The organism is Ilumatobacter sp. (assembly GCF_030065885.1).
Lineage (GTDB): Bacteria > Actinomycetota > Acidimicrobiia > Acidimicrobiales > Ilumatobacteraceae > Ilumatobacter.
This window is the reverse complement of the sequence record NZ_JASJCS010000014.1, coordinates 1-55,032: the sequence shown is the minus strand read 5'-3', so window position 1 is coordinate 55,032 and position 55,032 is coordinate 1. Positions and strand designations below refer to the sequence as shown.

51 protein-coding genes and 1 pseudogene are annotated in these 55,032 nt (G+C 69.9%); 35 read left to right on the top strand and 17 right to left on the bottom strand.

Annotation, left to right across the window (positions count from 1 at the left end; all coding sequences use genetic code 11):
• Positions 1–397: 397 nt before the first annotated feature.
• Positions 398–1,054 (bottom strand): bifunctional 2-polyprenyl-6-hydroxyphenol methylase/3-demethylubiquinol 3-O-methyltransferase UbiG, encoded by a 657-nt coding sequence (locus QNJ12_RS05510; RefSeq protein ID WP_300619955.1) that lies wholly within the window; start codon positions 1,052–1,054, stop codon positions 398–400.
• A gap of 76 nt (positions 1,055–1,130) precedes the next feature.
• Here QNJ12_RS05510 and mftD point away from each other — a divergent pair, with 76 nt between their 5' ends.
• The 6 genes from mftD to QNJ12_RS05480 all read left to right on the top strand — a co-directional run bounded on the left by mftD (position 1,131) and on the right by QNJ12_RS05480 (position 5,576).
• Positions 1,131–2,303, top strand: a complete 1,173-nt coding sequence (gene mftD, locus QNJ12_RS05505) for a pre-mycofactocin synthase MftD (RefSeq protein WP_300619953.1) — start codon at positions 1,131–1,133, stop codon at positions 2,301–2,303.
• On the top strand, positions 2,303–2,689 hold the full coding sequence (locus QNJ12_RS05500; protein WP_300619951.1) for a hypothetical protein: 387 nt from the start codon (positions 2,303–2,305) through the stop codon (positions 2,687–2,689). Before mftD ends, QNJ12_RS05500 begins: the two co-directional genes overlap by 1 nt.
• A gap of 373 nt (positions 2,690–3,062) precedes the next feature.
• Positions 3,063–3,374, top strand: a complete 312-nt coding sequence (locus QNJ12_RS05495) for a hypothetical protein (RefSeq protein ID WP_300619948.1) — start codon at positions 3,063–3,065, stop codon at positions 3,372–3,374.
• Positions 3,375–3,607: 233 nt separating this feature from the next.
• Positions 3,608–3,925 carry a hypothetical protein gene (locus QNJ12_RS05490; RefSeq protein WP_300619946.1) on the top strand — a complete coding sequence of 106 codons (318 nt, stop codon included), beginning with the start codon at positions 3,608–3,610 and terminating at the stop codon, positions 3,923–3,925.
• Between the two features lie 63 nt (positions 3,926–3,988).
• A complete protein-coding gene (locus QNJ12_RS05485) occupies positions 3,989–4,522 on the top strand; it encodes a GNAT family protein (RefSeq protein ID WP_300619943.1) in 534 nt (177 codons plus the stop codon).
• A gap of 58 nt (positions 4,523–4,580) precedes the next feature.
• Positions 4,581–5,576, top strand: coding sequence for an oxidoreductase (locus QNJ12_RS05480; RefSeq protein WP_300619940.1), 996 nt, complete (start codon positions 4,581–4,583; stop codon positions 5,574–5,576).
• A gap of 454 nt (positions 5,577–6,030) precedes the next feature.
• On the opposite strand, the gene QNJ12_RS05475 is transcribed toward QNJ12_RS05480, so the two are convergent.
• Together QNJ12_RS05475 and QNJ12_RS05470 are read right to left on the bottom strand one after the other, a co-directional pair.
• Positions 6,031–6,999, bottom strand: coding sequence for a DUF6687 family protein (locus QNJ12_RS05475; protein WP_300619937.1), 969 nt, complete (start codon positions 6,997–6,999; stop codon positions 6,031–6,033).
• A gap of 47 nt (positions 7,000–7,046) precedes the next feature.
• Positions 7,047–7,241 (bottom strand): hypothetical protein, encoded by a 195-nt coding sequence (locus QNJ12_RS05470; protein WP_300619935.1) that lies wholly within the window; start codon positions 7,239–7,241, stop codon positions 7,047–7,049.
• Between the two features lie 45 nt (positions 7,242–7,286).
• Here QNJ12_RS05470 and QNJ12_RS05465 point away from each other — a divergent pair, with 45 nt between their 5' ends.
• Positions 7,287–8,006, top strand: a complete 720-nt coding sequence (locus QNJ12_RS05465) for a DUF192 domain-containing protein (protein ID WP_300619932.1) — start codon at positions 7,287–7,289, stop codon at positions 8,004–8,006.
• An 83-nt stretch (positions 8,007–8,089) separates the two neighbouring features.
• Here the strand turns inward: QNJ12_RS05465 and QNJ12_RS05460 are convergent, their stop codons facing one another.
• Both QNJ12_RS05460 and QNJ12_RS05455 read right to left on the bottom strand, forming a co-directional pair.
• The gene (locus tag QNJ12_RS05460; RefSeq protein WP_300619929.1) at positions 8,090–9,898 is read right to left on the bottom strand and encodes an ABC transporter ATP-binding protein; all 1,809 of its coding nucleotides are present in this window, start codon (positions 9,896–9,898) and stop codon (positions 8,090–8,092) included.
• Entirely contained in the window at positions 9,895–11,637 is a 1,743-nt protein-coding gene (locus QNJ12_RS05455) for an ABC transporter ATP-binding protein (RefSeq protein ID WP_300619926.1), read from the bottom strand. Before QNJ12_RS05455 ends, QNJ12_RS05460 begins: the two co-directional genes overlap by 4 nt.
• A gap of 264 nt (positions 11,638–11,901) precedes the next feature.
• Here QNJ12_RS05455 and rpsF point away from each other — a divergent pair, with 264 nt between their 5' ends.
• From rpsF to QNJ12_RS05415, 8 genes and pseudogenes are all read left to right on the top strand, one after another.
• Positions 11,902–12,234 (top strand): 30S ribosomal protein S6, encoded by a 333-nt coding sequence (gene rpsF / locus QNJ12_RS05450; protein ID WP_300619923.1) that lies wholly within the window; start codon positions 11,902–11,904, stop codon positions 12,232–12,234.
• A 30-nt stretch (positions 12,235–12,264) separates the two neighbouring features.
• Positions 12,265–12,714 carry a single-stranded DNA-binding protein gene (locus QNJ12_RS05445; protein ID WP_300619920.1) on the top strand — a complete coding sequence of 150 codons (450 nt, stop codon included), beginning with the start codon at positions 12,265–12,267 and terminating at the stop codon, positions 12,712–12,714.
• A 75-nt stretch (positions 12,715–12,789) separates the two neighbouring features.
• A pseudogene (gene rpsR / locus QNJ12_RS23700) lies at positions 12,790–13,038 on the top strand (30S ribosomal protein S18); the annotation flags it as partial.
• Positions 13,039–13,256: 218 nt separating this feature from the next.
• Complete coding sequence (gene rplI / locus QNJ12_RS05435) at positions 13,257–13,706, top strand: 50S ribosomal protein L9 (protein ID WP_300619914.1); 450 nt, start codon at positions 13,257–13,259, stop codon at positions 13,704–13,706.
• A 444-nt stretch (positions 13,707–14,150) separates the two neighbouring features.
• Positions 14,151–15,560: a replicative DNA helicase gene (gene dnaB / locus QNJ12_RS05430; protein ID WP_300619911.1), complete on the top strand. Its 1,410-nt coding sequence runs from the start codon at positions 14,151–14,153 to the stop codon at positions 15,558–15,560.
• 181 nt (positions 15,561–15,741) lie between these two features.
• Positions 15,742–16,443: a TetR/AcrR family transcriptional regulator gene (locus QNJ12_RS05425; protein WP_300619908.1), complete on the top strand. Its 702-nt coding sequence runs from the start codon at positions 15,742–15,744 to the stop codon at positions 16,441–16,443.
• A 14-nt stretch (positions 16,444–16,457) separates the two neighbouring features.
• Complete coding sequence (locus tag QNJ12_RS05420) at positions 16,458–16,907, top strand: hypothetical protein (protein ID WP_300619905.1); 450 nt, start codon at positions 16,458–16,460, stop codon at positions 16,905–16,907.
• A 38-nt stretch (positions 16,908–16,945) separates the two neighbouring features.
• A complete protein-coding gene (locus QNJ12_RS05415) occupies positions 16,946–17,377 on the top strand; it encodes a hypothetical protein (protein ID WP_300619902.1) in 432 nt (143 codons plus the stop codon).
• A 168-nt stretch (positions 17,378–17,545) separates the two neighbouring features.
• Here the strand turns inward: QNJ12_RS05415 and QNJ12_RS05410 are convergent, their stop codons facing one another.
• Positions 17,546–18,403 (bottom strand): hypothetical protein, encoded by an 858-nt coding sequence (locus QNJ12_RS05410; RefSeq protein WP_300619900.1) that lies wholly within the window; start codon positions 18,401–18,403, stop codon positions 17,546–17,548.
• A gap of 192 nt (positions 18,404–18,595) precedes the next feature.
• Positions 18,596–19,657: a phosphatase PAP2 family protein gene (locus tag QNJ12_RS05405; RefSeq protein ID WP_300619897.1), complete on the bottom strand. Its 1,062-nt coding sequence runs from the start codon at positions 19,655–19,657 to the stop codon at positions 18,596–18,598.
• 189 nt (positions 19,658–19,846) lie between these two features.
• On the opposite strand from QNJ12_RS05405, the gene QNJ12_RS05400 reads away from it, so the two are divergent.
• The 5 genes from QNJ12_RS05400 to QNJ12_RS05380 all read left to right on the top strand — a co-directional run bounded on the left by QNJ12_RS05400 (position 19,847) and on the right by QNJ12_RS05380 (position 23,613).
• Entirely contained in the window at positions 19,847–20,596 is a 750-nt protein-coding gene (locus QNJ12_RS05400; RefSeq protein ID WP_300619895.1) for a hypothetical protein, read from the top strand.
• Between the two features lie 78 nt (positions 20,597–20,674).
• Complete coding sequence (locus QNJ12_RS05395; protein ID WP_300619892.1) at positions 20,675–21,646, top strand: ATP-binding cassette domain-containing protein; 972 nt, start codon at positions 20,675–20,677, stop codon at positions 21,644–21,646.
• Positions 21,646–22,425 carry an ABC transporter permease gene (locus tag QNJ12_RS05390; protein ID WP_300619889.1) on the top strand — a complete coding sequence of 260 codons (780 nt, stop codon included), beginning with the start codon at positions 21,646–21,648 and terminating at the stop codon, positions 22,423–22,425. Before QNJ12_RS05395 ends, QNJ12_RS05390 begins: the two co-directional genes overlap by 1 nt.
• A gap of 49 nt (positions 22,426–22,474) precedes the next feature.
• Positions 22,475–23,245: a hypothetical protein gene (locus QNJ12_RS05385; RefSeq protein ID WP_300619886.1), complete on the top strand. Its 771-nt coding sequence runs from the start codon at positions 22,475–22,477 to the stop codon at positions 23,243–23,245.
• A 158-nt stretch (positions 23,246–23,403) separates the two neighbouring features.
• Positions 23,404–23,613, top strand: coding sequence for a hypothetical protein (locus QNJ12_RS05380; protein WP_300619883.1), 210 nt, complete (start codon positions 23,404–23,406; stop codon positions 23,611–23,613).
• A 7-nt stretch (positions 23,614–23,620) separates the two neighbouring features.
• On the opposite strand, the gene QNJ12_RS05375 is transcribed toward QNJ12_RS05380, so the two are convergent.
• On the bottom strand, positions 23,621–24,250 hold the full coding sequence (locus QNJ12_RS05375) for a hypothetical protein (protein WP_300619880.1): 630 nt from the start codon (positions 24,248–24,250) through the stop codon (positions 23,621–23,623).
• Between the two features lie 87 nt (positions 24,251–24,337).
• Here QNJ12_RS05375 and yihA point away from each other — a divergent pair, with 87 nt between their 5' ends.
• The gene (gene yihA, locus QNJ12_RS05370) at positions 24,338–24,931 is read left to right on the top strand and encodes a ribosome biogenesis GTP-binding protein YihA/YsxC (RefSeq protein WP_300619877.1); all 594 of its coding nucleotides are present in this window, start codon (positions 24,338–24,340) and stop codon (positions 24,929–24,931) included.
• A 56-nt stretch (positions 24,932–24,987) separates the two neighbouring features.
• Positions 24,988–26,730, top strand: a complete 1,743-nt coding sequence (locus tag QNJ12_RS05365) for a class I adenylate-forming enzyme family protein (RefSeq protein ID WP_300619874.1) — start codon at positions 24,988–24,990, stop codon at positions 26,728–26,730.
• A 21-nt stretch (positions 26,731–26,751) separates the two neighbouring features.
• Here QNJ12_RS05365 and QNJ12_RS05360 read toward each other — a convergent pair whose 3' ends face one another.
• From QNJ12_RS05360 to QNJ12_RS05350, 3 genes are read right to left on the bottom strand one after another with little or no spacing between them, the layout of a single operon-like run.
• Positions 26,752–28,923, bottom strand: a complete 2,172-nt coding sequence (locus QNJ12_RS05360; protein ID WP_300619871.1) for a transglutaminase family protein — start codon at positions 28,921–28,923, stop codon at positions 26,752–26,754.
• Positions 28,920–30,023: a DUF58 domain-containing protein gene (locus QNJ12_RS05355; protein ID WP_300619868.1), complete on the bottom strand. Its 1,104-nt coding sequence runs from the start codon at positions 30,021–30,023 to the stop codon at positions 28,920–28,922. Before QNJ12_RS05355 ends, QNJ12_RS05360 begins: the two co-directional genes overlap by 4 nt.
• Positions 30,024–30,033: 10 nt before the next feature.
• Positions 30,034–30,984: a MoxR family ATPase gene (locus tag QNJ12_RS05350; RefSeq protein ID WP_300619865.1), complete on the bottom strand. Its 951-nt coding sequence runs from the start codon at positions 30,982–30,984 to the stop codon at positions 30,034–30,036.
• A gap of 82 nt (positions 30,985–31,066) precedes the next feature.
• Here QNJ12_RS05350 and QNJ12_RS05345 point away from each other — a divergent pair, with 82 nt between their 5' ends.
• Together QNJ12_RS05345 and QNJ12_RS05340 are read left to right on the top strand one after the other, a co-directional pair.
• Positions 31,067–31,600 (top strand): VOC family protein, encoded by a 534-nt coding sequence (locus tag QNJ12_RS05345; RefSeq protein WP_300619862.1) that lies wholly within the window; start codon positions 31,067–31,069, stop codon positions 31,598–31,600.
• Positions 31,601–31,695: 95 nt separating this feature from the next.
• Complete coding sequence (locus QNJ12_RS05340; RefSeq protein WP_300619859.1) at positions 31,696–32,109, top strand: hypothetical protein; 414 nt, start codon at positions 31,696–31,698, stop codon at positions 32,107–32,109.
• 37 nt (positions 32,110–32,146) lie between these two features.
• Here the strand turns inward: QNJ12_RS05340 and purB are convergent, their stop codons facing one another.
• Together purB and QNJ12_RS05330 are read right to left on the bottom strand one after the other, a co-directional pair.
• Positions 32,147–33,448 carry an adenylosuccinate lyase gene (gene purB / locus QNJ12_RS05335; protein ID WP_300619857.1) on the bottom strand — a complete coding sequence of 434 codons (1,302 nt, stop codon included), beginning with the start codon at positions 33,446–33,448 and terminating at the stop codon, positions 32,147–32,149.
• Between the two features lie 34 nt (positions 33,449–33,482).
• On the bottom strand, positions 33,483–34,757 hold the full coding sequence (locus QNJ12_RS05330) for an adenylosuccinate synthase (RefSeq protein ID WP_300619854.1): 1,275 nt from the start codon (positions 34,755–34,757) through the stop codon (positions 33,483–33,485).
• 151 nt (positions 34,758–34,908) lie between these two features.
• Here QNJ12_RS05330 and hisD point away from each other — a divergent pair, with 151 nt between their 5' ends.
• The 3 genes from hisD (at position 34,909) to QNJ12_RS05315 (ending at position 38,320) form a co-directional block, all read left to right on the top strand.
• A complete protein-coding gene (hisD, locus tag QNJ12_RS05325) occupies positions 34,909–36,225 on the top strand; it encodes a histidinol dehydrogenase (RefSeq protein ID WP_300619958.1) in 1,317 nt (438 codons plus the stop codon).
• An 88-nt stretch (positions 36,226–36,313) separates the two neighbouring features.
• The gene (locus QNJ12_RS05320; RefSeq protein ID WP_300619851.1) at positions 36,314–36,994 is read left to right on the top strand and encodes a response regulator transcription factor; all 681 of its coding nucleotides are present in this window, start codon (positions 36,314–36,316) and stop codon (positions 36,992–36,994) included.
• Positions 36,995–37,006: 12 nt separating this feature from the next.
• A complete protein-coding gene (locus tag QNJ12_RS05315) occupies positions 37,007–38,320 on the top strand; it encodes a HAMP domain-containing sensor histidine kinase (RefSeq protein ID WP_300619849.1) in 1,314 nt (437 codons plus the stop codon).
• A gap of 184 nt (positions 38,321–38,504) precedes the next feature.
• Here the strand turns inward: QNJ12_RS05315 and QNJ12_RS05310 are convergent, their stop codons facing one another.
• Both QNJ12_RS05310 and QNJ12_RS05305 read right to left on the bottom strand, forming a co-directional pair.
• Positions 38,505–40,997, bottom strand: a complete 2,493-nt coding sequence (locus QNJ12_RS05310) for an AAA family ATPase (protein ID WP_300619847.1) — start codon at positions 40,995–40,997, stop codon at positions 38,505–38,507.
• 116 nt (positions 40,998–41,113) lie between these two features.
• A complete protein-coding gene (locus tag QNJ12_RS05305) occupies positions 41,114–42,928 on the bottom strand; it encodes an acyl-CoA dehydrogenase (protein WP_300619845.1) in 1,815 nt (604 codons plus the stop codon).
• Positions 42,929–43,263: 335 nt separating this feature from the next.
• Here QNJ12_RS05305 and QNJ12_RS05300 point away from each other — a divergent pair, with 335 nt between their 5' ends.
• From QNJ12_RS05300 to QNJ12_RS05270, 7 genes are all read left to right on the top strand, one after another.
• On the top strand, positions 43,264–45,132 hold the full coding sequence (locus tag QNJ12_RS05300) for a long-chain fatty acid--CoA ligase (RefSeq protein ID WP_300619843.1): 1,869 nt from the start codon (positions 43,264–43,266) through the stop codon (positions 45,130–45,132).
• Positions 45,132–46,130 carry a branched-chain amino acid ABC transporter permease gene (locus QNJ12_RS05295; protein ID WP_300619840.1) on the top strand — a complete coding sequence of 333 codons (999 nt, stop codon included), beginning with the start codon at positions 45,132–45,134 and terminating at the stop codon, positions 46,128–46,130. The genes QNJ12_RS05300 and QNJ12_RS05295 overlap by 1 nt, the downstream gene beginning before the upstream one ends.
• A gap of 82 nt (positions 46,131–46,212) precedes the next feature.
• Positions 46,213–47,523 (top strand): branched-chain amino acid ABC transporter permease, encoded by a 1,311-nt coding sequence (locus QNJ12_RS05290; protein WP_300619837.1) that lies wholly within the window; start codon positions 46,213–46,215, stop codon positions 47,521–47,523.
• Positions 47,524–47,665: 142 nt separating this feature from the next.
• Positions 47,666–49,153, top strand: a complete 1,488-nt coding sequence (locus QNJ12_RS05285; RefSeq protein WP_300619834.1) for an ABC transporter substrate-binding protein — start codon at positions 47,666–47,668, stop codon at positions 49,151–49,153.
• 107 nt (positions 49,154–49,260) lie between these two features.
• A complete protein-coding gene (locus QNJ12_RS05280; RefSeq protein WP_300619832.1) occupies positions 49,261–50,049 on the top strand; it encodes an ABC transporter ATP-binding protein in 789 nt (262 codons plus the stop codon).
• Positions 50,050–50,248: 199 nt separating this feature from the next.
• Positions 50,249–51,019, top strand: a complete 771-nt coding sequence (locus QNJ12_RS05275) for an ABC transporter ATP-binding protein (RefSeq protein WP_300619829.1) — start codon at positions 50,249–50,251, stop codon at positions 51,017–51,019.
• A 59-nt stretch (positions 51,020–51,078) separates the two neighbouring features.
• Positions 51,079–52,401 carry an ABC transporter substrate-binding protein gene (locus QNJ12_RS05270; RefSeq protein WP_300619826.1) on the top strand — a complete coding sequence of 441 codons (1,323 nt, stop codon included), beginning with the start codon at positions 51,079–51,081 and terminating at the stop codon, positions 52,399–52,401.
• Here QNJ12_RS05270 and QNJ12_RS05265 read toward each other — a convergent pair.
• Complete coding sequence (locus tag QNJ12_RS05265) at positions 52,350–52,820, bottom strand: hotdog fold thioesterase (protein WP_300619823.1); 471 nt, start codon at positions 52,818–52,820, stop codon at positions 52,350–52,352. The genes QNJ12_RS05270 and QNJ12_RS05265 overlap by 52 nt on opposite strands.
• Before the next feature lie 58 nt (positions 52,821–52,878).
• Positions 52,879–53,709: a DUF3445 domain-containing protein gene (locus QNJ12_RS05260; protein WP_300619820.1), complete on the bottom strand. Its 831-nt coding sequence runs from the start codon at positions 53,707–53,709 to the stop codon at positions 52,879–52,881.
• A 94-nt stretch (positions 53,710–53,803) separates the two neighbouring features.
• Here QNJ12_RS05260 and QNJ12_RS05255 point away from each other — a divergent pair.
• Positions 53,804–55,032 (top strand): SNF2 helicase-associated domain-containing protein (locus tag QNJ12_RS05255; RefSeq protein WP_300619818.1); only part of this gene is annotated, 1,229 nt, incomplete at its 3' end.

Sequence of the window (55,032 nt, the reverse complement as noted above, 5' to 3'; positions counted from 1 at the left end):
CTCGCAGCGTGTGGTTCGTGTTGTCGTGAATCGTCTCGCGGGGTGTGGTTCGTGTCGTTGTGAATCGTCTCGCGGGGTGGGGTGGCGTGGGGTGGGTCGTGAATCGTCTCGCAGCGTGTGGTTCGTGTTGTCGTGAATCGTCTCGCGGGGTGTGGTTCGTGTCGTTGTGAATCGTCTCGTGGTGTGGGGTGGCGTGGGGTGGGTCGTGAATCGTCTCGCGGCGCATGGGTTCGGGTCGTGAATCGTCTCGCGGGGTAGCGGCTCCGGTGGATGTGAACCGCTCGTGACGATGTCTCAGTGGCAGCCACAGCGACGCTGGACGTGGTGGCGTCCGCCGCAGCGTCAGGTGGCGACGCGACCCGTCTCGAGCGCGATGCCGCACCGGCGGTTGCCTACGTCACCGGTGGGTGAGCCCGACCCAGCTTCCTGCATCGTCGAGGTGGCGCGTCACGACGAGCCCGACCGCGGCCGCTTCGGCCTCGAGCACGGCATCGGGCAGGTCCTCGGCGTCGAACTCCTGGCGCCACGACCGCCCGCCGAGGTGGTACGTCATCGCCGCCGATCTCACCGATCCGGTGATCGCGCCTGCCTCGAACACCATCCTCACGGGGCCACACTCCTCCGCGGTGTCGGTGGCGCTGAGCAGCCATCCGGGCTCGAATCGCTCGACGATGAACGATCCCCCGTCTCGCAGATGGCGGCTCGCGACCTCGAGCAGCCGGGCTCGGTGCTCGGCCCCGGGCCGGTTGATCAGGGTGCTGGCCGCCAGGACGACGTCGAACGTCCGGCCGAGGTCGAGTTCGAAGGCGTCCGCGGCGACGCAGTCGGCTCCGGTGACGTGGGCGAGCATCTCCGGGCTGTCGTCGACGGCCGTCACGTCGTGACCGAGTGCGACGAGGGCTCGCGTGAGACGGCCCGGGCCGGAGCCGAGCTCGAGGATCGTCGACTCGGGGCGGATGGCGCGATGCACGAGCATCGGCGCGTCACCCGCGGGCAGCGCGAGGTAGACCGCCAGGGGACTGCCGTCGGCACTGACGAAGTCAGGCGAGGTCACGACGCCAGTGTGGCACCGGTCCGTGGAGTCGGCGGCGGCTGAGGCCCGGCGAACCGCCAACACCTACGCTGACGCCGTGGCAAACGCATGGTTCGAATCGGTCGCGGTGGCGCAGCGGCGGGCGAAGCGCAAGCTCCCCAAGTCCGTGTACGGCGCGCTGATCGCCGGCGCCGAGCGTGGCGTCACGCTGGACGACAACCTGGCCGCGTTCGACGAGCTCGGGGTCCGACCGATCACCGCCGGCCAGCCCCCCGAACGCGACATGGCGACCGAGGTCATGGGGCAGCCGATGTCGATGCCGGTGATGATCTCGCCGACCGGTGTGCAGGCCGTCCATCCGGACGGCGAGCTGGCGGTCGCGCGTGCCGCGGCCGCCCGCGGCGTCGTGATGGGGCTCAGCTCGTTCGCCAGCAAGCCGCTCGAGGCCGTCGTCGACGCCAACCCGCAGACGTTCTTCCAGATCTACTGGGCCGGGGACCGCGACTCGATGGTGATGCGGATGGACCGCGCCAAGGCCGCCGGCGCTGGTGGACTGATCGTCACGCTCGACTGGTCGTTCGTCCACAGCCGTGACTGGGGGAGCCCGAAGATCCCCCAGGACATGAAGCCGCTGACGGTGCTCAAGCACGTGCCCGAGGTCGCGATGCGACCGGTCTGGCTGCTCGAGTGGCTGCGGACGGGCCAGCTACCGGGCCTCGGCGTGCCCAACTTCAACGCCCTCGGCGAGCCCGACCCGCACTTCTTCGACGCGTACGGCGTGTGGATGGGGACGCCGCCCGCCACGTGGGCGGACATCGCCTGGCTGCGCGAGCAGTGGGGCGGTCCGTTCATGGTCAAGGGGATCGGCCGGCCCGACGAGGCCCGCCGCGCGCTCGACGCGGGCGCGACGGCGATCTCGGTGTCGAACCACGGCGGGAACAACCTCGATGGCGCGCCGGCGCCGATCCGGGTGCTCCCCGAGATCGTCGACGTCGTGGGCGATCAGATCGAGATCGTCATGGACGGCGGCATTCGACGGGGGAGCGACGTGGTGAAGGCGCTGGCCCTCGGTGCCAAGGCGGTGATGATCGGCAGGGCCTACCTGTGGGGCCTCGCGGCCAACGGACAGGCCGGCGTCGAGAACGTGCTCGACGTCCTCCGGATGGGCATCGACTCGACCATGCTCGGCCTCGGCAAGTCGTCGATCAAGGAGCTCGGCCCCGGCGATCTCGTGATCCCCGACGGCTTCTCCCCGCCGGCCATGGCCTGATGCCCGAGCGCGACCCCCACGCCGGCCCCGTGCCGCAGCCGGCATGGGATGCCGACGCCGAAGCACGCGAGCGCGGGCGGGTCGAGATCTTCAACGCAACGCGCCCAGGAGGGCTCGACGGGTGGACGATGGGCCTCGCCCAGTACGAGCTGATGCGCGCCCACATCCTCGAGATGCTCGACGACGAGTGCGACGACGACGGCACCGTCCTCCTGAAGGACGTCGTGGCCGCGGCCCAGGATCGCTACTCGACGCACGAGCTGTTCCCGAAGGGCCGCACACGCAACTACTGCACCTACACCAAGGTCGACCTCGAGGCGCGCTGCGAGATCGAACGCCTGCCGGGCAGCTCGCCGCAACGCCTGACCCGCTGGCGACCGGACTGAACGGCTGAGCTCGACCGAAACCGTTGCGGTCCGAGTGACCCCCGACCACTTGCCGCGAACACCGGGGGCGCATGATCGAGGGAGGCCGAGGTGCGCTCCTCCATGGCAGCCCGAAACGGCCAAGTGAGGCTCGCCCGCGGCGTCCGACGATGCGCAGTCGATGCGCAGATGACGCGAAGCACATGAAGCGGCGAGTCGTAGGTGCCATGTTGGCGGTCGTGGCGTTCGCAGCGGCGGCCGGGGTCGCGACGGCACACCCGAAGACCGGAGTCAGCGGCGACTGGACGTACGTTCCGGTCGAGATCGAGACCGTGGCGGAGTTCGTCAGAACATCGTGCTCCGCGGCGTCGCGCATGGTGAGCTGACCGGCGACATGACGGGGAAGACGGTCGAGGAGCTCTGGCTCGTGCGTCTGGGCGGGCCGGGCAAGAACCTCATCGCCGGCAACGCCGAGTTCACCGGCACCGTCATGGACGCCGACGGCGTGATGCACGAGGGAACACTGCAACTCCTCGCGATCGGCGAGCAGGATCCGGGCCTGCCGACACCGAGTGACTTCCCCTGGGAGGGCCGGTGGTTCATCAGGGGCGGCACCGGTGATCTGGCCGGCGCCCGCGGGCACGGGACGGGGGAGGGTCCGAGCTTCGTGCTGACGTACGAGGGTGAGATCCATCTGCCCCACTGATCGACGGAATCCGACGCCGGGCGCGTTCACGGCGCCCGGCGTCGTCGCGCCACTGGTCCGGCGCGCCGGAATCTCGGGACGACGACGAAGCACCACGGTGATCAGGGTCGAGCTTCGGGGTCGCCTCGCGCAGAACGGCGGTGTGTCGGTGAGAAAGCGCGAGATCCACGGCAGTCGTCGATCTGGACGGGCGACGGGCGGAACGGCCGCTCGCCGAACACAGGAGCATCATCATGCGTACGTCCCAGATCATCGTCGGGCTCACGATCGCCGCCGCCGGCATCGGCATCGGCACCGGCGTGAACGCCACCGATTCCACCGTGGAGCGGGCGCAGGCGTCGTTCACGATGCGGCCGGTCTCGCCACCGCCGCCCCCGCCCGTCGCCGAGCTGGCGGTGCCCGACCAGCGTCAGCACTCGACGACCTGCGAAGGAGCAGTTTCCTGCGGGATCCTCGGGGGTGCATGCGAGTTGGCCGGCGGCACCTACACCGACTGGGAGAGCAGCGATCACGGCCACACTCACGGCATCTGCACCTGGCCCTGGGAGTGAGGACCCCCGGCAAGTTCGCTGCGCGACCTGTATGGTCGCGCAGCGAACGTCGGGAGGTGCACGGTGCTCCGAGGTGATCTGATCGAGCTTCGGCTGGTCCGGGAAGGCGACCTGGGGACGTTCTACGAGCTGACCACGAATCTCGCTGCCCGCGGTGCCTACTTCCCGCTCGGCGTGACGAGTGAGCCCCGGCTCCGAGCGAGGTTCGCGGAGAGCGGCTTCTGGGGCGAGGACGAGGGCATGCTGCTCATCACGACCCACGGCGGCGAGATCGTCGGGGAGATCGAGTTCTTCCCGATCACGCACTACCTGCAGGGGTACGAGATCTCGTACCAGCTGTTCGGTGAGGAGCACCACGGCAAGGGCTACACCACCGAGTCGGTGATGCTCATCGTCGACTACCTGTTCGGCCGCAAGCGCGTGCATCGCATGCAGCTGAACATCCATCCCGACAACGTCGCGTCGAAGCAGGTCGCCCTGAAGTGCGGCTTCACGGTGGAGGGCGTCATGCGTGGCTGTTGGTTCCACCGGGGCGAGTACCACGACCTCGAGGTCTGGTCGCGCCTGCGGACCGACGGAGCGTCGACCGGCGCGTGATCGAGTCGCGCCGGTCGGGAGTCGGGGCCGGACGGCGTCGGTTTGTAGGGTCGGCCGCATGAGCGTCGAGTCGTTCCGAGCGTTCCAGGCGGTCACCGACGGCGAGGAGGTCAGCCGAGGCGTCGTGACGATGTCATCGGACGGTCTGCCCGACGACGGTGTGCTGGTCGAGGTCCACTGGTCGAGCGTCAACTACAAGGACGGCCTCGCGTCGACGCCGACCGGGCGGGTGGCACGGATCTCGCCGCTCGTGCCCGGCGTCGACCTGTCGGGCGTGCTCGTCGAGGATGCACCCGGCATCCCGGCCGGCACCGAGGTGATCGCGCACGGGTACTCGATCGGGGTCGGGCGGCATGGGGGCTACGCCGAGTACGCGCGGGTCCCGTCGGACTGGCTCGTCGCGTTGCCCGAGGGCCTGACGACCCGCGAGGCGATGGTCCTCGGTACCGGCGGCTTCACCGCCGCACGGTCCGTCATGGCACTGCAGGAGCACGGCGTGATACCGGAATCCGGACCCGTGCTCGTCACGGGCGCAACCGGCGGGGTCGGCTCGACCGCGGTCGACATGCTGTCGAACCTCGGCTACGAGGTCGTCGCGAGTACCGGCAAGCCCGAGGCAGCGCAGTTCCTCACGGACCTCGGTGCGAGCTCGATCGTCGATCGGAGCGAGCTGTCGGAGGAGAGCCGGCGGCCGCTCGAATCGACGGTCTGGGCTGGTGCCGTCGACTGCGTCGGCGGCGTCACGCTGGCGAACGTGCTGAAGCGGATCGACTACGGCGGGTCGGTGGCTGCCAGTGGACTGACCGGCGGGCCCGGACTGCCCGCGACCGTCATGCCCTTCATCCTGCGCGGCGTCAACCTGCTCGGCATCGATTCGGTCGAGCTCCCGATGGATCGGCGGCGCGCGACCTGGGAGCGGCTCGCCGCCGACCTCAAGCCGAGCAACCTCGACGACATCGGCCACGACATCACACTCGACGAGCTCGACGACGTGCTCGCTGCGATCCTCCGCGGCGAGGCGAAGGGCCGGAGCGTGGTGGATCTCCGCGCCTGACGCAGCCGACGCCCGGCGGTGAGACGATTCGCGACCGGTCGGGCGGGCGTGGGGTGAGACGATTCGCGACGGGACCTGTCGGCGCCGGTGGTGAGACGATTCGCGACCGGTCGGGCGGGCGTGGGGTGAGACGATTCGCGACCAGGCCGGCGAGCGCGGGGTGAGACGATTCGCGACCGTCCCTGGCGGCGCCGGTGGTGAGACGATTCGCGACCGGGCCGGCGGGCGTGGGGTGAGACGATTCGCGACGTGAGCTGTCAGCGCCGGCGGTGAGACGATTCGCAACGGGACCTGTCGGCGCCGGCGGTGAGACGATTCGCGACCGGGCCGGCGAGCGGTGAGGCGATTCGCGACGGTCCGCGTCAGCGCCGGCACGGAGACGATTCGCGGCGGGACCTGTCAGCGGGGATCAACGGTTGGACGATTCGCCACCAACCCCGGCGTGCACATCCGGTCACGCGGTTCGCAAACTGCCCGCAGCACCGCCCGCGAGACGACTCACGACCAGACCCACGAACGTCTCGGGCTCGAGCGACGACTCGCCGTCGTGTGCCAACTCCGGCGTCAACGCCTGCGGTGCACCCGCCCGCCACGTGACCGAGCTGCGCTCCATCGCCGTCAACTCGTCCGCGAGCGGCCGCAAATCGATGCGCGGCAGGACGCGCCGGGACCGGAACTGCACCCAGGTCTCGTAGCGATCGACGTAGCGATACCGCCGACCGTGCACGGTGATCACACGGAACCGCTCGGTTGCGTTGTGCAGAGCCATCGGATGGATCCCCTCGAAACCGTCGCCGCCGAAGCGATGACCGGAGCGCGACGGCTCTGCGGCCGGAATCGTCACGACCGCCAGATCGAGGTCGGGCCGCTCGTCGATGGTGACCCGGCCGGTGGCGATCGCGGCCTCGCTCTCGGTCAACGCCTCGTCCTCGTCGCGCCACAACTCCTGGCACCGGTCGTTGTGGAGCACCATCGGGAGCAGCTCGGGCAGCAGCTCGCGGTAGAGCTGATCGGAGAAGTCGCTGTAGCTCAGCGACGTCTCGGCCGACGCCAACTGCGACAGCGCCATCGAGGTCCGCGCGGCCCGGCGGTCGCGGTACGTGGCGAAGTCGCCGGCGGCGGCGACGTCGATCAGCAACGCCCGATGGTGGAGCGCCGCCTCCGGCTCGACGAGCGCGAAGATCGACACCAGACCGTCCTGGTCGAAGTGGTTGTTGGTCACGACCTCGGCGGAAGGGTGGGGGACCGGCTCGTCGAGGTAGGCGAACGCCATCTGGGCCGAGAGGTCGCGCGCCATGCCCGGGGGCTGGGCGATCCCGGGCCAATGGGTCAGCGCCAGTACCGTGCTCTCGTTCGGCGAACCGTCGACCACCACGTTGGGGATCGCCCGACTCGTCTCGTATCCCTCGTAACGGAACGCCACGACGGCGACGGTACGACTTCAACCGAGGTTGAAGTCAAGTCCCCGCATCAGCTCAGGTTGCCTGCGGGCTCGTGCGGGTACTGCGTCAGGCAGGCGAAGCACCATCGCTCGACGTCGTCGACGACGCGCTCCGACGCCTCCTGCTCCCACGATCCGGCCGTGACGTACTTGCGGTGCACCGCCTGCAGGCTGCGCTCCTCTGCGCCGCACGAATCGCACATGATGACCGCGTCGCCCGTCATGGCCGCGACGTTAGGGCGTCGATCGTGACCCGTAGCCTTCGGACGATGCTGCGACGGTTCGTCTGCCTGGTGTTCGTCGCCGCGGCGTGCGCCGGCTCGCCCGCCGCCCAGCCAGCTGCGCCACCACTGTCGATCGTCGAATCGGCACCCGATGATCCGTCGGTCGAACGACCGGCGTCGGCAGTGACGTCGACGTCGACACCGACGCCGGTGACAGCTCCACCGACGAGGTCGGCAGCGACCGGCGATGGCGACCGCGATGCCGGCCGCGATGGGAACCGCACCGACCCGTCCGTCGTGACCACCGCAGCCGGAACGGCCCCGGGATCGACCACCGCGCCGGACCCGAACGCCATCACGCCGGAGGGGTTCGAGCGGGTGACCGCACGGGTCACGAAGCCCGACGGTGAGACCTGTGATCTGTGCCTCTGGCTCGCCGACGACGGCGAGCAACGCAGCCGCGGTCTGATGTTCGTGACCGACCTCGGCTCCGCCGACGGCATGGCGTTCCGCTATCCCGACCCGCACACGGGCACGTTCTGGATGAAGAACACCGTGCTGCCGCTGTCGATCGCGTTCTTCGATCCCGCCGGGTCCTTCATGGAGGCGTTCGACATGGAGCCGTGCGAGCGCGACCCGTGCTTCCGCTACGCCACGCCGAGCGGGTTCTCCGTGGCCGTCGAGACCGCGCAGGGCGACCTCGCTGCGATCGGCCTCGTCGCGGGCAGCTCGCTCGCGCTCCTCGATCTCCCCTGCGCCGCCTGACCGGCGAGCACCGGTCGAGACGGCGAGCACCGATCGAGACGGCGGGCACCGGTCGAGATCGCGAGCGGTGCACCAAGGCGCTCTCACGCGGTGGTTGTCGCCGACAACCACGCCTCGTACAACCGCTGGTACGTCCCACCGGCGCGCACCAACTCGGCGTGTGGCCCGTCCTCGACCAACCGGCCCGCCTCGAGCACCAGCACCCGGTCAGCCCTGGCCGCGGTCGACAGACGGTGGGCGATCGCGATCGTCGTGCGGCCGGCCGCGAGCCGCTCCAGTGCCCTCGAGATCCGCACCTCGGTCAGCGCGTCGACCGACGACGTCGCCTCGTCGAGCACCAGCACGTCGGGGTCGGCGACGCCGGCGCGGAGCAACGCAACCAGCTGCCGCTCGCCCGCCGACAGCGACTCGCCCCGCTCGCCGACGCGCGTGTCGAGCCCGTCGGGCAACGCCTGGACCCAGTCGGACACGCCGAGCCGGGCGACGATCTCGTCGACGTCGCCGCGGGTGGCGTCCGGCCGGGCGAAGCGGACGTTGTCGGCGATCGACCGGTCGAACAGGAACGGCTCCTGCGCCACGACGACGAGTCGGTGCCGTAGCTCGGCGTTGTCGACCAGCGGCAGCGGCACGCCCCCGAGCCGGATCGTCCCGGCGATCGGGTCCGCGAGCCGGGCGATCAGCCGGCCCAGCGTCGTCTTGCCGGAGCCGGTCTCGCCGACCATCGCGACCTGCTGCCCCGCCTCGATGTGCGCGGACACGTGGTCGAGGACCACCTGGTCGAGGCCGGTCGACGGGTCGAACCCGGCGTCGGCACGACTCCGGTAGGCGAACGTGACGTCGTCGATGTCGATGTCGAACCGGCCCGGCGGCAGCGCCATCGGGTGCTCGGGTCGCGGCGGCCCGACGGGCATGTCGAGCACGCCGATCACCCGCCGCAACCCGGCGACGGCGGTCTGGGTCTGGTCGAGCACCTCGGTGAACTCGGCGATCGGTTCGAGGAACCGGTACGTGAGGAAGATGAACCCGATCAGCGACCCCGCCGTCAACCCACCGCCCGGCCCGATCGCCACGCCCACCGCGACGATCGTGGCGATCGTGACCACCGAGAACACCTCGCCGAGCGGGAACAGGAACGCCCCGATGATGCCGGCCTTGATCTGCGCGTCCGCACGCCGCTTGACCGCTGTGTGTGCGCGGCTCCCGAACAGACCGCCGGCCCGGTACACGCGGATCGTCTCGGCACCGGTGACGAGCTCGCTGACGTTGGCGAGCATCTCGCCGTTGCGTTCCCGTGCCGCGCCGTACGCTGCGCCGAGATGCCGTTGCACGGTCCGCAGCACGAAGAACAGCGGCACGGCGATCCCGATCGCGATCAGGGCGAGCAGCCAGTTGTAGGCCAGCATCACGGCGGCGACGATCACCATCAGCGTCCCGTCGATCAGCCACGCCAGCCCGCCCCACTGGAAGAACCGAGTGAGTGTCTCGATGTCGCTCGTGGCGCGCGCCACGAGCGCTCCACGCTGCTCGTCGTTGTGATCGGCCAGGCTGATGCCGTGGATGTGCTCGACCAACCGCGCCCGCAGATCGGCGAGCGCACGCTCGGCCCGGCTGCCGAGCCGGTAGATCGCGGTGCGTTGGCAGATCGCGGCGAGCAGTTGGGCGACGACCCCGATCACGGCGCAGCCGACCACGAATCGCAACCGGACGTCGGCGCGCCCGAGGATGCCACGGTCGATCGCCTGCTGGATGACGATCGGCACGACCACGCGCCCGCCGGCCCCGAAGGCGGCGAAGAGCCAGGTGACGCCGAGACCCTGCCGGAGCACCGGCGCCTCGGCGAGGCCGCGACCGATCGTGTCGGTCGCCGAGAAGCGTCCCAAAGGTTCGGTCACAGCCGGACTCCGGTCCGATCGGACTCGAACGCCTCGACCAGCGCCCGGTAGCCGTCCACCCGCGCCATGAGCTCGGCGTGGCGGCCGTGCGCGACGACCCGCCCACCCTCGACGAACAGCACGTCGTCGGCGAGCGCAATCGTCGACGGCCGCAACGCCACCATCACGACCGTGGTCCCGGCGAGCGCCGTGCGCAGGTTGTCGAGCACAGCCAGCTCGGTCGCCGGGTCGAGCGCAGACGTCGTGTCGTCGAGGATGAGGAGCGCGGGACGACGCACCAGCGCACGGGCGAGGGCCACCCGTTGCCGCTGGCCGCCGCTCAACGTGACACCGCGCTCGCCGACGACGGTGTCGAGGCCGTCGGGGAGCTCGCGGACGAAGCCCTCGGCGCGCGCCAGCCGGAGCGCCTCCCAGACCTCGCCGTCGTCGAACGCGTCCCCGACCACGACGTTGTCGCGGACCGACCCGCTGAACAGGAACGCCTCCTGGAAGACGAGCGCCCGGGGGCCGTCGGGCACGGCGACCGTGCCACCGGTCGGTTCGAGCAGCCCGGCGATCAGCTCGACGAGCGTCGACTTCCCCGCTCCCGTCGCCCCGACGAAGGCCGTCACCGACCCCGCGGCGATGTGCGCCGTCGCGTCGGCGACCGCCGGTTGGGATTCGCCGGCGTACACGTATCGCACGTGGTCGAGCACGACGCCGAAGGGCGCCTCGGCCACGCCCAGCGACGACTCGGGATCGGGCTCGACCGGATCGTCGATCACCCCCATGATCCGGTGGTACCCCGCGTACGACGGCGGCAGCTCGGAGAGCGCGTACCCGATCAGCCGCAGCGGGAACACGAGCAGCGTGAACATGTAGATGAAGCCCGACAGGTCACCGATCGTGATCGCACCCGAGTCGACGCGGGTCGCGCCGAGCACGACGAGGCCGATGTTGGTGATCGACGGGACGGTCTCGAGCAGCGCCTCGAACGTGCCGCGCAGCTCGACGGCCTTGACCCGCGGATCGCGGATCCGCACCGCCATCTCGGTCAGCCGCTCGGTCTCGCGCCGCTCGGCGCCGTACGCCTTGACGAGTTGCACCGCCTCGAAGCTCTCGTGCACGGCACCCGAGAACTCGCCGAGCGCGGCCTGGGCATCGTCGAAGTGCCGGTTGACGCGCCGCTCGTAGGCGACGTTGACGACCATCAGCAGCGGGAAGACCGCAATCGCGACCAATCCCATCACCAGGTCGACCGACAGCAGCCAGACGGCGGCAACGGCGAGGAGCAGGATCGTGCTGGTGGCGAACGGGATCGGCGCCATCACGCTGATCGTCGTGTCGACGTCGACGCCCGCCCGGGCGAGGAGTTGTCCGTCGGACTGGCGCTGGTGCCAGCTCGCCGGTTGCCGGACGTACCGGTCGGTGACGTCGTTGGTGAGCGTCTCGGCGATGCGCCACTGCGTCATGTGGGCGAACGACCGCCGGACTACGACGCCGACCGCCCGCAACAAGCCGATCCCGATGATGAGCATGCACCCCGTGACGACTGTCGAGGTGGCGACGTCGCCCTCCTCGAAACGCGGGACGACGACGTTGTCGATCACCCAGCGGATCACGACGCTCGAGGCCACCGTGCACAGCGCGAACACGAACGCACCGAGCACGGCGGTCACGAACAGTCGCGGGTGCATGCGGACGATGGCGCGCACGAATCGCGCGTACTGCTGGGCGCGCCGGCGGGTCCCTTCCTCCACCTGCGCGTGTCTACCAGTGCGTCGCGCGTGGGTGCGGGTGGGTTCGGCGGCGTGACGTGTGGCGTCGGTCACGATCCCGAGCGGGCGCTCGTCGGCGAGGGCCCGTGGTCGGTCAACGATGCAACACCCCCGTCTCAGGGTGGGGAGCATGTCCTTCGGCCCGCCGGTACACTCGCACGGTCATATTTACCCTGCTCCACCGCCGCGGTGGGGCCACCGGCCGGCCTCCGGGTCCGGCCACAGTCCGAAGGGAGTTCCACACGCATGCAGCGTGCTTACGAATTGATGGTCATCGTCGACGGTGACGCCGACGAGCCCCACGCCCATTCCTACGTCAAGATGGTGACCGACGGGATCGAAGAGGTCGGCGGCTCGGTCCACGGCAAGCCCGATTGGTGGGGCAAGCGCCCGTTCGCCTACCCGATCGACAAGAAGGAAGCCGGCTACTACCTCGTGGTCGAGTGCCTCGCCGAGGGCGGTTCCCTCGACGAGCTCGAGCGCCACCTCCGCCTCGCGGACGACGTCGTCCGCCACAAGCTCATCCGACTGCCCGACGCCGAGGCCGAGCGCCGCGGCATGGCGGTCGACGCTGCCTGATCGGCAGCGCCCACGAAAGGCAGCCACCCAATGGCCAGCAACACCGTCACACTGATCGGCAACCTCACCCGCGATCCCGAGCTCCGGTACACCACCGGTGGGCGCGGGGTCGCCAGCTTCGGCATCGCCGTCAACCGGCGCTACCAGCAGAACGGCGAATGGCAGGAGCAGACCTCCTTCTTCAACGTCGTGTGCTGGGGCGAGCTCGGTGAGAACGCCGCCGCCACCTTCTCGAAGGGCACCCGTGTCATCGTCACCGGCCGCCTCGAGCAGCGCAGCTGGGAGACGCAGGACGGCGACAAGCGCACGGTCGTCGAGGTCATCGCCGACGAGGTCGGTCCGAGCCTCCGCTGGGCCCAGGCCCAGGTCGAGCGCACCGAGCGTTCCGGCGGCGACGGCGGCTTCTCCGGCGGTGGGGGCGGCGGCGGTGGTGCCGCCCGCCAGCCCGACCCCGTCTACGGCGACGAAGAGCCGTTCTGACCAACCTCACGCAGCACGACGCACCCACGACCTGACGCACCCACGATCTGTCGTCCCGGAAGGACCTGAACTCACATGGCGAAGAAGAGCCCCCGTGGCCGCGGGAAGCCAGAGAACCCCCGCAAATACAAGAAGAAGACCAGCCCGCTCATCATCGAGAAGGTCGAGTACGTCGACTACAAGGACGTCGACCTGCTCAGCCGCTTCATGAGCGATCGCGCCAAGATCCGCAACATGCGGGTCTCGGGCAACGACCGTCAGCAGCAGCTCGAGGTCGCCAAGGCGATCAAGATCGCCCGTGAGATGGCGTTGCTGCCGTACGCCCGTCGCGTCGCCTCGGCGGCACGGCAGGGTCGCGGTCGCGACCGTGACCGCGACGGCGACCGGCGTCCGCCCCGCGACGACCAGGGCCCCGACAGCCAGGTCGAGGGTGGTGCCCCCGACGGTGACGACGAGAACGTCGACGCCGCGGCCGGGGCTGCCGTCGACACGGCGGCCGGCGCCGGCGCCGAGTCGGTGGCCGAAGCGAGCGAGGTCTGATCATGCAGGTCATCCTCCGCAACGACGTCGACGGTCTCGGCAAGCGCGGTGACATCGTCGACGTCGCCGACGGTCACGCCCGCAACTTCCTGCTGCCCAAGGGCCACGCGCTGAAGGCCACCGACGGCGCCATCGCGCAGGCCGCCAAGATGCGGCGGGCCCGCGACCTCCGCGACGCGAGCGACCGTGATGCCGCCACCACGGTGGCGTCCACGCTGGTGCCGAAGGTGATCACCATCGCCGCCAAGGCCGGTGCCGAGGGTCGGCTGTTCGGCTCGGTCACGTCGAGTGACGTGGTCGCCGCCGTCCACGAGCAGACCGGCGTCGAGCTCGACCGCAAGGTCATCGAGATCGACGAGCAGATCAAGACCACCGGTCAGCACACCGTCACCGCAGCGCTGCACCCGCAGGTCTCGTTCCCGATCACCCTCGAGGTCGTCGCCGACGCCTGAGGGAGTCGGTTCGCCGACGCCTGACCGGAGTCGGTTCGCCGACGCCAGAAGTCGACGTAACCAGAGCTGACCGAACGGCCCCGTCGCTCCAGCCGAGCGCGGGGCCGTTCCGCGCCCGCCCACCCGGCGAGCGGGGGCAACGCGTGAGGAAGTTGCGCAGTATGTGCGCAAGAAGCTCACGCGTTCCGCGCCCGCCCACCCGGCGAGCGGGGGCAACGCGTGAGGAAGTTGCGCAGTATGTGCGCAAGAAGCTCACGCGTTCCGGACTGCCGCACCGGACCCGCTGGCAGTCCGCCACCTTGTGACACCGTCGCGTCACAGTTGTCCACATGGGCGTCCACAGCGCACGACCGGCTTGTCCCCGAGATTTCCCGCGTTGTCCTCACCGTTTCCGTGGTTGTCCTCTTCCATCCCACAGCGCCGTTCCGTCAGAGTGAGATCCCCATGGCTGGTGATGAGTACTTCCCCATCGAATCCAGCGGCGGGAGCAGACCACAACCCGACGATCGGCAACCCCGCCAGTCCTCGAGTCGCGGCCGCGTCCCACCGCACAACATCGACGCCGAGGAGTCGGTGCTCGGCGCGCTGCTGCTGTCGCGCGACGCGATCGGCACCGTCAGCGAGATGGGGCTCCAACCCGCCGACTTCTACCGTCCGGCACACCGCCACATCTTCGACGCCATCCGTGCGCTCTACTCGAGCGCCTCGCCGGCCGACACCGTCACCGTCGCCGACGAGCTGCGCCGCGCCGGCCTGCTCGACGAGGTCGGCGGTCCCGAGGCGTTGCACGAGCTGCAGAACGCTACGCCGGCCATTTCGTCGGCCGGTCACTACGCCAAGATCGTCCAGGAGACGGCGCTCCTGCGGCAGCTGATCTACGCGGCCGGCGACATCGCCGAGCTGGCGTACGGCGAACCCGACGACGTCGTCAAGGCGCTCGACGAGGCCGAGACCAAGGTCTTCAACGTCGCCGAGCAGCGCGTCACCGACTCGACCCGCACCATCGAGGAACTGCTCCCCGAGGTGATGGACCACCTGCAAGAGACCTACGACCGCGGTGACACCATCACCGGTGTCGCCACCGGCTACACCGATCTCGACGAACTGCTGAGCGGGTTGCAGGAGAACGCGCTCTACATCGTCGGTGCCCGCCCTGCGATGGGCAAGTCGAGCTTCGCGCTCGGCATGGCGTCGCACGTCGCCCAGAACTCCACCAAGCCGGTGCTGTTCTTCTCGCTCGAGATGGGCCACCAAGAGCTGACCCAGAGCATCCTCGCCGCCGAGGCGCGCGTCGACCGTACGAAGCTGCGCACCGGCAAGCTCGCAGAGGCCGACTGGGCCAAGATCGGCAAGGCGATCGGCCGGCTCGAGGTGCCGCTGTTCCTCGACGACAACCCGCGCGTCACCGTCATGGAGATCCGCGCCAAGGCGCGCCGCATCAAGGCCCGCTACGGCGGGCTCGGCCTGATCGTCATCGACTACCTCCAGCTGATGGGCGGCAGCAGCACGGCCGAGAACCGCCAGCTCGAGGTCAGCGAGATCAGCCGGAACCTCAAGGTGCTGGCGCGCGAGCTCGAGGTGCCGATCGTGGCGCTCAGCCAGCTGAGCCGCAGCCTCGAGGCACGCTCCGACAAGCGGCCGATGCTCAGCGACCTGCGCGAGTCGGGCTCGCTCGAGCAGGACGCCGACGTGGTGATGTTCCTCTACCGCGACGAGGTGTACAACGCCGAGTCGCCCGACAAGGGCTCGGCCGAGGTCATCATCGCGAAGCACCGCGCCGGCCCGATCGGCACCAAGCGGCTCGTGTTCCTCGGTCACTACACCCGCTTCGACAACGCCGCCCACTCGGCCTGATGACGAGACGTCTCGACATGTCCTGATGGGCCGAGTTGCCCCGACCTCGACAACGACCTGTCCCGATGCCTGCACCGCGTCCCGTTCCAGCTCGCAGGCACTCTTGACACGCTGATCGTTAACGCTGTACATTAACATTGTTAATGAACAGCGTTCAGACACAGCGTTGAGGCACGTCGACATGGTCGTCAAGAAGCGCAGCGGGGCAACGGCTGAACGGTTCGTCGATGTCACCCTCGAGCTGATCGAGGAGCAGGGTGGGTCACAGAACCTCAGCCTGCGAGAGGTCGCGCGACGCGTCGGGTGTGCCCCCACGAACGTCTACAACTACTTCGATGGCCTACCCGGTCTGTTGTGGGAAGCCCTTCGACGTGCCGTCATCCACTATGCCCACGCCGTCGCGAACGGCCTCGACGATGACGCGCCGCCGCTCGACTTCCTCCGCCACGTCGTCGCCAACTTGATCACATACGCCCGTGAGCATCCGGGGCTCTACCGATTCATCAGCTGGGACCCGATCAACGACGGTACGTACTCCGACGAGGTGATCCAGACGGTCGTGGCCTTGAACGAGTGGTTCGTCGACGTGATCGTGGCCTGCGCGCCCGAGACGGACCGGGACGTCGCGCAGAACGCGTTCTACGTCATCGATGCCTACATCAGCGGTGAGAGCGCCAACCTCGTCACCAACCGTGCGCTGCCTGGCGCCGACATCGCGACGCGGATGCTCGACAACGCGCTCCGGCTCTTCACCTCACTCACCGCCTACGACGAGTCCTCGGCGCAGACGCCGAAGAGCTATCCGAGACTCGAAGTCCTGGGCGACTCCGAACGAGTTGCCACCGCGGTCTCGTCGAAGGGCGTCGCTGCCGAGATCTCTTGAAAGGGGAACGAACGATGGATCAGATCTTCCCGCAGGCCAACGTCGCGGCCGGAGTGCTCGTCCTCGCTGTCGGGTTCGGATTCCACTTCCTCGGCCAGCTCTACTCGGTGCTCGACTTGGAGGGCGCCATCAAGCTCGGCATCCAGGAGGCAGACTCCCCCGAGGAGTACCGGGCGTACGAGCTCGGTATCGCCGTCGCCGACGTCCTGATCGGCTGGACGTATGCCATCGCTGCCGTCGGCCTCATCGCCGACGCAGCCTGGGGATACGTGTGGGCGTGGGTGCCCGGCGTCGCCCTCACCTACCACGCGCTGAGCTTCTGGTTCTGGACGAGGAACCAGGCACGAGTGGGCTACCACCGTCCCTTCACCCGATGGCCGGCGCGGCACATCTGGATCGTCGCCAACCTCACCACCGGCCTCCTGACGATCGCCGTCGCCAACTCCCAGACGGTGGTCTCGTGAACGCGGCCCCCTCACAGCTCCGACGAAGGGAGTAGGCAATGCAGACCGTCACCGCCCTCCTGGCGCTCCTCATGTGGCCGATCTACCTCGGCCAGTGGATCTCCGTGGTCGACCTCCCGCTCGCACGACGACTCGGACTCCAGGAGCAGCCCGACACCATCGACCCGATCTACGCACGGGACACCGCCGGCACCGCCCGCTGGGACCTGCTGTCGATGTGGACCCTGCCCGTCGCCGGCGTCTTGATGCTGATCGACGGCGCCTGGTGGCCGTACCTCGCGCTGATCGGTGGCGCCGTCTACCTCGACACCGGCGGCCGGCAGGCGATCAAGCTCCTCGGCTATCGAACCGAAGGCGTACGGGTCGGAACCAGCCAAGCGGTGCGCCGGGCGCTCGGGGTCTACGCCGTGTTCGTGATCCTCGGCTCGATCGCCATCGCCATGGCCCTCATCGAGATCGACCCCTCCTAGCGCCCCTACTGCGGCGCCGCAGGTGGACCGGTGGCGCCGCATGGCGAAGTTCGGAGCAGGGCGCGGCGCATGGTGCTTCCCCTCGGCCCGCTCGTGGTGGTCTCGACGTTGCCGAAGCCCGACATCGGCGCCCGACATCGGTGATCGGCCAGCAGCCCGAACGATGGATCAGTCGATGAGGCGGACACCCATCGGGTTCGTGGCCGGGATGATCGAGGATCCGCTGATCGCGCGTGCGGGTGGTTCGAGCAGGTCGAGCAGCCGCCGCCGGTCGGCGGCGTCGAGCGATCCGAACGGCTCGTCGGCGAGCTCGTCGGTGGTGTGCTCGACCTCGGCGCGGATCGTCGAGCCGGCTTCGGTCACCTTCCCGTCGGCGATCGCGCCGCGTCGCTCGAGGAGGGCCGCGGCGTCCGTCCATTCGTCGTCGGTCCAGCCCCGGTTGGGTTGCAGGGCGTCGCGTGTGGTGCCGCCGTCGGCCACGAAGAGCACCGCCACCTCGAGCGGGGTGTAGCCGCGGGTCGACCAGGCGTTGACGTGGCTGTCGCCGCGGTGCTCGCGCAGGCTGGTCGCGTGCTGCCAGAGCGCAGCGACGGGATCGTCGGGGAGGTCGAGGTCGCGGTTGGCGGCGAACAGGGGGCGTCCCCCGGGCGACGCATGTCGGCCTGCGGCGTCGAGTGTGGCGAGCAGCCAGCCGTCCGCGAGGGCGGCGTCGAGCTCGTCGCCGGCGAGGCGGCGGAGTGCGGCGGCGGCGCTCGTCGTGCGGGATTCGATCAGCGCGGCCGGTGTCGCGATGTCCCAGATGGAGGGCACGGCACGCTGCACCATCGACGGAGCGAACCCGAAGAACGTCGCGGTCACCGTTCCCGCCGAGCAGGCGCCGAGCGGGGCGGCGCGATACCCGAAGTAGCAGCGCCAGAATCCCCGGACGCCGAGCGAGGCGCACGCGTCCAGCGGTTCGTGGGCGAAGTAGGTGACGGCGTGGAGCGTTTCGATACGGCGCCACAGCTCACGTGCGAAGTTCGTCATCGCAACTCCCGGACTCGTTCGACGGTGATGGTGGCGGATCGCGATGGTGTCGGCGCCTCGACGGCAGTGGCACCGGGCGGACGTCGAGCGTGGATCACGTCGGGCATGATTCGATGCTGGCAGATCGCTCCGCGAGGCGCTGCGCCGCGCCCCGGCGGGCTCCGAGTGCGATGAGGTCGCGGTGGACCCATCTCATGCTGTTCCGCCTGGCATGGCTCGTCGTCGCGGTGCCGCTGGGCGAGGGTCCGCAGGCGAGCTGAGGGCGTCCGACGGCCCCGTCGCTGCTGCTCGTGCGCACGCGGCTGCCGGCCGCGCTGTGCTCCCGGCACTGTCAGCACCTCGATCATCGTGAGCTGACGCATGTCGAGGCCGCACCGGCCGGCGAGGACGCGCTGCATCTGCGCCTCGCTCCCCGGCGCTCGCGGTGCCCGTGGTGGCGGCGGCCGGTGCCGCGACGTGTGAGCCGCTCGGCTGCCACGCAACCCGGAGCGGGTCGGAGCCGACGCCGGTGCCGAGCCGACCGCGCCGGACGAGCACGACCGAGCCGAGACCGACGAGTGCGACGGCGGCGCCGGCCACCGCGTCGACCACGTAGTGGTTGGCGGTGAGCACCACGGCGGCGGTCATGGCGATCGGGCCGCCGATGGCGAACGCTCGCCCGAGCCGGCCGCGTGCGACGCCGGCCACGGTGACCCCGACGAGCAGGTTCCAGCCGACGTGGAGGCTGGGCAGTGCGGCGTACCTGTTCACGAGCGACGGCGGCTGGAGCACCCGGTAGGAGTTGGACAGCTCGGTCACGGTGTCGGTCATGCCGATGCCGAGCAGGCGCGGCGGCGCCACCGGGTAGAGCGCGAACACGACGAGTCCGATCGCGCCCGAGACGAACATCGCGTCCCGAAGCAGCCGGTAGTGATCGCGGTGGCGACGGGCGAGCCAGACGAGGGTGGCGACGATGACCGGCCAGTGGCCCCAGATGTACACCCAGTTGGCGGCGGTGACGAGGGCGTCGTGGGCCAGCACGGCGTCCTGGAGGTGCTCCTCGACGTCGAGGCCCAGCGCCGACTCGAATCGGAGCAGGTCATGGCCGTGTGCGACGGCCTCGTCGACGTCGCCCTGCGTCATGCCGCGGACGCCGAAGTAGAGCAGGATCGCCGCGCCGACGAGGCCGAACTGGGCCGCGACCCATGGCGCGCCCCCTCGCGAGCCCGGTCGGGGAGTCGTCTGGAGGGATGGTCGAGGGGTGGTGGGGGCCATCGGTGTCTCCTGGGTCGGGACGATCCAGTGTCGATGGAATCCCGCCGCGGTGAAATCCCCCGTGGCGGTGTTTCACCCGGCACGGCTCGACCGGCCGCAGGAGCAGCGGCCGGGTGGTGGCGCAGCCACGCTCCGAGATATTCGGTGTCGCTTGACTGCGCCGAGTGAGCACTCTGACAAGCTGGGGGGATGCGGCGGCTGGTGATGACGAGCGTGATGCTCGCGGTCCTCGTGCTCGGACTGGCCGCGATCGCCGGCTCGGGCCCCGATGGCTTGATCGCCGGGGCGGCGCCTCGTGCAGCGCCCGACGCGCTGCCGCCGGTCGCCGGCCTCCCTCTCGACGGCAACGACCGCGACGACGCAGACGACGGCAACGACCGCGACGACGAAGACGACCCAGACGACGAAGACGAGGCGCCGGCGACGAGCCGGCCGGCACCCACGACCGAGCCGACCTCGACCACCGAGCAGCCGGCACCCACGACCGAGCCGACCCCGACCACCGAGCAGCCGGCACCCACGACCGAGCCGACCCCGACGACCGAGCCGATCGAGGTCACCGAGCCGCCGTCGGTCGTGCCCGAGTCGGTCGTGGCGTCACAGACCGTCGTCGGGCCGGGCGGTCAGGTCACCTTCGACGGGCGCTGCGACGGCGACGCCGCGACCGTGGTCGCATGGGTCACCGGCAGCGAGCGGACCACCGTCGACACCGGCCTCTCCGGCTCCAGCTGGCGGTACGGCTGGACCGCCCCGGTCGACGAAGCGTCGTTCGGCTCGTTCACGTTCCGCTTCTGGTGCGGTGACCCCGCCGACCTCGTGGGCGACTACCCCGCCTCGCTCGACCGCACCGTCGACATGGTCCTCTCGCTGGCGCCGCCGGTCGCACCTCCGGCCCCCGTCCGCCAGTCGCCGTCGCCGACGATCCCGGCCACGTCGTGACGTGACCGGCGGCACCGGACCCGTCGACGTGTCGAAAGGCACCCCCCGTGGTCCGGTCGGGACCGGCAGACTGGGGCGATGACTGCTGAGCTGGCCGTCGACGCCCGCGGCCTCGTCAAGCGCTTCGGCGACACGGTCGCCCTCGACGGTGTCGACCTGCAGGTCCCCCGTGGCGCGATCTACGGGCTGCTCGGTCCGAACGGCGCGGGCAAGACCACGGCCGTCAGGGTGCTCACGACGCTGCTGCGTGCCGACGCCGGCGAGGCCTTCGTCGACGGCGTCGACGTGGCGACCGATCCGCACGGCGTCCGCGAGCGGATCGGCCTGACCGGCCAGTACGCCGCCGTCGAGGAGCGCCTGACGGGCCGCGAGAACATGGAGTTCGTCGCCCGGTTGTTCCACATGCCGCGGCCCGAGGTCAAGCGACGCGCCAACGACCTCCTCGCGCGGTTCGACCTCGTCGACGCGGCCGACCGCGTCGTCAAGGGCTACTCGGGTGGCATGCGGCGCCGCCTCGACATCGCGATGAGCCTGATCGCCCGCCCGTCGGTGCTGTTCCTCGACGAGCCGACCACGGGGCTCGACCCGCGCAGCCGCCTCGCGATGTGGGATCTGATCGAAGAGCTCGAACACGACGGGACGACCGTGCTGTTGACCACCCAGTACCTCGACGAAGCCGATCGGCTGGCCGAACGGATCATCGTCATCGACCACGGCCAGGTCATCGCCAACGGCACCTCGGACGATCTCAAGGACCGCATCGGCGGCGACCGGCTGCGGGTCTCGATCGCGCGGGCCGAGAATCGCGAGGCGGCCCTCGCCACGCTCGGGCCGTTGTGCACCGGTGACGTCGACGTGTCGCACGACGGCAAGTCGTTCTCGGCACCGATCCACTCCGGCGACCGGGTCGTTCCCGGCGTGATCCGAGCGCTCGACGACGCCGGCATCGACGTGCTCGACGTCGAGGTCCGCCGCCCGACGCTCGACGACGTGTTCCTGACGCTCACCGGCCGATCCGCCACCGACGAGCTCGAGGAGGTGTCGGCCTGATGGACCTCGTGACGATGACGGTGAAGGACTCGTGGGTCGAAGCCGAGCGCCACCTGCGGATCATCCCCCGCAACATCGAGCTGCTGATGTTCGCCACGATCCAGCCGATCATGTTCGTCGTGCTGTTCGTCTACGTGTTCGGCGGCGCGATCGAGGTGCCCGGCTTCTCCAGCTACGACCAGTTCCTGATCCCTGGCATCTTCAGCCAATCGCTCGTGTTCGGCTCGGCGTTCACGGGGGTCGGGCTCGCGGAGGACCTCAGCAAGGGTCTCGTCGACCGCCTGCGGTCGCTGCCGATGTCGCGGGCAGCGGTGATCATCGGCCGTACGATCAGCGACCTCGTCCGCAACGTGATCACGTTCCTCGTCATGCTCGTCGTGGCGATCTGGCCGATCGGCTTCCGGTTCGAGGGCTCCCTCGTCGAGGCGGTGCTCGCGACGTTGTTGTTGCTGCTGTTCAGCTTCGCGCTGAGCTGGGTGCAGGCGCTGATGGGCCTCTCGGTCGGTTCGGTCGAGGCGGCCAACTCGGCCGGGTTCATCTGGATGTTCCCGGTGACGTTCGTGTCGTCGGCGTTCGTCGATCCGGCGTCGATGCCCGATTGGCTCGAGCCGGTCGCCGATGCCAACCCGTTCACGATCGTCACCAACGCGGCGCGGGCGCTCTACAACGGCAACCCGGTCGGCAACAACGCGATCTACTCGATCCTCTGGTCGGTCGGCATCATCGTCGTGTTCGCCGGCCTGTCGATCAGGAAGTTCAACCGGTCGACGTCCGCCTGACGTCTCGACGCGTCGGAATGGGCTCCCGGCTGCTCGGGTTGACGTCACCATGACGCCGACCGCGCCGCCTGCCTCCGACGCCGGCTACGACATCGAGTTCTTCTGGGATCCGGTCTGCCCCTTCGCGTGGATCACGTCTCGCTGGGTCAACCAGGTGGCCGCCCAACGCGAGTACCGCGTCGACTGGCGGTTCATCTCGCTGCGGCTGGTCAACAAGGACAAGGACTACGCGACCGAGTTCCCGCCCGAGTACGAGTTCGGCCACACGGCGGGGCTCCGCATGCTCAGGGTCGCCGCGGCGATCCGCGACGAGCTCGGCCGCGACGTGCTGGGCGGCCTCGTGACCGCGTACGGTCGCAGCTATTGGGATCTGCCCCGCGGATCGGGGATGCGGGACCGGCTCAGCACGCCCGAGCACGTCGCGGAGGTGCTCGCGGCAGCGGGCCTGCCGGGCCGATTCGTCGAGTCGCTCGACGACGACCGCTGGGACGACCTGCTCGACGCCGAGTCCCAGCTCGCGTTGTCGAGGACCGGTCGCGACGTCGGCACGCCGATCATCACGTTCGACCCGCCCGACGGCATGTCGTTCTTCGGCCCGGTGATCTCGCGCCTGCCCTCCGACGAGGAAGCGGTCGAGCTGTGGGACGCGGTGACCCGGCTGGTGGCGTTCCCCGGCTTCGCGGAGTTGAAGCGCAGCATGCGCGAGGTGCCCCAGCTGAACATCCTCGGCGGCATCAGCGACGCACCGGTCCAGGAGGACTGGCAGGGCGGCCACCGGCGCGGTCACCTTGCCGCCGACCGGGCGAGTCAAGACGCCTGAGGTCGTCGTCGCGCACCTGCCCCGCGCGGTTGCGGCCGCTCGGGCCCCGCACCGTCGGGGGCCGGTGGGCGGCTACCCGTCGACCGGCGCGGGCCCGAACCGGTGCCGGCGCCGTCGGCGAGCGTGTCGTGCGCCGGCCCGTCCGGCATGATGGCGGCATGTTCCTCGGCGAGGACCTCCTGGCGTGGCTGGCACTGGCGATGGGCGGTGCGCTGTTCGCGGGCAACCTGATGGCGATCGTGAGACCGCCCGAGCGGCCCTCGGAGGAGGGCAACCTCGAACGCGCCCCGGTCGGGCGCAGCCTGCTCTACGTCGGCCTCGGGTTCGTCGTCGCCGCCTGGGCGCTGGCGACGCTCGTCGCCGGCTGAGCCTGCGTCAGCCCGTCTCGGAGGGCGTGACGTTGATCATCCAGAACGACGATTCGGGGGTCTCGCCCTCGCTGACGCTGCCGGACACGTCGTAGTCGCCGGCGTCGAAGGCGAAGAACCCGCCATCGGCCATCGTCATGACCTGGAGCTGCTCGAAGCCCGCATCGTCGAGCGCGGCGACGTAGTCGCCGGTCACCTCCGACGCCACCCCAGGTGCCTCGCCACCGATGGTGAACGCATCGCCATCCGGCGTGGTCACGGACTGGCTGTAGTCGATGGTGAAGTCGTCCGGCAACGGGACATCGCTCGGGAACCCGTCGGGCAGGTCGGCGCCCTCGCTGATCGTCATCGAGCCGTCCTCCGACTCGATCACGGTCTCGCCGTCGTCGGACTGCAGCGAGAAGTCACCGTCCTCGCCACTGCCCTCGATCGAGACGTTGCCCTCGTCGTCGACGCGCATCTCGAACTCGCCGTCCTCGCTCTGGAACCGGACGTTGCCGTCGTCGAAGTCGATGTCGACGTCCTCGCCGGTCTCGGACTCGATCTGGTTCTCGACGATGTTCTCGGCGATGTCCTCGCCGCTGCATCCCGCGATCACCAGGGCTGCCACGGCAGCCGCCAACCATGTGCGCCTCATGTCGCACCTCCGCCTCTCTGTCCTGATTCCACCATGACAGATTCCGGTCGTCCCGTGTGATGGATTCGCGCCCGTACACTCCCGGCCATGTCCGGACGGCCACTCCAGATCCGGTTCCTCTCGTCGGCCACCCGCACCGGCCAGCTCCCCGACTCCGACGCCGAAGTCGCGTTCGTCGGCCGCTCCAACGTCGGCAAGTCGTCGCTGATCAACGCCCTCGCCCACCAGAAGCAGTTGGCACGGGTCTCGAACACCCCCGGCCGCACCCAGCTGATCAACATCTTCGAGCACGCCGGCGGCGGCACGCTCGTCGACCTCCCCGGCTACGGGTATGCCAAGGTGCCCGGCCGGATCCGCAAGGACTGGCCCGAGATGATCGAGGGGTACCTCCTCGAGCGCGAACCGCTGGTGATGGTGTTCGTCCTGGTCGACGGCGCGATCGGACCGACGCCGCTCGACGGGCAGATGCTCGCCTGGCTCCGCGAGAACGAGGTGCCCCACACCGTCGTCGCGACGAAGATGGACAAGGTCAAGTCGTCCAAGCGCGCCAGCCGCAAGCGCGACCTCGCCGATGGCTGCCGGCTCGACGTCGGCGACATCGTCTGGGTCAGTGCGGCCAAGGGCGTCAACGTCGACCAGCTGCGCGGCCTCGTCGTCGGCCACCTCACCCCGGCCCGATGACGGCACGTGTCCGACGCGTTCGTCGCCGCGGCCCCGGGGCGGCCATCATTCTCGACGTGATCAAGCACTTCGACGCCGCCTGGAACGAGCTGACCGCCGAGGGGGCGGGCTTCGCGATGTCCGAGATCGAAGTGCGCGGTGTCCCGATGCGCGTGTTCACCGGGGCGCCGCCGACGATGCGGTCGATCTGGGAGCTCGCCGCGCTGCACGGTGACAAGAAGTACGTCGTGTTCGAGGACGAGCACTACACCTACGCGGAGATCGGCGCGCTGGTCCGTTCGCTGGCGCACCTGTTGCGCGACGAGCACGGTGTGGGCGCCGGCGACCGCGTCGCCATCGCGATGCGCAACTACCCGGAGTGGGTGGTCGCCTACTGGGCGACGGTGTGCGTCGGCGCCGCTGTCGTCGGGATGAACGCGTGGTGGACCACCCAGGAGATGGCCTACGCGCTGGGCGACTCGACGCCCAAGGTGTTGATCGCCGACGACGAACGCGTCGAGCGGGTGCTGCCGGTGCTCGACGAGTTGCGCGCGGCGGCGCCGCTCGATCTGATCTCGGTCCGCAGCGAACGGGATCTGCCCGACCGCGCCTGGCACTGGTCCGACGTCGTCGACACCGCCGATGCGCCCGCGGGGTTGCCCGACGCCGACATCGACCCCGACGACGACGTGACCATCTTCTACACGTCGGGCACGACCGGCTTCCCGAAGGGCGCCCAGCTCACACATCGCGGCTCGGTCCACAACATCATGGACCTCGGCTTCATGGCGATGGCGTCGGCGCTGGCCGAGGCGAAGGCGGTGGAGGCCGGCGACCTGCCGGCGCCCGCACCGTCGGCCGAGCCCGCCGACCCGGCTGCACCGCCCGTGTTCATGGCACCGACGCCACTGTTCCACGTCACCGCCAACAACTGCCTCTTGCAGCCCTGCACGCTGGCCGGCGGGACGATCGTGTTCATGTACAAGTGGGATCCGGCGCGGGCGCTCGAGCTGATCGAGCGCGAGCGAGTCACCAACTTCTCGGGCGTCCCGACGATGGCCCGCGAGCTGCTGATGCATCCCGACTGGTCGCGGCGTGACACGTCCTCGGTCAAGGGGATGGGTGGCGGTGGCGCGGCCATCCAGCCCGATCTGGTCGACAAGATCGACAAATCGCTCGACGGCGGCGCACCGTCGACCGGCTACGGCCTCACCGAGACACACGGCATCGTCACCGCCAACGCCGCCAAGCTCTACACCGACAAGCCGGCGTCGTGCGGCCGCGTCGTGCCCACGCTCGATGCCCGCCTCGTCGACGAGTTCGGCGACGTGCTCGAGCCCGGTCCCGACGTCGTCGGCCAGCTCTGCGTCCGCGGCTCGATCGTGATCAAGGGCTACCTCAACCGGCCCGAGGCCACCGCCGACGCGATCCGTGACGGCTGGTTCAACACGGGCGACATCGCTCGCATCGACGAGGACGGGTTCGTCTTCATCGTCGACCGCGCCAAGGACATGGTGCTCCGCGGCGGCGAGAACATCTACTGCTCGGAAGTCGAGTCGGCGATCTACGAGCATCCCGACGTGGCCGAGGCAGCCGTCTTCGGCATCCCCGACGACCGGCTGGGCGAGACCGTGGCGGCGGCGATCGTCCTGCGACCCGGGGCCGAGCTCAGCGTGGACGAGCTCTCGGAGTTCCTCGCCGACCGGATCGCCCGGTTCAAGCTTCCCGAGACCGTCTGGTTCCGCGACCAGCCACTGCCGCGCAACGCCAACGGCAAGTTCGTCAAGCGCGAGCTGCGAGCCGAGTTGATCGGCGGATAGTCGGCCGGGTGGCCCTGGCGGTCAAACGCTTACCGGCGACCGGGTGCGGCGTCGCAGCGACCGCAACGACAGCCGCCAGCGGAGCCGCTGCCAACGCGTCCGCTCGGAGCGGATGGCGTCGTCGATCGCGTCCGACGTGAGAGCGGCGTCGTCGGCGAGCCGGGAACCGTCGTCGGTGGCGCCGAACGTCATCGCCGTCGACATCGCCGCCAGCCGGCGCATCTCGTGCGGCGCTCCGGGAGCCAGCGGCACCGCTTGACGGGCGATGCGATCGTCGGTCCACGCCGGGGCGATCGACAGCCCGGCGTCGACGAGCGAGTCGGTCGCGTTGGCCCAGGCGCCTCGGACGCGGACCGCCGCATCGCCGGCCTGCAGTCGACGCCGGCGCCGGAGCAGCTTGGCGACGACGATCGCCGCGCACAGCACGAGCACCGGCAGCAGCGTGATGCTTGCGCCGATGCCGATGCGGGTCGCCCAGGCGCCGACCGTCGCCCAGCCGCCGTCGGCCTCGTTGCGCTCGATGATGATCTCGTCGTCGTCGCCGGCGTCCTCGGCGGGCGGCGCGATCGGCGGCTGGGCCGCGGCCGGGCTCTGCGCCTCGGGGGGCGGTGTGGGGGCGTCGTCCTCGGTCGATTCGCTGGCCGGGGCGGGGTCGTAGGCGAGCCAGCCGACGCCGTCGAGGAGCACCTCGGGCCACACGGCCGCCTGCGACGAGTTGAGCGCGAGGGGCGAGGCCAGCTGCTCGGGTGGCACGACGAACCCGGTCGCGACGCGAGCATCGAAGCCGAGCGACCGGACCAGCAGCACGAACGCCGTGACGAACTGCTCCTCGGTCCCGCGGCGGGTATCGGTCATGAACCGCTCGATCAGCGCGAGCTGTTGGCCGGCCCCGGGGGCGCTCTCGTCGAGCTGCCACTCGGTTCGCATCCGGTCCTCGATCCGTCCGAGCTGCTCGTACACGTTGCCCTCACCGCCGAGGTTGACGGCCAACTCGGTGAACGCGCCGGCGATCTCGTCGACCTGCCGGCCGGCGAACGTCGCGTTCTGCGCGAAGCCCGAGGTCGGTGCGATCTCGCTGACCGCCTGGACGGTCGTGCCGGGCGCCGGCCGTTCGGCGAGCCGCACGGCGACCCGCTCGAGGTCGGTCTCGACGTCGCCGTCGACCGAGAGGGGCCGGCCCGGGAACGGAACGAGCTCGACGTCGTCGGTGAGGTAGTCGACGTCGTAGCGGATCGGCGGCGGGCGGTCCGGCGCGGGCGGTGACGGGTCGCCGAGCCGCCCGCCGATCGGCCGCATCGTGATCTGGGGGACCCATCGTTGCCCGTCGTAGACGTCGAGCGCGGCGATCCGCCACCGACCCGGCGGTGACTGGCCGATCAGCGTCGAACGGTCGGTGACACGAACCAGGTCGAACGGCGGCTCGGCCTGGCGGAGGGCCACCATCGCCTCGATCGGGTCGAGCAGTGCCGCGGTCAGCTGCGCCTCCTCGGGGCGGCGGGGGCTGGCGCGGTCGGCCCAGGCCAGCGCCGACGTCGCCACCACCGCCACCGCGACGATTGCGACCGTCGACACGACCAGCGTGCGGTCGCCGACGAGCGTGCGGGCGCGCGTCGGGACGAGCTCACCGTGCGGAAGCAGCGACATGGCCGCGGCCGTGGCGCTCAGGCAGATCAACGTGGTGCCGCTGGGCTGCAACGGCGCACCGAGCGCCAGGAGCGCCGCCAGGCCCGCTGCGATCGGGAGGAGCGGGGCGAGGTGCGACCGCTCCCGCCCGGCCAGATCGGCGGCGAGGGCCGCCACCACCGCCAGCAGGAGCGCGACCGACGCGATCACGCCGGGGTCGGACGGGCTCGGCCATTCGGTGGTGATCAGCCGGCGCGGTCCCTCGACGACGCCGGTCGCGGCATCGCCGAGCGTGCCGCCGGCCAGTACACCTGCGGTGGCGACGCTGGCGGCGATCGCGACGAGGGCGACCGCCAACCGGATGAACCATCGACGACCGGCGACGAGGAGCGCACCGATCGTGACCAGCGGCGCGACGACGACGAGTGACCATTCGGTGCGGTCGAACGTGCCGCCTCCGACGAGGCCGAGGATCGCCACCATGATCGCGACCAGCCCGATCCTCGCCCGGCGGGGGGTGAGCCACGGGTCGCGGGGCGGCCCGTCGGCCCACCGTTGACGCCTCCTCACGGACGCCACCGCTGGACGAACTCGGCCGCGTCACGTGCCGCGAGCGTCACGCCCGACGTGGCGGCGGCGCCCTCGCCGATCCGGATCACCGACAGCTTGTCGGTGTGCGTCAGCGTGCTCGACGGCCCGCGCGCTCCGGTCACGAACACGATCGTCGTGTGGTCGATGCCGCTGTGGAAGATCTCGGGCAACGACGACAGGTGTTCCGCGGAGGTCTGCTCGACGGGCGTCAGCAGGTCGAGCACGTGCGTCTCGTGCTCGATCGGTCGCACCGACCCCGGGAACGCCCGCGACGTGGTCCGCACGGTCACGTCGACGCCGCTCCGCAGGGCGTGCACCGCCACCGATGCCGCGACGTCGACCATCTCCTCGAAGTCGCGCGCGTTGGAGACTGCTGCCGCAGCGTCGAGCACCACCGTGAACTCGGGCCGGCGCAGCTCGACGTGCTCGCGCAGCATCAACGTGCCCATCCGCGCCGACGTCGGCCAGTGGATGAGGCGCGGGTCGTCACCGTCGACGTACTCGCGCAACGAGACGAACCCGCTCAGCGGGTCCGAGGCGGCCTTCCTGATGACGGCCTCGTCCTCCACGGTGTGCATCGCGCCGTAGGGGCCGTGCAGTGGGTGCACCCGCGGGTGGACGAGCACCACCGCCTCGGCCGGAACGGCGCGCTGCCCGATCGCCAGGCCGAACGGATCGACGCGCTCGACGGTGAGCGGACCGACCGGGAACACGCCCCGCCGCCGCGTGGCGATCGAGCCGGTGACCTCGGTGCGGTCGTCGCGGGCGATCGGCGGCAGGTCGACCCTGGTCTCGGCGTCGTCACAGCAGTCGACGATGACCGCCGGCGGCGACCGGCGGCGGCTCGGGTTGGTCGCCCGGTACACCAACCTGATCGGGTCACCGCGCGCGGTGCGCGGCGTGGTGATCGATCGGATGATGCGGGCCCGGTGCGGGACCCGTGCGCTCCACAGCGCGAGCGCGATCGTCACGCCGATGCAGATCGCGGCGACGACCAGTTCCTCGTAGCGCCACCACGCACCACAGATCGCCAGCGCCACCGCCGTCAGCGCAGCGCCCAGGCCCGATCTCGTCAGCACGCCGGGCGCGTCACCCCTCGCGTGAACGCGGCACCGGGACCTCGTCGAGCAACGTCGCCATGATCGAGTTGGTGTCGGCACCGCGGAGCTCGGCCTCGGGCGTCAGCGCAACACGGTGGCTGCACACCGCGGCGGCGACGTCTTGGACGTCGTCGGGTGTGACGAACTCGCGCTCGGCGGTGGCCGCCCAGGCCCGCGACGCACGCAGCAGCGCAATGGTGCCGCGGGTCGAGATGCCGAGGCGGAGATCGGGATGCTCACGGGTGGCGGCGGCGATCCGCACGATGTAGTCGTGGACGCCGGTGGCGACATCGATGCGGTCGACCGCCTCGATGATGCGCTCGAGCTGCTCGGCGTCGGTGACCGCTTCGATCGGCTGATCGCGGCGGTGCCGGTTGTAGTCCTCGAGCACGCGCACCTCGGTGTTGTGGTCCGTGTACCCGAGACTGATCCGCATCGTGAACCGATCGAGCTGCACGTCGGGCAGCGGGAACGTTCCCTGGAAGTCCTTGGGGTTCTGCGTCGCGACCACGAAGAAGGGCCGAGGGACCAGGCGGCTTGTTCCGTCGGTCGTCACCTGCCGCTCCTCCATCACTTCGAGGAGCGCCGATTGTGTCTTCGGGCTGCCACGGTTGATCTCGTCACCGATGAGGACGTTGGCGAACACCGGTCCCTCGCGGAAGTTGAACGAGCCGTTCGACTGGTCGTACACCATCACGCCGGTGATGTCGCTCGGCAACAGGTCGGGGGTGAACTGCACGCGCTTCCAGGTACCTGCGATCGACCCGGCGACCGCCTTGGCGAGCGACGTCTTGCCGGTACCTGGCACGTCGTCGAGCAGGAGGTGACCTTCGGTGAGCAGGCAGCTGACCGCCATGCGGATCTCGTGATGTTTGCCGCGCACGACCCCGTCGATGTTCTTGACCAGAGCCTGCACGACAGCGGTGATGTCGCCGACCACGCCGTGAGTCTACGGGCCCGAATCTCGCCGACCCGGGCATGCGACCTTCACGGTGCGGTCCGGGATCGGCCAGACTGACGAGGTGCCGAGCTCGCCACGTTGGACCCACATCGCCCTCCCGGTTCGAGACCTGGCGCGGTCGATCGAGTGGTACTCGACGCACACGCCGCTCGAGCTGTTGGCGCAGCGGCACGACGACCAGGGCGAATCGGCGTGGCTCGCCGACGCAGCAACCGGTTCGGCCCCGTTCGTCCTGGTCCTCGTCTCGATGGACGCCGATCGCCACGAGCCGCCGGCGGCCACCATGGCACCTTTCGCCCACATCGGCATCGAGCTCCCCAGCCGTGCCGCCGTCGACGAGATGGCGGCGCGCGGCGCCGAGGAGGGTTCGCTGCGCTGGGAGGCCCAGGAGCTGCCCGAACCGGTCGGGTACGTCTGTGCGCTCGCCGACCCGGACGGCAACATGGTCGAGTTCTCGTTCGACCAACACGTCGAGTCGATCGCCCGCGAGGTCTGGGCAACCGGCCGGATCGCCGGCAACGGTCCGCGCGTCGACGGTCCGGGCGCAGGGGCCGGCACTGCGACGGCGTCCAAGGCCGCCGACGATTCGCGCTGAATACCGCTCTATGCCGTCGTGGCGGCGGAGCAGTCCGGGACGACGACTCCTCGCAATGAATTGCATGCAATGGCGGCACGAGTACACTTGTTCTCATGGCTGCAAAGCGTGGACCGAAGACGATGACCGACGAGCACAAGGCGGCGATGGAACGCGGCAGGGCCGAGGGTCGCGTCGTTCGTGATTACCTCGAAGCGCTCAGGGGGAGCAAGCCCAAGCGCGGTCGCAAGCGGACGGCCGAATCGATCAACAAGCGCCTCGCCGCCATCGAGGAGGCGCTCGACGGCGCCTCGGCCATCGACGAGCTGCAGCTCGTGCAAGAACGCCGCGACCTCGTCGACGAGCTCGAGGCGATGGACTCCGGCGTCGACCTGCAAGCGCTCGAGGACGGCTTCGTCGAGGTGGCGAAGGCCTACGCCTCTCGGAAGGGCATCTCCTACGCGTCGTGGCGCGAGGTCGGGGTGCCTGCCGCGGCGCTGAAGCGCGCCGGCATCGGTCGCGGCTCCTGAGGGGCGCGCCCGGCCGGCCCCGCCGGGTTGGTCGCCGCTAGAGCTCGATCGAGTCGAGCTGGTCGAAGACGACGTCGAGGTTGGCCAGCGATCGTCCGAGGTCGAACGCCTCGTCGAGCATCGAGTCGTCGACGTCGGGATCGGCCTCGAGGAGCGAACGGAAGTCGAGGCCCTCGTCCCATGCCCGCATGGCGTTGCGCTGGACGATCCGGTAGGCGTCGTCGCGGGTCGCGCCGGCGGCCACCAGGCCGAGGAGCACCGGTTGGCTGAAGACGAGGCCGTGGCTGGCGTCGAGGTTCGCACGCATCCGGTCGCCCGACACCACCAGGCCGCGCAGCAGGCGCGTCAGGCGTCGCATGACGTAGTGGGCGAGCTGCGAGGAGTCCGGCAACACCACCCGTTCGACCGAGGAGTGCGAGATGTCACGCTCGTGCCAGAGGGCGACGTCTTGCAGCCCGGCCAGCAGGTTGGATCGCAGGACGCGTGCGAGCCCCGAGATCGTCTCGGCCGAGATCGGGTTCCGCTTGTGCGGCATCGCCGACGAGCCCTTCTGGCCGTCCTTGAACCCTTCCTGCACCTCGCGCACCTCGGTGCGTTGGAGGTGGCGCAGCTCGACCGCCATCAGCTCGCACGTGGCGCCGATCGAGGCGCACGCGTAGAGGAACTCGGCATGCCGGTCACGGGCGATCACCTGCGTCGCGGGCACGGCGCCGAGCCCGAGCGCGTCGCCGACGTACGACTCGACCGACGGCGGCACGTTCGAGTACGTGCCGACCGCCCCGCTCAGCTTCATGACGGCGACGGTGTCGCGGGCGGCCCGGAGCCGGCGTCGGTCACGGTCGACCTGCAGCGCCCACAGGGCCACCTTGGCCCCGAACGTCGTCGGTTCGGCATGGACGCCGTGGGTGCGCCCGATCATGACGGTGTCGCGATGCTCGCGGGCGAGGCCGACGAGCGCGTCGAGCAGGATCCCCGACTCGGTGATCAACACGTCGACTGCGTCGGTCAGCTGCCAGCACAGGACGGTGTCGCCGACGTCCGATGACGTGAGCCCGTAGTGGATCCACTTGCCGGCGTCGCCGCCGATCGCCGCCTGGACGACGTCGACGAACGCCGCCACGTCGTGGTCGGTGACGGCCTCGCGGTCGAGGATCGCCTGCACGAGCTCGCCGTCCGCCTTCGGCGCCCGCTCGCGGCAGGTCGCGGCGTCGTCGGCCGGGACGACGCCGATCGCAGCGTGCGCCTCGGTGGCGAGCAGCTCGACCTCGAGCCACCGCCCGAACTTCGACTCGTCCGACCAGATCGCTGACATCTCGGGCGTCGAGTAGCGGGGGATCACGTCCGGACCCCCCGGCGGGTCCGGCGGGCCGACATCACGCCGTCCACAACAGGAAGTCGTCGCGCTCGGCGCCGACGCCGACGACGTTGACCGGCACGCCGACCTGCGCCTCGATCAGGGCGAGGAAGTCCTTCGCCTGGACGGGCAGCTCGCCGGGCTCGCGGATCCGGGACAGGTCGGTCTGCCAACCAGGGAGCGTCTCGTAGACGGGTTCGACGCGGGCGAGGATGTCGGAGCGGTCCGGGTAGCGGTCGATCGGGACTCCGTCGAGCCGGTAGCCCGTGCACACCTTGACCGTCTCGAAGCCGTCGAGGACGTCGAGCTTCGTCAGCGCCAGCTCGGTCAGGCTGTTGAGGCGGACCGCATGTCGGAGCATCACGCAATCGAGCCACCCGGCGCGCCGGCGTCGGCCCGTCACCGTGCCGAACTCCTTGCCGACGTCGATCAGTGCGTCGCCGTCGGCGTCGAGCAGCTCGGCCGGGAACGGCCCGGCACCGACGCGGGTCGTGTACGCCTTGGTGATGCCGACGACACGGTCGATGAGGCGGGGCCCGAGACCGGTGCCGGCACAGGCGCCGCCGGCGGTGGGGTTCGACGACGTCACGAAGGGATACGTGCCGTGGTCGAGGTCGAGGAACGTGGCCTGCGCCCCCTCGAGCAGCACGTGCGCCCCGCGGTCGACAGCCTCGTGCAGCACGGTGACCGTGTCGCTCACGTAGGGCTGGAGCCGCCGGCCGTAGTCGGTGAACCGGGTCACGATCTCGTCGACGTCGAGCGGGTCGCCACCGGCCTGTTCGATCAGCCGGTTCTCGGCGATCGCCCGGGCGCGCACGGTGTCGGCGAAGCGGTCGACGTCGACCACTTCGCCGACTCGGACACCGACCCGGCGAGCCTTGTCGGCGTAGCTCGGGCCGATCCCCTTCAACGTGGTGCCGATCTTGTCGTCGCCGCGCATCGCCTCGGCGATGGCGTCGTGGGCCTGATGCCACGGGAACACGAGATGCGCCCGGCTCGACACCTGGAGCCGGTCGCACGAGATGCCCCGCCGCTCGAGGGTGTCGATCTCGTCGAACAGCGTCGGTAGGTCGACGACCACGCCGTTGGCGATCATCGGCACGACGTGGTCGTACAGCACGCCGCTCGGGACGAGCTGGAGCGCGTAGCGCTCGCCCTCGACCACCACCGTGTGGCCGGCGTTGTGACCGCCCTGGTACCGCACGACGAAGGTGTGCTCCTTCGACAGCAGGTCGATGATCTTCGCCTTGCCCTCGTCACCCCACTGGGCGCCGACGACGACGGTGACGGGCATGGGCACGCTCCCCGGTGCTCGCGGACTGGAACGTGGCCCGACTGTACTCCCGCGGCCCGCGGACCCAGTGGTTGCCGACCGATCTGAACGAAAAGGTCACCGCGGACGAGCGGGCGCCCGTCCGCCGGTACCGTTGCCGCACGTGAGCGTGATGCGGGTCCAGCAGTGGCACGAGATGTCCGGCGCCGACCGGCGCAACCTGTTCGCGCGCGGGCTCGGCGAGATCTTCGCCGGTGAGCTCCGGGCGTCGATCGCGGAGCTGATCGACGACGTGCGCGAGCGCGGCGACGCCGCGGTGTGCGACGCACTCGCGCGCCACGACGGCATCGATCTCGGCCCCGGCGATCTGCGCGTGAGCGACGACGAGCTCGACCGAGCCGTCGTCGCCCCCGACGTCGACGCGGCGATCGACGACGCGGTCGCCCACCTGCGCGCGTTCAACGAGCGCCAGCTCGAGCGGTTCGAGGACTGGACCTTCGAGTCCGAACCCGGCCTCGACGTCGGCGAGAAGATCACGTCCATCTCGTCGGCCGGCCTGTTCACCCCGTCCGGCAAGGCGAGCTACCCGAGCGTGGCCTACCAACTGGCCGTGCCCGCCACCGTCGCCGGTGTGCCCGAGCTGACGCTCGTCGTCCCGCCGGCCCCCGGTGGCGGCGGTGAGGTCGACCCGGCGGTCCTCGTCGTGTGCCGCAAGCTCGGGCTGCGCCGCGTGTTCCGCGTCAACGGCCCCGCCGGCATCGCCGCCCTCGGCTTCGGCACCGAGACGATCCCGCGGGTGCGCATGGTCGTCGGCCCGGGTTCGCCGGCCGTGACGATCGCGCAGGTCGAGATGCAGCGTCACGGCGTGTCGACGATGATGCTGCTCGGCCCCACCGAGAGCCTGGTGATCGCGGACGGCTCGGCCGACCCGGCGCTGCTCGCCGCCGACCTCCTCGTCGAGGCCGAGCACGGGACCGATTCGTCGGTGGTCCTGGTCACGACCGACGCCGATCTGGTGGGTGCGACCGACACCGAACTCGCCGGCCAGCTCGCCGCGCTCCCCGCGGCACGCGCCGAGGCCGCCCGGGCCGCGCTCGGCCCGAACGGCGGCTGCGTCGTCGTCGACGACCTCGACACCGCCGTGGGGGTCGCGAACGAGTACGCGCCGGAACACCTGCAGGTGGTGGTCCGCGACGGTGCCGTCGACGACGTGGTCGACGGCCTGGTCAACGCGGGCGAGATCCTCATCGGGCAGCACACGCCGTTCAGCGCCGCGAACTTCGTGATCGGCTGTCCTGCCTCGCTGCCGACGAGTGGGTTCGCACACGTCAGCTCGGGCATCACGGCCGCCACGTTCCTCAAGCGCACCGCGATCGCGCGTGCCGACCAAGGGGCCCTTGCGCGCATGACCGGCTCGGTGGCCGCGCTGGCCGACCACGAGGGGTTCCCGGCGCACGCGGCGGCGGTGCGGCGTCGCGCCGGTCGATGATGCGGCCGAACCGCGTCCTCGGTGGCCGCGTCGGCCAATCCAGCGTGCGCGCGTGCTTGATCACGCTCGGTGACCTACAGTTCGAAACGTGACGACGATCCTGCTGGTCGAAGACGACGAGCGCATCAGCGAGCCGCTCCTCCGTGTCCTCGTCACCGAGGGCTTCGAGACCGTCCATGCCGCCACGGGCAACGACGGCCTCGACGCCGTCACCGCTCGGCGGCCGGATCTGATGCTGCTCGATCTCACGCTGCCGGACATCGACGGTCTCGATGTCTGCCGCAAGGTGCGCGAGGACCGACCCGAGATGCCGATCATCATGTTGACGGCGCGGGCCGAGGAGATGGACGTCATCGTCGGCCTCGGTGCGGGCGCCGATGACTACGTACCCAAGCCCTTCCGCCTCGCCGAGCTGGTCGCCCGGATCCGGGCGCGGCTCCGCATCGCGGACGCCGCCCACCAGATCCCGCGTGAGCTGTCGGGTGGGCCGCTGCGCGTCAACACCGAGTCACGTCGCGCCTACCTCGACGGCGACGAGCTCGAGTTGACCTCCAAGGAGTTCGACCTCCTGGCGTTGCTGATGAGCAAGCCCGACGCCACCTTCACCCGCGAGCAGATCATGTCGACGGTCTGGGACGAGAACTACTGGGGCTCGACCCGCACGCTCGACACGCATGTCTCGACCTTGCGCCGCAAGATCGGCGACGACACCGACCCGCCGTCGTTGATCGTGACCGTTCGAGGTGTTGGGTTCCGGTTCGAGGGCTGAGCGGGCGCAGCCGTGCGGCGCCGCCTCGTCATCTCGACGATCGCGATCGTGCTGGTCGTGCTCGGCGCCCTGGCGTTCCCGGTCGGTCAGATCGTCAGTGACGCGGCCGAGCAGCAGCTCGACACGCGCCTCGAGCAACAGGCGACCGCGATCGCCGAGGTCGTGTCGACCGAGATCCGCGGCGGGCGCCGGCCGACGGTGGACACGTTCGCCGGGTTCCTGGGGCCGGACGACGGGCTGCAGATCCTCGGCCCCGACGGCGATCTCATCGTGCAGGACATCCCCGACGGCGTCGAGTCCACGCGCGTGGCCACGCGCATCGTGGCCGACGGCACGCGGATCATCGTGCTCACCGACGCCAGCCCGCTCGACGAGGACTTCCGCAACAAGCTCAACATCCTGCTGATGCTGGCGCTCGGAGCGCTGCTCGCGGCCGCCGGTCTCGCTGCGGTGCAGGCGTTCCAGCTGGCCCGCCCGCTCGAGCGGCTCGCCGCCCGCGCCGGCCGGATCGGCGACGGCGACTTCAGCGTGCAACCGTTCCCGAAGACCCACATCCCCGAGATCGACCGCATCGGCTCGGCGCTCGACTCGAGCTCGCAGCGCGTCGACACGCTGCTCGCCAACGAGCGGCACTTCACCGCGGACGCCACCCACCAGCTTCGAACCGGGATCGCCGGGATCGCGATGCGCCTCGAGATCCTCAGCATGAGCGGGAATCCCGACGTCGCGGCCGAGGCCACCGCCGGCCTCGATCAGACCGACCAGCTGAACGCCACGATCGAGGAGCTGCTCGCAGCGGCCCGCAACCGGAGCACCATGGAGCGGACCGTGTTCGACCTCCGTCAGCTGGTCCACGACCACGCCACCGAGTGGCAGCCGCGCTTCACCGCAGTCCGGCGCCACGTCACGGTGATCACGTCACGGCCGCCGCCGCCCGTCTACGGCACCAAGGGGCTCGCCGGGCAGGTGCTCGACATCCTCATCGACAACGCGCTCCGCCACGGCGCCGGCGCGGTGACACTGATGCTCGACGGTCCGTCGGTCGTGGTCATCGACCAGGGCGCCGGCGTCGACCCCGAGCGCGTGCGCACGTTGTTCGACGGCCCGGTCGACCCCGCAGCGCGCCATGGTCGCGGCCTGCCCCTCGCCCGACGCCTGGCACAGGTCGACGGTGCGACGCTCGACGTCGCGGGCAACCATCCGCTCCGCATGCGGTACGAGCTCGTACGCGGTGATCGCGCGCCCGATGACCGCGACAGCACCGACTCGGTGGCCGACGGCGATCGGCGCGACATCGGCCGGCGAGTCGAGAACGAGCCGGCCTGACCGGCCACGGCGACCGCGCCGACGAACCGTCGCGGGCCCGGGCGGAAAAACCAATCGCCGCCTCCAGGAGGCGGGAGCCCTGGAGACGGCGAGCGGAAGGAAACATCGACATCTTGCCGATCGATTGGTGTGACCGCCGCCAAGCCGCGGTCAAGTTTCTGCAAATATCGGCCCTGTCGGGCGGTCAGGCCGCGGCGGCCCCGATGTGCAGCGCCTCGCCGTCGGCGTCGACCCGGAGGGTGTCCCCGTCGCCGATCGCACCCTCGAGGATCAGCACTGCGGCACGGTCGCCGATCTCGCGCTGGATCACCCGCTTGAGCGGCCGCGCGCCGAACGCCGGGTCGAACCCGTCGCGGGCCAGCTGCGCCATCGCGTCGGCCGTCACCTCGAGCGTGATCCGCCTGTCGGCGAGGCGCTCACGCAGTCGCTCGAGCTGGATCTCGACGATCGACCGGAGGTCGTCCTCGGTCAGGGGGCGGAAGCGGATGATGTCGTCGACCCGGTTGATGAACTCGGGCTTGAAGTAGTCGCTCGGCTCGCCGCGCAGGTTGGACGTCATGATCAGCACGGTGTTGGTGAAGTCGACGGTGCGGCCCTGGCCGTCGGTCAGCCGCCCGTCGTCGAGCACCTGCAGCAGGGTGTTGAACACGTCGGCGTGCGCCTTCTCGATCTCGTCGAGCAGCACGACCGAGTACGGGCGGCGCCGCACCGACTCGGTGAGCTGACCGCCCTCGTCGTACCCGACGTAGCCGGGGGGCGCGCCGATCAACCGGCTGACCGAGTGCTTCTCCATGTACTCGCCCATGTCGATGCGCACCATCGCCCGTTCGTCGTCGAAGAGGAAGTCCGCCAGCGCTCGGGCGAGCTCGGTCTTGCCGACGCCCGTCGGACCGAGGAACATGAACGACCCGATCGGGCGGTTCGGATCGGAGAGCCCGGCGCGGCTGCGCCGGATGGCGTTGGCGACGACCGTGACCGCCTCGTCCTGGCCGATGACGCGCTCGTGCAGCGAGTCCTCGAGGTGGATCAGCTTGGCCATCTCGGACTCCATCAGGCGGGTCATCGGCACACCCGTCCACTTCGACACCACCTCGGCGACGTCTTCGGCGTCGACCTCCTCCTTGAGCATCCGCTGGGCGCCCTGAAGCTCGTCGAGGTGCGCGGTGGCCTCCTCGACGCGGCGCTCGAGCTCGGGGATGCGGCCGTAGCGGATCTCGGCGGCCAGGTTGAGGTCGGTCTCGCGCTCGACCTGGGTGCGGAGCTGCTCGAGCTCTTCCTTGAGGTTCCGGATGGCATCGATCGCCTGCTTCTCGGCCTCCCAGTGCTGCTTCATCTCGCCGAGCTGGACGTTGAGCTCGGCGAGCTCGTCGTGCAGCGCATCGAGGCGCTCCTTCGAGGCGGTGTCGCTCTCCTTCTCGAGCGCGACCTGCTCGATCTCGAGCTGCAGGATGCGGCGCTCGACGACGTCGATCTCGGTCGGCATCGAGTCGATCTCGATCCGCAACTTGGAGGCCGCCTCGTCGACCAGGTCGATCGCCTTGTCGGGCAGGAACCGGTTCGTCAGGTAGCGGTTGGAGAGCACGGCGGCGCTGACGAGGGCCGAGTCCTGGATGCGCACGCCGTGGTGCACCTCGTAGCGCTCTTGCAGGCCGCGCAGGATGCCCACCGTGTCCTCGACCGACGGCTCGCCGACGTAGACCTGCTGGAACCGGCGCTCGAGCGCCGGGTCCTTCTCGACGTGCTTGCGGTACTCGTCGAGCGTCGTCGCGCCGATCATGCGCAGCTCACCGCGAGCCAGCATCGGCTTGATCATGTTGCCGGCGTCCATCGCACCCTCGGCAGCACCGGCACCGACGATCGTGTGCAGCTCGTCGACGAACGTGATCACCTCGCCGGCGGCGTCGGTGATCTCCTTGAGCACGGCCTTGAGTCGCTCCTCGAACTCGCCGCGGTACTTGGCGCCGGCGAGCATCGAGCCGATGTCGAGCGCGACGAGGCGCTTGCCCTTCAGGCCCTCGGGCACGTCGCCGTCGCTGATGCGGCGGGCGAGCCCCTCGACGATGGCGGTCTTGCCGACACCGGGCTCGCCGATCAGCACCGGATTGTTCTTGGTGCGGCGCGACAGCACCTGGATGACGCGCCGGATCTCGTCGTCGCGCCCGATGACCGGGTCGATCTTGCCGTCGGCTGCAGCGGCAGTGAGGTCCTGGCCGTACTTGTCGAGCGCGGCGAACTTCTCCTCGGGGTTCTGGTCGGTGACCCGGTGGCTGCCGCGGACGTCGCGCAGTGCGCCGAGCAGCTCCTCGCTGCCCACGCCGAGCCGGGCGTTCATCGCGAGCAGGAGGTGCTCGACCGACAGGTAGTCGTCCTTCAGGTCCTTGCGGGCGCGGTCGGCGTCGTCGACGACGTTGTTGAGCTCGCGGCTCATGCGCGGCTCGTCGCCGCCGTGGGCACGGGGGAGCTGCTCGACCGCAGTGGCCGCCCGGTCGCGCACCATGCCGGGCGACTGGCCGAGCTTGGCGAGCACCGGCGCCACGATGGTGCCGTCCTGGCCGGTGATGGCCATGAGCAGGTGATCGGGGGTCAGCTCGGGGTTGGCGCGCGCCTTGGCCTGGTCGATGGCGGCCGCGAAGGCCTCTTGGGTCTTGATCGTCCACTGCTTCGGATCGAACGCCATGGGGCGAGTCTACCGGGGTGACCGCAAACTTGATACAACTCGACTCAAGTTTCCTGTTGTCGGTCTGCCGCCTCCCCGTCGGTCCGGCAGCCGCCGGGCCGGCCGCGGCGCCTCGGTCAGGTGCCGGCGAGCTGGTCGGCGCTCAACGCGTACAGGTCGTCGGCCGGCGCCAGCACCGCCGGCAGCAGCCCGACCGCGGTCGGGAGGATCTGCTCGCCGAAGAACTTGGCGCTGACCACCTTGGCCGCCAGGAACCCGGCGTCGCCGCCGACACCGTTCGACGCTGCGAGCGCCGCCTTCGCCAGCAGACCGCCGCACACCGTCGTGCCGAGCAGTCGCAGGTAGGGGACCGAGGCACCGAGGAGCGAGCGCGGGTCGGAGGACGCGGTCGCCACGAGGTGCGACGTCGCCGTCCGGGCGGCCTCGACCGCCTCGGTGAGGCGTTCACCGAACGCGCCGAGGCCGTCGATGTCGTGGAGCTGCTTGGCGCGGCCCTCGAACTCGTCGAGCAGGTCGACGACGACACCACCGCTGCGCATCCCCAGCTTGCGGCCGACCAGGTCGGCGGCCTGGATGCCGTTGGTGCCCTCGTAGATCGGGGCGATGCGGGCATCGCGGTAGTGCTGGGCGACGCCGGTCTCCTCGACGTAGCCCATGCCGCCGTGGACCTGGACCGCGATCGACGTCATCTCGTCGGCGACGTCGGTCGAGAGGCTCTTCGAGAGCGGGATCAGCAGATCGGCGAGCTCTTGCCACGACCGGGCCTCCTCGGCGTCGCCCGCTGCCCGGGCAGCGTCGGCACGATCGAGTGCTCCGGCGTTGCTGTACACGAGGCACCGCATCGCGTCGATCCACGCCCGCTGCGTCATCAGCATCCGCCGGACGTCGGGGTGATCGATGATCGGGCTCGAGGTGCCGGCGGGTGCCCCGACCGCCCGGCCCTGCTGGCGATCGAGCGAGTACTGCAGCGACTGCTGGTAGGCGCGCTCGGTGATGCTCAGGCCCTGCAGTCCGACCGACAGGCGGGCGTTGTTCATCATCGTGAACATGTTCCGCATGCCCTCGTGCTCGCCACCGACCAGCCAGCCGATCGCGTCCTCGAACGACATCACACACGTCGGCGAGCCGTGGATGCCGAGCTTGTGCTCGATCGACACGCACGTCGCGGTGTTCCGCTCGCCGATCGACCCGTCGGCCTCGACGAGGAACTTCGGCACCAGGAACATCGAGATGCCCTTGGTGCCGGGGGGCGAGCCCGGCGTGCGGGCCAGCACGAGGTGCAGGATGTTGTCGGCGACGTCGTGTTCACCCCATGTGATGAAGATCTTCTGACCGGTGATCCGCCAGGCGCCCTCACCCCAGCGCTCCGAGGCGTCGGCCGCGGCCACCGCCTTCGTCGTGACGGCGCCGACGTCCGAGCCCGCGTGCGGTTCGGTGAGGTTCATCGTGCCGGTCCACTCGCCGGTCAGCATCTTGGGGAGGTACGTGGCCCTCTGGTCGTCGGACCCGTGCGCGTGGATCGCATCGATCGCGCCCTGCGTGAGCAGCGGGCAGAGGGAGAACGCCATGTTGGCGCTCGTCAACATCTCCTGCACGCCGATCGCCGTGATCCACGGGAACCCGGCGCCGCCGTAGTCGGGGTCGAACGGCATCGCGCCGAAGCCCGATTCGACCCACTTGTGGTAGGCGGGCTTGAAGCTGTCGGGCAGCGTGACCGACCCGTCGGGGTGCCACGTCGCGCCGATCGTGTCGCCGTCGCGGTTGGTGGGCGCGACGACCTCGGCCATGAAGCGCCCGACCTCGGCGAGCACGTCGTGGATCGTCTCGGCGTCGACGTGGCCGAAGCGATCGGTGCCGACGATCGACTCGAGGTCGGCGACATGGTCCATGACGAATCGGATGTCGCTGAGGGGAGGGGAGTAGTCGCTCACGGTTGGTCCTTCTGTCGTTGGCGACCGACCGGGCGACTGCGTCCCGGCCGGCGTCCGATGCCCCGAGATCGGGCAACGTCCAGCCACCAGTTTCGGTCGTGAGCGGCCCGGGGACAAACTCCGTCGAGCGCGCGGTACGGCACTCGCGTCCCGTCGTCCCGAACCGGGTCGCGAAGCGAACCACGAGGCGGTGTCGGTCGGTCCGCGTCCGCTTTGAGATCGCCGAAACCGGTCCTGCTAACTTGCGACCGCAGACGGCGGCGCGGGGCGACCGGCGTCGCGTCGACGAGGGGGAATCACGTGTCCGAAGCTGTGTCCAACGTTGAGGGGATGACATGACGCTGACCGAGCAGTCCACGTCCGGTGCACGGGCGACGAGTGGCGCGACGACCGTCGCGTCGCTGGCGAAGGCCTGGGCCGACCGGGCGCCGAAGCAGGTCGCCATGCGCGAGAAGGACTTCGGCATCTGGCGCGAGTACGACTGGGGAACCACGTGGGACCTGATCGAGCAGGCCGCACACGGTCTGCTCGCGCTGGGGGTCGAACCCGGCGACCGTGTCGCGATCCACGCCGAGGACCGCCCCGAGTGGGTCATCCTCGACCTCGCCACCGTCGCCGTGCGCGGCATCACGGTCGGCTTCTACCCGACCAACCCGGCCGCCGAGGTCGAGTACCTGCTCGGTGACTGCGGCGCGACGGTGCACTTCGCCGAGGACGAGGAGCAGTACGACAAGGTCGACGAGATCGGCCGTGAGAAGCTCCCCAATCTGCGCCACATCATCTTCGTCGAGCCGCGAGGCATGGTCGGCAAGGACGACGAGCGGCTCGTCTTCTGGGACAACTTCCTCGAGATGGGTCGCGAGCACCGCGCGGCGAACCCGACCGCGGTCGCCGACCGGATGGCGGCCGCCGAGGATGGCGATGTGATGACGCTGGTCTACACGTCGGGCACCACCGGCCCGCCCAAGGGCGCGATGCTCACCAACAAGAACTCGGCGTTCTGCATCGACAAGATCGTCAACGCCGACGAGCGGGTGCCCGGCAAGGGCCCGAACCCCAAGGACCAGATCGTCACCTACCTGCCCCTGTGCCACGTCGCCGAGCGGATCTTCTCGACGTGGACCATGGTCGGTGCCGGCCCGGTGCTCAACTTCGCCGAGTCGATCGAGACCGTCAACGAGAACCTCCGCGAGGTCCAGCCGACGATCTTCTTCGCCGTGCCGCGCATCTGGGAGAAGCTCCACGCCGTCGCGCTCATCAAGGCGAACGATGCGAGCTTCTTCAAGAAGCAGATGCTCAGGCTCGGACTCGGCCTCGCCGCACGGATCGGCAAGATCAAGGTCGCCAACGACGGGAACCACACGATCGCCTCGCGCATCCTGGCGGCCATCGGGTGGCTCCTCGTGTTCCGGGCGCTGCGCGAGCGGATCGGCCTGCGCCGCTGCCGCTACGCCAGCTCGGGCGCCGCAGCGATCGCCCCCGAGGTGCTCGAATTCTTCATCGGGCTCGGCGTGCCGGTCTTCGAGCTGTACGGCATGACCGAGAACTCGGCGATCGCCACCGCCAACTTCGTCGGTCGGATGAAGCTCGGCACGGTCGGCGAGCCGTACCCGGGCATCGGATTCCGCATCGACGAAGCGACCGGCGAGATCCAGACCAAGCACGACGGCGTCTTCAAGGGCTACTGGAACAAGCCCGACAAGACCGCCGAGACGTTCACCGACGACGGTTGGTTGATGACCGGCGACGTCGCCGAGTGGGTCGACGGCACCCACGTCCGCATCGTCGACCGCATCAAGCACATCATCATCACGTCCGGTGGCAAGAACATCTCGCCGTCCGAGATCGAGAACAGCTTGAAGACGTCGCCCTACGTCAACGAGGCGATGGTCATCGGTGAGGGCCGCAAGTACCTCACCGCGCTGATCGGGATCGAGCTCGAGACGGTCGCCGACTGGGCGTTGCGCAAGAACCTGCCCTACACGACGTACCGCGACCTCACCGAGAAGCCCGAGGTGATCGAGCTGATCGACCAGGTCGTCCAGCAGACGAACGAGAAGTTCGCCCGTGTCGAGAACGTGCGCAAGTTCGCGCTGCTGCCCAAGGAGCTCGACCACGAGGACGGCGAGCTGACCGCCACGCAGAAGCTGAAGCGCAGCTCGATGCTCGAGGCCTACGGCGACCTCGTGGAGTCGATGTACTGATGGCCGCCACGATCCTCCTCGCGAGCGCCGCGTCGACGTTCGTCCAGACGCTCGTCAAGTCCTTGGCGCTCGGGTCGGTCTACGTGATGATCGCGCTCGGCTTCGTCATCATCTTCAAGGCGACCCAGGTCCTGAACTTCGCCGCCGGCGCGATCTCGATGGCCGGCGCGATGTTCATGACGATCCTCATCGCCGACGGCGGCCTCCCGCTGCTGCCGTTCGACAACCCGCTCGCCCCCGACGCGGGCGAGACACCGAGCATCCTCCTGTGGATCGTCAACCTCGTGCTCGCGCTCGCGATCGCAGCGCTCTTCGGGTTGTTCATCGAGCGCGTCACGATCCGGCCGATGGTCGGTCAGCCGCTGTTCGCCATGGCGGTCATCACGCTCGGCATCGAGATCGCGATCCGCCCGTTCAACCTCGATGCCACGGCGCTCGAGGCCCGCAGCCTCAACGTTCCGTGGGGCGCCGAGGCGTGGACGTGGGGCGAGGCGCTGATCCCGAAGTCGTACGTCGCGGCGATGATCATGGCGGCGATCGCCGGCGCGGTCGTCATCGTCTTCTACCGTTCACGGCTCGGCGTGGCGATGCGGGCGGTGGCCTTCGACCAGGAGGCGGCGATGGCGCAGGGGATCAACGTCGGCCGCGTCTTCGCCATCGCGTGGGCCCTCGGTGCGGCGTTGGCAGCGCTCGGCGCGATCGTCTACGGCATGGCCCCGTTCCCGCCCGGCGGGCAGGTCAGCCAGGAGATCCACCAGGTGCTCGCGCTGCGCGTGCTGCCGGTGATCGTGCTCGGCGGGCTCGACTCGGCGTCGGGTGCGGTCTACGGCGGGCTGATGATCGCAGGCGCCGAGGTGTTCGCCGGCGAGTACCTGTCGCAGTACAACTCGACGCTCGGGTCGGGCTACTCGACGATCGTGCCGTACATCGTGATGCTCATCGTGCTGCTCGTCAGACCGTACGGCCTGTTCGGGACGCCAGAAGTGCGGAGGGTCTGACGTGACGATCATCATCATCACCGCCGCCACCATCACCATCACCACGTCGTCGTCGGCGCCGGCCGCGGAACGGGGGCGCTGAATGTTCGGTCGCCCGCTCCTCCGGACGTCCTACGAGCAGGACGCCGAGATGCTGCCCACCGCCTTCCAGAAGGGCGCGATGGCTGTCTTCCTCCTGTTCCTCGTGCTCATGGGACTCCAGGCCACCGACGGCGGGTTCGCCTCGGCCTTTCCCGAATGGCTGCTCGGCTCGACCTGGATCAACCCGGTCACCAACCTGCTCCCGCTGGCGATCGCTGCGCTCGGCTTCAACATCCTGGTCGGCGTCACCGGCCAGGTGTCGATCGGCCACGCGTTCTTCATGGGCAACGGCGCCTACATCGCCGTCGCGCTGGGCGGCAACGGCGACGAGTGGCAGGCCTGTGTTCCGTTCCACGACGAGCTCGGCCTGCTCGACGAGGCCAGTCAGTGCGGCCTCGGCCTCCCGATGTGGATCTGGCTGCCCGCCGCCGGCATCGGTGCGACGTTGATCGGCATCCTCGTCTCGCCGGCCGCGGTCAAGGTCCGTGGCCTCTACCTGGCGATCGTCACGCTCGGCCTGGTGTTCATCGGCCTCCACCTCGGCCGGATGCTGCCCGAGTACGCCGGCGACTTCGAGTCGGGCCGTCGCTGGCCGTCGCTCGACATCAAGCTGTGGAAGGAGGAGACGCCGCTCGTCCAATTGACCGAGGACGGCGAGTGGTTCGGGCTGATCTTCCTCACCGAGGAGCAGAAGCAGTTCTTCTTCCTCCTGGCGCTCGTGGCGATCTTCGCGGTCATCGCCAAGAACATCATCCGCAGCCGCACCGGGCGTGCGCTGCAGGCCATCCGCGACCGCGACATCGCTGCCGAGGTGATGGGCGTCCCCGAGTTCAAGTACAAGCTGATCGGGTTCGCGATCAGCTCGTTCTACGCCGGCATCGGCGGCGCGTTGTTCGCGTCGTACAACGGCCGCGTGTCGCCGGTCCAGTTCAACCTCATCTTCTCGGTCGACTTCATCGCGATCCTGCTGATCGGCGGTGTCGGCACGATCACCGGCACGCTGCTCGGCACGGTGTTCGTCGAGCTGATCCCCGAGATCGTCAAGACGTTCACCGAGTGGCTCGGCGAGCAGACCCAGACCGGTGGGCCGATCGGCTGGTTCGCGCAGGTCCTGATCACCGAGGGCTCGGGCGACTTCGGGCCGATCTCGATCGTCCCCTCGTCACCGGGATGGCCGATGAGCGTCTTCTTCTGGAACTTCGTGATCTACGGCGTGTTGATCATCGTGTTCCTGATCTTCGAGCCGCTCGGCCTCTACGGCATCTGGGTCAAGATCCGCAACTACTGGAAGCGGTGGCCGTTCAGCTACTGATGACACGCGCGGGCACCCGCGCTTCGAATCGATCTCGTCGCCGAACTACCGTGGCGGCGTCAGGTGTGGGCACCGCACGGTGCCCCAAACCCAGCACACAGGGGGAACAATGAGAAGAAGGTCCACATACATCGCCCCGCTGGTGGCGCTCGCCCTCGTGGCGGCGGCATGCGGCGACGACGACGATGACGGCGACGGCGCCGACACCACCGAGGCCGAGGCCGCCGACGACGGCGACGCTGCCGACGACGGCGATGACGCCGCCGACGAGGGCGATGACATGGCCGAAGACGAAGGCGATGACATGGCCGAAGACGAGGGCGATGACATGGCCGAAGACGAAGGCGATGACATGGCCGAAGACGAAGGCGGCGAGGTCGTGACCGACTTCGGCGTCGACGCCGAGAACAAGGTCATCCGCGTCGGCCTGAACGCCGACCTGTCCGGGCCGTTCGCCTCGCTGGTGCAGGAGATCGTGGCCGCCCAGGAGGTCTACTGGGAGGTCTTCAACGAGAACGGCGGCTACCAGGGCTGGACCGTCGAGCCGGTCGTGCTCGACAGCGGCTACGCCACCGACGTCGGCATCCAGAACTACCAGGAGATGGCGCAGGAGAGCGAAGAGGGTGTGCTGATGATCACCGAGAACACCGGTTCTCCGATCACGTCGGCGATCGCCCCCGACGCCGCCGACGACAACATGCTCGTGATCCCGCTCAGCTGGGCGTCGCTGTGGCCCGACCCGGACTTCGGCGCGACGATCCTCGAGAAGCAGACGACGTACTGCATCGAGTCGATGAACGGCGTCGAGTGGCTGAAGGGCTACGTCGAGGGCGAGGGCCTGGAGGCGTCGCTGGCGATCATCGGTCGTCCCGGTGAGTACGGTGAGGACGGCTCGGCCGGCGCGGTCATCGCCGCGGAAGAGCTGGGCATCCCGATCGTCTACGACGGCACCGGTGCCGTCGCCGGCGACGACCGCACGGCGATCATCTCCGAGCTCGTGAACTCCGGGGCGACGATCGTGTGGACCACGCTCACGCCGGGCGAGCTGCTGGACATCTTCGGCAACGCGGTCAGCCAGGGCTTCGAGGGCTTCTGGTCGGGCAACTCGCCGTCGTTCAACTACCTCGTGCACATGCCGTCCGACTTCGCGGAGCAGTTCGACCAGTTCTACTTCCAGTCGTACTACCAGGCACCGTGGGCGACCGAGGGCATCCCGTTCATGGAGGACCTCGTCAGCGAGATGACGGCTCGCCGTCCCGACCTCAACATCTCCGACGTGTACACCACGGGCTGGATCGAGGGCATCATGGCCGAGACGCTGATCAAGGCCGCCATCGATCAGGGTGACATGACCCGGGAGAACATGGTCGCACTGGCCAACTCGGGTCTCGAGGTCGACTTCGGTGGTCTGTCGGCGAACCAGTCGTGGCCGCCCGACTACAACGCCGCCGTCGTCCGCTCGAGCTGGATCTACGACGTCAACCTCGACAACTTCAACATCATCCCGATGTCGGAGTACACGCCCGAGAACACCGGCTCGACCGGACTCGACGTGATCGAGGCCGACTTCGTCGGCAGCGTGGCCGAGAGCTACCAGTTCGACGGTCCCTGCATCGAGCCCAGCTCCTGACCCATCCATCGGCCGTCGTGGGCCGGGCGTTCGTCGCCCGGCCCACGATCGCCACCGGCGTGCGTCGCTCTGGCGTGCGCTGACCGAGCCCTCGTCTGGAGCGATCGATGCTCGAAGTCGCCAACCTGGAAGTCGTCTACAACGAGGTGATCCTCGTGCTGCGCGGGCTCTCGATCGACGTGCCCGACGGCGAGATCGTGGCGTTGCTCGGGTCGAACGGCGCCGGCAAGACCACGACTGCACGCGCCATCACCGGCCTGCTCGACGTCCACGAGGGCAAGACGACCAAGGGCTCGGTCTCCTGGAACGGCACCGAGATCACCGAGAAGAACCCGGCCGACATCGTCAGGAGCGGCATCTCGCAGGTGATGGAGGGCCGGCGGATCTTCGCCGAGTTGAGCGTCGACGAGAACCTCGTGACCGGCGCCTTCACCAACCGTTCGAACGAGTCGGCGAACTACGACCGGGTGATGGAGCTGTTCCCGCGGCTGATGGACCGGCGTGGGCAGACCGCCGGCCTGCTGTCGGGTGGCGAGCAGCAGATGCTCGCCATCGCGCGTGCGCTGATGGCCGAGCCGAAGCTGCTGATCCTCGACGAGCCGTCGTTGGGCCTCGCCCCGAAGCTCGTCGAGCAGGTCCGCGACACGATCGTCGAGATCAACCAGCAGGGGACGAGCGTGCTGCTGATCGAGCAGAACGCGATGATGGCGCTGTCGATCGCCAGCTACGGCTACATCATGGAGACCGGCAAGGTCGTCATGGACGGCGACGCCAAGAAGCTGCTCGCCGACGACGACGTCAAGGAGTTCTACCTCGGCCTCCACGGCGACGAGGGCGAGAAGAAGTCCTTCAAGGACGTCAAGCACTACAAGCGCCGCAAGCGGTGGGCGTCGTGAGCGCCTCGTCGCTCGCTCGCTCGCTGCGCTCGCTCGACTCCGTTCCTCGGAGTCACTCGAGCGCCTTCGGCGCACTCAGTCGTGATCGACCGACCGGCCGAGCCGGATCGGTCGATGGTGGAGGGGGCCGACCATTCGCCCCCTCCACGCCACCCCCACCGGGGACCGCGTCGGTGGCCATCATGTCTCGGAGGTTCTCGTGACGACGCTGCTCGAGGTCAATGACATCACGCTTCGCTTCGGAGGCGTCACGGCGATCAACGACGTGTCGTTCGATGTGCAAGAAGGCGAGCTCTTCTCGATCATCGGGCCGAACGGCGCCGGCAAGACGTCGATCTTCAACACGATCTCGCAGGTGTACCGCCCGCAGGAGGGCGACATCCACTTCAAGGGCGAGTCGCTGATGGGGATGCGGCCCGACCGGGTCGCGCAGCTCGGCATCGCCCGCACGTTCCAGAACATCGAGCTGTTCCCGCAGATGACGGTGATCGACAACCTGCTGACCGGCCGCCACATCCGCATGCAACGATCGTGGTTGGCCGGCGCGATCTGGCTCGGCGCCGCGAAGAAGGAAGAGATCGCCAATCGGCGGAGGGTCGAGGACATCATCGACCTGCTCGAGATCGAGGCGTGGCGCAAGCATCCCGTTGCGCTGCTGCCCTACGGCTTCCAGAAGCGCGTCGAGCTCGGCCGCGCGCTCGCGATGGAACCCGAGCTGCTCCTGCTCGACGAACCGGTCGCCGGCATGAACCTCGAGGAGACCGAGGACATGGCCCGGTTCATCCTCGACATCAAGCGCGAGCTCAACATCTCGATCATCATGGTCGAGCACGACATGGGTCTCGTCATGGACATCGCCGACCGCATCATGGTGCTCGACTTCGGCGAGCGGATCGCCCTCGGCACTCCCGACGAGGTCCAGGCGAATCCCGACGTCATCGCCGCCTACCTCGGCTCCGAGTTCGCCTGAGCGGTCGACGCCGCGCCGGCGACGATCGGCGGGCCGACGGAGGGGCTACGTTCGCCCCGATGCGACGCGCGACCGCCCTGCTGCTCGCCGCGCTCGGCGCGTGCAGCTCGGGCTCCGACGCCGACCCCGACGTGACGGTCGCCTCGTCGGCACCGCCGGCGAGCACGGCCGCGTCCGCGGTGACTGCTGCGACCGACTCGGACACGCCTGTACCGCCGATCCGAGTCGCGCTCAACGGCAGCATCTCTGGAGGTGGCGCGTCGGGTGTCGTCGACGGGCACGAGGCCTACTGGAAGACCGTCGACGACGTCGCGGGCCGGCCGGTCGAGCTGGTCGTGCTCGACGACGGTGGCGACCTCGCCACGCACGTGGAGAACACCACCGCCATCGTCGCCGACCCGTCGATCGTCGTCGTCGGGCACTCGAGCGGCACTGAGGCGACCGCCGCCACACGTGACCAACGGGTCGCAGCCGGCCTGGTCGCGATCACGTCGTCGAGGTACTCGGGGTGGCACGACGACGAGCTCGGCGCCAACACGTTGTCGCTCGGTGCGAGCCTGTGCATCGAGGCGATGAACGGGGTCAGCTTCATCCGCTCGCAGGCGGGCGGTGGCAACCTCGCGATCGTCACCGAGGCCGGTGACGACGGCGCCGACTCGGCAGCCGGCGCCAGGCTGGCCGCCGCCCTGCTCGGCCTCACGCTCGTCTTCGACGGCGAGGCCGCGCTGGTCGGCGGCGCGGACCTCGGTCCCGTCGTCGACACGCTCGTCGCCGCCGAGCCCGACCTCGTGTGGGTCGCCGCCGATCCGTCGAACCTGGCGCAGCTGCTCGGTCCGGCCCACGCTGCCGGGCTGTCCGCGGTCTGGTCGGGCTCGGCCGAGACCTGGAGCGCCGACCTGCTCCGCACGCCGCTCGCCGAGGCCGCCGACGCGGCGTACGTGCACACGTCGCCGTTCGCGGTGTGGAGCGACACCGACGTCGGCGAGATCACCGACACGATCGTCGACGAGATCGCCGGCACGGCGGACGCATCCGACACGCCGGCGACCGATGCCTTCCTCAGGGGCTGGCTCGAGGCGACGGTGACCCATCGCCTGCTGACCCGCGCGGCCGACGACGACCTGACCCGTGACGCCGTCGTCGCAGCCGCCGATGGGTTCGAGGTCGACCTCGGCGCGCTGGCGCCGGCCCAGTCGTGGTCGTCGGGCGGCGCGGACGACGTCGTCCGCAGCACGTATCACTACGACGTGTCGCTCGGCGCGTACCGGCCCGGCCGACTCGGCGACGGCCCCGACGTCAACCTCGGCTACATCGCGCTCGACGGCCCGTATCAGTCGGGTGCGGCCGAATCGTTCGTGTTCGAGGAGCCCTGCGCCGGCTGACCCTCGACGATCTGCCCGCGCACGGTGCGCGTGCGCCCCCTGACGATGGCGACGAGGGTTGCGTCGTCGCCACGAGACGCCTCGACGGTGATGTCCCAGAGCGTCGTCCGGCCGGCCGCGGCTCGCCGATGCGCCGTCGCCGTCAGCAGCTCGCCCGTCGTGGCCGGAGCGAGCCAGTCGATCTCGGCCGACGACGCGAGCGCGCGCTCGTTGGTCGAGTTGCTGGCGAACGCCATCGCGCTGTCCGCGAGCAGGAACGTCATCCCACCATGGATGACGTCGAGGCCGTTGCACATGTCCGGCCGCACCTTCATCGTGACCACCGCTCGCTCGGGGCTCGCCTCGACCAGGTCGATGCCGAACGCGTCGGCGGTCGCGTCTCGCGCGTACATCGCCCGGGCGACGGCGTCGTGATCCATCAGCAGGACACTACGGCCGCACGATGCCGACCGGCGAGTGGTCGCGGCCGTCGAATGGTCACGGCTCGCGGAGCCAGGCGGCGATCGCCGGGCCGACCCGGTCGAGCTCCTTGTACTGCGCGACGTCGTCGGGCATCGCGTCGAGCGCGGCCGACAGCGCAGCGATGTCGACCGAACGCGTGGCGAGGGGCGTCAGGTGCGTGCGGATCGTGAAGAGGACGCAGCCGGGGAACCTGCGCAGCGTCTCGCGCTCGACGCGCAGGTGATGGTCGATCGGCGCCGCCGCGGCCGGGCGCGCGGGCGCCGTGCCGTCGAGCGGCTGGTACAGCTCGTCGGTGTCGAGGATCCCCCAGCCGAGCCGCCAGTACGCACGACCCGGAGCGAGCCGCGCCAGCACCTGGTCGACGGGCTCGCCGAGCGCATCGTTCAGGCCGGGCACCGGCGCGTGGATCTCGGCCATCGAGCGCCCGACCTTCGACGGCAGATCCCACCGATTCGGGAAGCAGACACTGCCGCCGCCGCAGATCAGCCGGCCTCCGCGTTCGACCATGATCACCAGGTCCTCCTGCACGAGGCGGCCGGCGGCGTCGAGGGGATGCAGCGATCGAACCGCTTCGCGTTCGCGGGCGAGGTCGACGTCGGGGTGATGCTCGGCGAGGTGCTCGACGACCGCCGCGAGCACCTCGGCGCTCTCGGTCTCGACGTCGGGCAGCACACGGAAGGCGGTGTGCGGGTGCTCGGCCATCACGGCGCGCTTGCGAGCCAGGTCGGCGGCACGGTGCTCGTCGACCTCCAACCAGTCGCGCAGGTCGAGCGGGCGCAGCCCGAGCCGCCAGCGGAACGGCTCGGCGGCGACGTCTCGATACGGCTCGTACCGGGGCGCGTCCACGACGGCCAGTGTATTGACGCGCCGAACGGACCGATGCGGTGGGTCGGTCAGGAGCCGGCGCGACGGCAGCACAGCCCGTCGATACCCTCGGGGTATGTCCCGCGAACGTGCCCCGCACATCGCACAGGGGACGTGGCGGTCCGGCGCGTTGCACGTGTGGGGGTGGAACGGTGAGTCGCCGGCGTCCGCCGCCTGGCTGTACGGCGGATTCGGCCGCAGCCGGTGGAGCGGCGAGGGCGACGGCGGGTGGCACGACTCGCCGATCTCGTACGGCGAGCTGAGCCGCCTCCAGATCGAGCTGCCCGACGGCGGTCAGCGATCGGTGCCGGTGGTCAAGCTCGACGCGTTCGGGGCATCGGTCTGGCTGTCCGAGACACCGACCGGCAACGAGCTCTCCGCCTCCCTGGCGTGGTTCGCCCGGCTCACCCAGTTCGCGGTTCGGCTGGTCGGTGCACGCCGGGTGACGCCGCTGGTCGTCGAGGAGGGCCCCTTCACCGTCGCACGATGGCGACCCGTGCTCGACGAGTTGCATCGGGATGCACTGGCGCACGCCGCCGCGAGCGCACCTGCGATCTGCCGCAACGGCTCGTCGGCGTCGACCGCCGACATCGTCACGTCGCTCGTCGACGGCCTCGGGCGCGCGGTGCTCCATCACGGCGGGTGGCGGCCCGATCTCGGGCGCAAGCGGTCGGTCGACGTGCAGGCGATCCGTGCGGTGTTCGCAGCGCTCGCCAAGCCCGATCCGGTCATCCGGTCCGGCAGCGACGACTTCCACGACGCCGTCGCCGACCTGTCGCGGACGCTCGACCGGCATCGGCGGCGGCTGGCGGGCGAGCCGGTCGTGCGCGGCCGCATCCGTTTGACGATCCCCGACGATCCGGGCGATCCGTGGCTCGTCGAGCTCGAGCTCGTCGACGATGCCGATCCGGGTCGGTGGTGCACGGCGGCCGACGTCTGGGCGGCCACGGCTCGGGCGAACGACCTGGCCGGAGGATCGGGCCGGCTGCCGGCACTCGCCGACGAGGTCGCCGCGCTCGCGGCGTCGGTGGGTCCGGCGGTCCCGGGCCTCGGGTCGTTCGCCGAGGTCGCCGAGCCGGCCTCGGTCGAGCTCGATCTCGAGGAGGCCGACGACTTCATCGACATCGCACCGGCCGAGCTCGAACGTCTCGGCATCGAGCTGATCGGCCCCGAGCATCTCGTCCGGGCGAAGGTCTCGGTTCGCGGGACGGCATCCGAGTCCCCTGCCGACGATCGGCGGAGCCGATTCGGCAAGGAGGCGCTCGTCGAGTGGACGGCGCTGATCGACGACACGCCGATCACCGA

Coding starts and splice junctions, on each gene's coding strand:
- QNJ12_RS05265 (WP_300619823.1), bottom strand. CDS start 52,820: ATGGATCACGACGCCGTCGCCCGGGCGATGTACGCGCGAGACGCGACC.
- QNJ12_RS05375 (WP_300619880.1), bottom strand. CDS start 24,250: ATGAGGCGCACATGGTTGGCGGCTGCCGTGGCAGCCCTGGTGATCGCG.
- QNJ12_RS05290 (WP_300619837.1), top strand. CDS start 46,213: ATGTTCGGTCGCCCGCTCCTCCGGACGTCCTACGAGCAGGACGCCGAG.
- QNJ12_RS05270 (WP_300619826.1), top strand. CDS start 51,079: ATGCGACGCGCGACCGCCCTGCTGCTCGCCGCGCTCGGCGCGTGCAGC.
- QNJ12_RS05465 (WP_300619932.1), top strand. CDS start 7,287: ATGCTGCGACGGTTCGTCTGCCTGGTGTTCGTCGCCGCGGCGTGCGCC.
- QNJ12_RS05420 (WP_300619905.1), top strand. CDS start 16,458: ATGGATCAGATCTTCCCGCAGGCCAACGTCGCGGCCGGAGTGCTCGTC.
- QNJ12_RS05390 (WP_300619889.1), top strand. CDS start 21,646: ATGGACCTCGTGACGATGACGGTGAAGGACTCGTGGGTCGAAGCCGAG.
- QNJ12_RS05500 (WP_300619951.1), top strand. CDS start 2,303: ATGCCCGAGCGCGACCCCCACGCCGGCCCCGTGCCGCAGCCGGCATGG.
- QNJ12_RS05425 (WP_300619908.1), top strand. CDS start 15,742: ATGGTCGTCAAGAAGCGCAGCGGGGCAACGGCTGAACGGTTCGTCGAT.
- QNJ12_RS05340 (WP_300619859.1), top strand. CDS start 31,696: ATGGCTGCAAAGCGTGGACCGAAGACGATGACCGACGAGCACAAGGCG.
- QNJ12_RS05495 (WP_300619948.1), top strand. CDS start 3,063: ATGACGGGGAAGACGGTCGAGGAGCTCTGGCTCGTGCGTCTGGGCGGG.
- QNJ12_RS05470 (WP_300619935.1), bottom strand. CDS start 7,241: ATGACGGGCGACGCGGTCATCATGTGCGATTCGTGCGGCGCAGAGGAG.
- QNJ12_RS05395 (WP_300619892.1), top strand. CDS start 20,675: ATGACTGCTGAGCTGGCCGTCGACGCCCGCGGCCTCGTCAAGCGCTTC.
- QNJ12_RS05415 (WP_300619902.1), top strand. CDS start 16,946: ATGCAGACCGTCACCGCCCTCCTGGCGCTCCTCATGTGGCCGATCTAC.
- rplI (WP_300619914.1), top strand. CDS start 13,257: ATGCAGGTCATCCTCCGCAACGACGTCGACGGTCTCGGCAAGCGCGGT.
- QNJ12_RS05385 (WP_300619886.1), top strand. CDS start 22,475: ATGACGCCGACCGCGCCGCCTGCCTCCGACGCCGGCTACGACATCGAG.
- QNJ12_RS05405 (WP_300619897.1), bottom strand. CDS start 19,657: ATGGCCCCCACCACCCCTCGACCATCCCTCCAGACGACTCCCCGACCG.
- QNJ12_RS05300 (WP_300619843.1), top strand. CDS start 43,264: ATGACGCTGACCGAGCAGTCCACGTCCGGTGCACGGGCGACGAGTGGC.
- QNJ12_RS05295 (WP_300619840.1), top strand. CDS start 45,132: ATGGCCGCCACGATCCTCCTCGCGAGCGCCGCGTCGACGTTCGTCCAG.
- dnaB (WP_300619911.1), top strand. CDS start 14,151: ATGGCTGGTGATGAGTACTTCCCCATCGAATCCAGCGGCGGGAGCAGA.
- QNJ12_RS05400 (WP_300619895.1), top strand. CDS start 19,847: ATGCGGCGGCTGGTGATGACGAGCGTGATGCTCGCGGTCCTCGTGCTC.
- hisD (WP_300619958.1), top strand. CDS start 34,909: ATGCGGGTCCAGCAGTGGCACGAGATGTCCGGCGCCGACCGGCGCAAC.
- rpsF (WP_300619923.1), top strand. CDS start 11,902: ATGCAGCGTGCTTACGAATTGATGGTCATCGTCGACGGTGACGCCGAC.
- QNJ12_RS05280 (WP_300619832.1), top strand. CDS start 49,261: ATGCTCGAAGTCGCCAACCTGGAAGTCGTCTACAACGAGGTGATCCTC.
- QNJ12_RS05380 (WP_300619883.1), top strand. CDS start 23,404: ATGTTCCTCGGCGAGGACCTCCTGGCGTGGCTGGCACTGGCGATGGGC.
- yihA (WP_300619877.1), top strand. CDS start 24,338: ATGTCCGGACGGCCACTCCAGATCCGGTTCCTCTCGTCGGCCACCCGC.
- QNJ12_RS05410 (WP_300619900.1), bottom strand. CDS start 18,403: ATGACGAACTTCGCACGTGAGCTGTGGCGCCGTATCGAAACGCTCCAC.
- QNJ12_RS05445 (WP_300619920.1), top strand. CDS start 12,265: ATGGCCAGCAACACCGTCACACTGATCGGCAACCTCACCCGCGATCCC.
- QNJ12_RS05480 (WP_300619940.1), top strand. CDS start 4,581: ATGAGCGTCGAGTCGTTCCGAGCGTTCCAGGCGGTCACCGACGGCGAG.
- QNJ12_RS05310 (WP_300619847.1), bottom strand. CDS start 40,997: ATGGCGTTCGATCCGAAGCAGTGGACGATCAAGACCCAAGAGGCCTTC.
- QNJ12_RS05490 (WP_300619946.1), top strand. CDS start 3,608: ATGCGTACGTCCCAGATCATCGTCGGGCTCACGATCGCCGCCGCCGGC.
- QNJ12_RS05330 (WP_300619854.1), bottom strand. CDS start 34,757: ATGCCCGTCACCGTCGTCGTCGGCGCCCAGTGGGGTGACGAGGGCAAG.